Annotated in this window: 48 protein-coding genes and 2 pseudogenes (1 of these 50 running past the window's edge); 24 read left to right on the top strand and 26 right to left on the bottom strand. The window is 57.9% G+C overall.

The genetic code is table 11. The features are described 5' to 3' along the window. The 8 genes and pseudogenes from NCT03_RS31240 to NCT03_RS31275 all read left to right on the top strand — a co-directional run. Positions 1 to 240, top strand: a pseudogene (locus tag NCT03_RS31240) (hypothetical protein); the annotation flags it as partial. 177 nt (positions 241 to 417) lie between these two features. Further along, a complete protein-coding gene (locus tag NCT03_RS31245; RefSeq protein ID WP_250495265.1) occupies positions 418 to 1,041 on the top strand; it encodes a LysE family translocator in 624 nt (207 codons plus the stop codon). 187 nt (positions 1,042 to 1,228) lie between these two features. Beyond that, positions 1,229 to 1,630, top strand: coding sequence for a thioesterase family protein (locus NCT03_RS31250; protein ID WP_244831373.1), 402 nt, complete (start codon positions 1,229 to 1,231; stop codon positions 1,628 to 1,630). Between the two features lie 55 nt (positions 1,631 to 1,685). Then, positions 1,686 to 3,035: a phenylacetate--CoA ligase family protein gene (locus NCT03_RS31255; protein WP_250495266.1), complete on the top strand. Its 1,350-nt coding sequence runs from the start codon at positions 1,686 to 1,688 to the stop codon at positions 3,033 to 3,035. Continuing rightward, entirely contained in the window at positions 3,032 to 3,799 is a 768-nt protein-coding gene (locus NCT03_RS31260) for an enoyl-CoA hydratase/isomerase family protein (RefSeq protein WP_250495267.1), read from the top strand. Before NCT03_RS31255 ends, NCT03_RS31260 begins: the two co-directional genes overlap by 4 nt. Continuing rightward, positions 3,796 to 4,515, top strand: coding sequence for an HAD family hydrolase (locus NCT03_RS31265; RefSeq protein WP_250495268.1), 720 nt, complete (start codon positions 3,796 to 3,798; stop codon positions 4,513 to 4,515). The genes NCT03_RS31260 and NCT03_RS31265 overlap by 4 nt, the downstream gene beginning before the upstream one ends. Then, a complete protein-coding gene (locus NCT03_RS31270; RefSeq protein ID WP_244831377.1) occupies positions 4,512 to 5,654 on the top strand; it encodes a branched-chain amino acid ABC transporter substrate-binding protein in 1,143 nt (380 codons plus the stop codon). The genes NCT03_RS31265 and NCT03_RS31270 overlap by 4 nt, the downstream gene beginning before the upstream one ends. A gap of 86 nt (positions 5,655 to 5,740) precedes the next feature. Then, entirely contained in the window at positions 5,741 to 7,567 is a 1,827-nt protein-coding gene (locus tag NCT03_RS31275) for a sigma-54 interaction domain-containing protein (protein ID WP_250495309.1), read from the top strand. Here the strand turns inward: NCT03_RS31275 and NCT03_RS31280 are convergent. Then, the gene (locus tag NCT03_RS31280; RefSeq protein WP_250495269.1) at positions 7,564 to 8,577 is read right to left on the bottom strand and encodes an FUSC family protein; all 1,014 of its coding nucleotides are present in this window, start codon (positions 8,575 to 8,577) and stop codon (positions 7,564 to 7,566) included. The genes NCT03_RS31275 and NCT03_RS31280 overlap by 4 nt on opposite strands. A gap of 813 nt (positions 8,578 to 9,390) precedes the next feature. Between NCT03_RS31280 and NCT03_RS31285 the strand changes: the two genes are divergently transcribed. Beyond that, complete coding sequence (locus NCT03_RS31285; RefSeq protein WP_250495270.1) at positions 9,391 to 10,719, top strand: hypothetical protein; 1,329 nt, start codon at positions 9,391 to 9,393, stop codon at positions 10,717 to 10,719. A 37-nt stretch (positions 10,720 to 10,756) separates the two neighbouring features. Here NCT03_RS31285 and NCT03_RS31290 read toward each other — a convergent pair whose 3' ends face one another. From NCT03_RS31290 to NCT03_RS31305, 4 genes are all read right to left on the bottom strand, one after another. Continuing rightward, positions 10,757 to 12,025 carry an O-antigen ligase family protein gene (locus NCT03_RS31290; protein ID WP_244831380.1) on the bottom strand — a complete coding sequence of 423 codons (1,269 nt, stop codon included), beginning with the start codon at positions 12,023 to 12,025 and terminating at the stop codon, positions 10,757 to 10,759. Positions 12,026 to 12,054: 29 nt separating this feature from the next. Next, positions 12,055 to 13,500 carry a hypothetical protein gene (locus NCT03_RS31295; protein ID WP_250495271.1) on the bottom strand — a complete coding sequence of 482 codons (1,446 nt, stop codon included), beginning with the start codon at positions 13,498 to 13,500 and terminating at the stop codon, positions 12,055 to 12,057. A gap of 116 nt (positions 13,501 to 13,616) precedes the next feature. Beyond that, positions 13,617 to 15,902 carry a polysaccharide biosynthesis tyrosine autokinase gene (locus NCT03_RS31300; protein ID WP_284503547.1) on the bottom strand — a complete coding sequence of 762 codons (2,286 nt, stop codon included), beginning with the start codon at positions 15,900 to 15,902 and terminating at the stop codon, positions 13,617 to 13,619. A gap of 501 nt (positions 15,903 to 16,403) precedes the next feature. Continuing rightward, positions 16,404 to 17,903, bottom strand: coding sequence for a tyrosinase family protein (locus NCT03_RS31305; RefSeq protein ID WP_250495272.1), 1,500 nt, complete (start codon positions 17,901 to 17,903; stop codon positions 16,404 to 16,406). 522 nt (positions 17,904 to 18,425) lie between these two features. Here NCT03_RS31305 and NCT03_RS31310 point away from each other — a divergent pair. Further along, positions 18,426 to 19,685 carry an oligosaccharide flippase family protein gene (locus NCT03_RS31310; RefSeq protein ID WP_250468026.1) on the top strand — a complete coding sequence of 420 codons (1,260 nt, stop codon included), beginning with the start codon at positions 18,426 to 18,428 and terminating at the stop codon, positions 19,683 to 19,685. A gap of 47 nt (positions 19,686 to 19,732) precedes the next feature. Here the strand turns inward: NCT03_RS31310 and NCT03_RS31315 are convergent, their stop codons facing one another. The 3 genes from NCT03_RS31315 to NCT03_RS31325 form a co-directional block, all read right to left on the bottom strand. Further along, on the bottom strand, positions 19,733 to 20,950 hold the full coding sequence (locus NCT03_RS31315) for a glycosyltransferase family 4 protein (RefSeq protein WP_250495273.1): 1,218 nt from the start codon (positions 20,948 to 20,950) through the stop codon (positions 19,733 to 19,735). A 75-nt stretch (positions 20,951 to 21,025) separates the two neighbouring features. Then, positions 21,026 to 22,141, bottom strand: coding sequence for a glycosyltransferase family 4 protein (locus tag NCT03_RS31320; protein ID WP_250495274.1), 1,116 nt, complete (start codon positions 22,139 to 22,141; stop codon positions 21,026 to 21,028). Positions 22,142 to 22,203: 62 nt separating this feature from the next. Beyond that, positions 22,204 to 22,386 (bottom strand): hypothetical protein, encoded by a 183-nt coding sequence (locus tag NCT03_RS31325; protein ID WP_250495275.1) that lies wholly within the window; start codon positions 22,384 to 22,386, stop codon positions 22,204 to 22,206. A gap of 1,282 nt (positions 22,387 to 23,668) precedes the next feature. On the opposite strand from NCT03_RS31325, the gene NCT03_RS31330 reads away from it, so the two are divergent. The 3 genes from NCT03_RS31330 (at position 23,669) to NCT03_RS31340 (ending at position 26,239) form a co-directional block, all read left to right on the top strand. After that, positions 23,669 to 24,394 carry a Crp/Fnr family transcriptional regulator gene (locus NCT03_RS31330; protein WP_244831387.1) on the top strand — a complete coding sequence of 242 codons (726 nt, stop codon included), beginning with the start codon at positions 23,669 to 23,671 and terminating at the stop codon, positions 24,392 to 24,394. A 73-nt stretch (positions 24,395 to 24,467) separates the two neighbouring features. After that, entirely contained in the window at positions 24,468 to 24,800 is a 333-nt protein-coding gene (locus NCT03_RS31335) for a hypothetical protein (RefSeq protein ID WP_250468029.1), read from the top strand. Between the two features lie 65 nt (positions 24,801 to 24,865). After that, positions 24,866 to 26,239, top strand: coding sequence for a UDP-glucose dehydrogenase family protein (locus tag NCT03_RS31340; protein WP_250495276.1), 1,374 nt, complete (start codon positions 24,866 to 24,868; stop codon positions 26,237 to 26,239). A gap of 68 nt (positions 26,240 to 26,307) precedes the next feature. Here the strand turns inward: NCT03_RS31340 and NCT03_RS31345 are convergent, their stop codons facing one another. Further along, a complete protein-coding gene (locus NCT03_RS31345; RefSeq protein ID WP_250468031.1) occupies positions 26,308 to 27,486 on the bottom strand; it encodes a glycosyltransferase family 4 protein in 1,179 nt (392 codons plus the stop codon). Positions 27,487 to 27,975: 489 nt separating this feature from the next. On the opposite strand from NCT03_RS31345, the gene NCT03_RS31350 reads away from it, so the two are divergent. The 3 genes and pseudogenes from NCT03_RS31350 (at position 27,976) to NCT03_RS31360 (ending at position 29,841) form a co-directional block, all read left to right on the top strand. Next, complete coding sequence (locus tag NCT03_RS31350; protein ID WP_502800448.1) at positions 27,976 to 28,794, top strand: ATP-grasp fold amidoligase family protein; 819 nt, start codon at positions 27,976 to 27,978, stop codon at positions 28,792 to 28,794. A 69-nt stretch (positions 28,795 to 28,863) separates the two neighbouring features. Continuing rightward, positions 28,864 to 28,982, top strand: a pseudogene (locus NCT03_RS31355) (IS3 family transposase); the annotation flags it as partial. Between the two features lie 472 nt (positions 28,983 to 29,454). Next, a complete protein-coding gene (locus NCT03_RS31360) occupies positions 29,455 to 29,841 on the top strand; it encodes a hypothetical protein (protein WP_250495277.1) in 387 nt (128 codons plus the stop codon). A 55-nt stretch (positions 29,842 to 29,896) separates the two neighbouring features. Here NCT03_RS31360 and NCT03_RS31365 read toward each other — a convergent pair whose 3' ends face one another. The 11 genes from NCT03_RS31365 to NCT03_RS31415 form a co-directional block, all read right to left on the bottom strand. Next, positions 29,897 to 30,712 (bottom strand): IclR family transcriptional regulator, encoded by an 816-nt coding sequence (locus NCT03_RS31365; RefSeq protein ID WP_250495278.1) that lies wholly within the window; start codon positions 30,710 to 30,712, stop codon positions 29,897 to 29,899. Positions 30,713 to 30,769: 57 nt separating this feature from the next. Then, positions 30,770 to 31,576 (bottom strand): shikimate dehydrogenase family protein, encoded by an 807-nt coding sequence (locus NCT03_RS31370; protein ID WP_250495279.1) that lies wholly within the window; start codon positions 31,574 to 31,576, stop codon positions 30,770 to 30,772. Positions 31,577 to 31,578: 2 nt separating this feature from the next. Next, positions 31,579 to 33,192, bottom strand: coding sequence for an acyl CoA:acetate/3-ketoacid CoA transferase (locus NCT03_RS31375; protein WP_250495280.1), 1,614 nt, complete (start codon positions 33,190 to 33,192; stop codon positions 31,579 to 31,581). Positions 33,193 to 33,252: 60 nt separating this feature from the next. Beyond that, complete coding sequence (locus NCT03_RS31380) at positions 33,253 to 34,104, bottom strand: fumarylacetoacetate hydrolase family protein (protein ID WP_250495281.1); 852 nt, start codon at positions 34,102 to 34,104, stop codon at positions 33,253 to 33,255. Between the two features lie 22 nt (positions 34,105 to 34,126). Next, entirely contained in the window at positions 34,127 to 34,888 is a 762-nt protein-coding gene (locus tag NCT03_RS31385; protein ID WP_250495282.1) for a hypothetical protein, read from the bottom strand. Beyond that, a complete protein-coding gene (locus NCT03_RS31390; RefSeq protein ID WP_250495283.1) occupies positions 34,885 to 35,697 on the bottom strand; it encodes an enoyl-CoA hydratase/isomerase family protein in 813 nt (270 codons plus the stop codon). Before NCT03_RS31390 ends, NCT03_RS31385 begins: the two co-directional genes overlap by 4 nt. 17 nt (positions 35,698 to 35,714) lie before the next feature. Beyond that, positions 35,715 to 36,557 (bottom strand): ABC transporter ATP-binding protein, encoded by an 843-nt coding sequence (locus NCT03_RS31395; protein ID WP_250469898.1) that lies wholly within the window; start codon positions 36,555 to 36,557, stop codon positions 35,715 to 35,717. A gap of 21 nt (positions 36,558 to 36,578) precedes the next feature. Beyond that, on the bottom strand, positions 36,579 to 37,052 hold the full coding sequence (locus NCT03_RS31400) for a MaoC/PaaZ C-terminal domain-containing protein (RefSeq protein ID WP_250495284.1): 474 nt from the start codon (positions 37,050 to 37,052) through the stop codon (positions 36,579 to 36,581). A gap of 62 nt (positions 37,053 to 37,114) precedes the next feature. Then, a complete protein-coding gene (locus tag NCT03_RS31405) occupies positions 37,115 to 38,119 on the bottom strand; it encodes an ABC transporter substrate-binding protein (RefSeq protein WP_244831402.1) in 1,005 nt (334 codons plus the stop codon). A gap of 82 nt (positions 38,120 to 38,201) precedes the next feature. Continuing rightward, positions 38,202 to 39,020 (bottom strand): ABC transporter permease, encoded by an 819-nt coding sequence (locus NCT03_RS31410; protein WP_244831403.1) that lies wholly within the window; start codon positions 39,018 to 39,020, stop codon positions 38,202 to 38,204. A gap of 402 nt (positions 39,021 to 39,422) precedes the next feature. After that, positions 39,423 to 40,313, bottom strand: a complete 891-nt coding sequence (locus NCT03_RS31415) for a DMT family transporter (protein WP_250495285.1) — start codon at positions 40,311 to 40,313, stop codon at positions 39,423 to 39,425. 1,346 nt (positions 40,314 to 41,659) lie between these two features. Between NCT03_RS31415 and NCT03_RS31420 the strand changes: the two genes are divergently transcribed. Then, positions 41,660 to 42,577 (top strand): LysR family transcriptional regulator, encoded by a 918-nt coding sequence (locus NCT03_RS31420; RefSeq protein WP_250469903.1) that lies wholly within the window; start codon positions 41,660 to 41,662, stop codon positions 42,575 to 42,577. Between the two features lie 156 nt (positions 42,578 to 42,733). Here the strand turns inward: NCT03_RS31420 and NCT03_RS31425 are convergent, their stop codons facing one another. The 3 genes from NCT03_RS31425 to NCT03_RS31435 form a co-directional block, all read right to left on the bottom strand. Beyond that, positions 42,734 to 43,888, bottom strand: a complete 1,155-nt coding sequence (locus tag NCT03_RS31425) for a fatty acid desaturase (RefSeq protein ID WP_250495286.1) — start codon at positions 43,886 to 43,888, stop codon at positions 42,734 to 42,736. Further along, positions 43,872 to 44,753, bottom strand: coding sequence for an aspartyl/asparaginyl beta-hydroxylase domain-containing protein (locus NCT03_RS31430; protein WP_250495287.1), 882 nt, complete (start codon positions 44,751 to 44,753; stop codon positions 43,872 to 43,874). Before NCT03_RS31430 ends, NCT03_RS31425 begins: the two co-directional genes overlap by 17 nt. Positions 44,754 to 44,904: 151 nt before the next feature. Beyond that, entirely contained in the window at positions 44,905 to 45,690 is a 786-nt protein-coding gene (locus NCT03_RS31435) for an iron-containing redox enzyme family protein (RefSeq protein ID WP_244831408.1), read from the bottom strand. A 362-nt stretch (positions 45,691 to 46,052) separates the two neighbouring features. Here NCT03_RS31435 and NCT03_RS31440 point away from each other — a divergent pair, with 362 nt between their 5' ends. Continuing rightward, on the top strand, positions 46,053 to 47,336 hold the full coding sequence (locus NCT03_RS31440) for a cystathionine gamma-synthase family protein (protein WP_250495288.1): 1,284 nt from the start codon (positions 46,053 to 46,055) through the stop codon (positions 47,334 to 47,336). 506 nt (positions 47,337 to 47,842) lie between these two features. Then, positions 47,843 to 48,484, top strand: a complete 642-nt coding sequence (locus NCT03_RS31445) for a 4'-phosphopantetheinyl transferase family protein (protein ID WP_250495289.1) — start codon at positions 47,843 to 47,845, stop codon at positions 48,482 to 48,484. A 201-nt stretch (positions 48,485 to 48,685) separates the two neighbouring features. Here the strand turns inward: NCT03_RS31445 and NCT03_RS31450 are convergent, their stop codons facing one another. Beyond that, the gene (locus NCT03_RS31450) at positions 48,686 to 48,982 is read right to left on the bottom strand and encodes a hypothetical protein (RefSeq protein ID WP_250495290.1); all 297 of its coding nucleotides are present in this window, start codon (positions 48,980 to 48,982) and stop codon (positions 48,686 to 48,688) included. Positions 48,983 to 49,312: 330 nt separating this feature from the next. Here NCT03_RS31450 and NCT03_RS31455 point away from each other — a divergent pair, with 330 nt between their 5' ends. From NCT03_RS31455 to NCT03_RS31465, 3 genes are all read left to right on the top strand, one after another. Further along, positions 49,313 to 49,957, top strand: a complete 645-nt coding sequence (locus tag NCT03_RS31455; RefSeq protein WP_250495291.1) for a hypothetical protein — start codon at positions 49,313 to 49,315, stop codon at positions 49,955 to 49,957. Positions 49,958 to 49,983: 26 nt separating this feature from the next. Next, positions 49,984 to 51,366, top strand: a complete 1,383-nt coding sequence (locus tag NCT03_RS31460) for a DUF1254 domain-containing protein (RefSeq protein WP_250495292.1) — start codon at positions 49,984 to 49,986, stop codon at positions 51,364 to 51,366. 290 nt (positions 51,367 to 51,656) lie between these two features. Continuing rightward, positions 51,657 to 53,177: a DUF1254 domain-containing protein gene (locus NCT03_RS31465; RefSeq protein WP_250495293.1), complete on the top strand. Its 1,521-nt coding sequence runs from the start codon at positions 51,657 to 51,659 to the stop codon at positions 53,175 to 53,177. Between the two features lie 433 nt (positions 53,178 to 53,610). Here NCT03_RS31465 and hutG read toward each other — a convergent pair whose 3' ends face one another. Both hutG and NCT03_RS31475 read right to left on the bottom strand, forming a co-directional pair. Beyond that, on the bottom strand, positions 53,611 to 54,423 hold the full coding sequence (gene hutG, locus NCT03_RS31470) for an N-formylglutamate deformylase (RefSeq protein ID WP_250495294.1): 813 nt from the start codon (positions 54,421 to 54,423) through the stop codon (positions 53,611 to 53,613). A gap of 42 nt (positions 54,424 to 54,465) precedes the next feature. After that, positions 54,466 to 55,434 carry a LysR family transcriptional regulator gene (locus NCT03_RS31475; protein ID WP_250495295.1) on the bottom strand — a complete coding sequence of 323 codons (969 nt, stop codon included), beginning with the start codon at positions 55,432 to 55,434 and terminating at the stop codon, positions 54,466 to 54,468. A 312-nt stretch (positions 55,435 to 55,746) separates the two neighbouring features. On the opposite strand from NCT03_RS31475, the gene NCT03_RS31480 reads away from it, so the two are divergent. Further along, positions 55,747 to 56,457, top strand: a complete 711-nt coding sequence (locus NCT03_RS31480) for an ABC transporter permease (protein WP_284503550.1) — start codon at positions 55,747 to 55,749, stop codon at positions 56,455 to 56,457. Further along, positions 56,454 to 57,671 carry the 5' portion of an ABC transporter ATP-binding protein gene (locus NCT03_RS31485; protein ID WP_250495297.1) on the top strand. Its footprint extends 12 nt past the window's final position, so only the first 1,218 of its 1,230 coding nucleotides appear in the window; it begins with the start codon at positions 56,454 to 56,456; its stop codon lies beyond the right edge, outside the window. Before NCT03_RS31480 ends, NCT03_RS31485 begins: the two co-directional genes overlap by 4 nt.

Here is a 57,671-nt window from a genome sequence, read left to right on the forward strand (position 1 = left end):
CGGTGTCTTGGGTTTGCGTGGCATAACGGCTCCATTTCCATAATGGTAGCCTCACACACAAAATTGCTGACAGTCCCTGCCGGCGTGCTCCAAGGCAAACTGGCCGCGCTGGAAACGGCGCATGCGTCGTTGAAAGACGAGCTCAAGTCGATGCGTGATATCGATAAGACGACGCCCAAGCGTGCGACGCGTAAGCCCGCGGTTAAAAAGACCGTCGCGGCACGCAAGAAAGGCGGCTAAAGCCTTCAGTGCGCGTCGTGAGTCAGCTCCCGCCAATCCGATGCCAACGCAAGGAGGGTGTCTGCGCGCATCCGCATGAACAACAATGGCTTCCATCGCAAACGTTTCGGGAGCCAGCATGTCAGCACGCATTCAAGCCTCTTCCGTCGACGCATACGCCACGCGTGGGAGCTAGCCGTGACTACCGCCACCTGGCTTGCCTTCTCCATTGCAACGCTCGCCGCCACGGGCTCCCCGGGCCCCAATGCCATGCTCGTCGTGCGCAATACCGTGCGTTACGGACTGTATGCCGCGCTCTTCACGGTCTCGGGTAACCTGTGTTCGCGCTTCGTCATGGCAAGCGGCGTCATGCTCGGCTTGAGCGCCTTGCTCAACGCATCGCCGTGGCTTGTCATCGGTCTGCGGCTAGCGGGCGCGCTATATCTGATCTGGCTCGGCATACGCGCGATGCGTGGACAGGGCCCACAAGCCGCGGTCACGCATGTGACGCCGCACGTCAGGCAGCCTTGTCTGCGCATCTTTCTTGAGGCCGCTACGGTATCGCTCGTCAATCCGAACACGCTCGGCTTCTTCGCGGCCGCCGTGCCACAGCTAGTCGATCTGCATACGCCGATACTGCCGCAACTCGCCACGCTCATCGCGATCGATACAACCGTGGTGCTCACTGTGATGTCGACTTACGCGTTCGTCACGCATGCCGTGCATCGGCGTATCACGAGCCACAGTCGTCTCATGATGATTCGACGCGGCGGCGGTGCTGCGTTGGTTATCGTCGGACTCACGATGCTGCCGCTTCGTTGATACGCACAATCTCGCATCGAAACCCGTTAAGCAAAGCCGACGACCGTTTCGATTCGCAACGTTAAGAATCTTTACGGTCAGCCCTCTCGATCATTCAGCGATTTGCGGTGAGTCCCGCCAGCCGGGGCTTTCGCATGATTGGCCCAGCCCTTGCATTGATAGCTCCGATAACAAACCGGAGCCGTCCATGATCGAAGCAGGCCGAACCGCCACGCTCACGCATACCGTCTCATCCGCCGATCTCGCCTCTGCTCACGCGCATGAAGCGGATGAGCGCTATCCCGACGTGCTATCCACGCCCGCATTGTTGTCCCTTATCGAGCGCGCCTGCGCGGAACTCATGCGCGACTCCCTGCGCGACGGGCAGCTCTCCGTGGGCGTCACCACGCATCTCAATCATCTCGCACCGACACCACATGGCGCCGATGTCTCCGCCACCGCGACGTTTCGTGCAATCGAAGGCGCGCTGTACTGGTTCGACGTTGTCGCAGCCGATAACGGCGGCCCCGTCGGCAGCGCGAGCCATGCACGGGCCATCGTCGAGAGAAGCGTCATCGAGGCGCGCGCCGCGAAGCGCCGTTCGTCATGAGCGTGCCCGCCATAACGAAGAATTCGCGGCAAAGGCCGCTCAACCGAGGAAAGACATGGACGTGGCTGTGACTGCCCCAACGCATGGCGTGTACTTCGACGAAGCCTTCGAAACGCTGCCGTCAGCCGGCGTGCGTCGTCATCAGGACGCGCTCTGGTCGACGCAATGGACGTATCTGCGTGCGATGTCGGCGTTCTATCGTTCGAAGCTCGCACGCTGGATCGAACGCGACGACATCACGCTCGATTCGCTGCAGGACCTGCCCTTCACGGAGAAGGACGAGTTGCGCGTGAGTCAGGAGGGTGCGTCGCCATTCGGCGATTACGTGGCCTGCGCGGAAAGCGCCATTGCGCGCTTGCATCGCACGTCGGGCACGACCGGGCGCCCTTTGATTCTCGCGAACAGCACACGCGATGCATTGGACATTGCCCGCGTCGGCGCACGCTCGATGTGGGCGGCGGGTCTGCGCCCCGATGATCGCGTGATCCACTGTCTCAACTATTGCATGTGGACCGGCGGCTTCACCGATCACACCATTCTCGAAGCCACTGGCGCGACGGTGGCGCCGTTCGGCGTCGGCAACACGCGGATGTTGATCGACTCCATTCTGAGTCTCGGCATCAACGCGATTTCTTGTACGCCTTCGTATCCGGCGCTTATCGAGCAAGTGTTGCGCGAAACAGGCGGACCTACACCGCGCGAACTCGGCCTGAAGCTCGGACTGTTCGGTGGCGAAGCAGGTCTCGACAACCCCGAGTTACGCGCGACGATGGAAGACAAGTGGGGCTTCAAGGTGCGCAATGCGAACTTCGGCTTATCGGAAGTTCTGAGCATTCTTGGCGGACAGACGGACTGGACCAACGACCTCTTGTTTCATGCGGCGGATGTCGTGTTCGCGGAGATCATCGATCCGGAGACACTCGCGCGTTTGTCCATGGAAGAGGGCGTCACGGGCGAGCTCGTGTGCACGCATTTGCGCAAGCAATGTCAGCCACTCGTGCGTTATCGCACCCGCGACGTGGTGACGGTGACTGCCGTCGATGCCGGCGAGGATGGACGCACGGCATGGCGTTTTCGCGTGACGGGTCGCACCGACGACATGTTCAACGTGCGCGGCATCAACGTCTTTCCGGGTGCCGTCCGGCTCGCTGTGGAAGCGCTGCCGCAATGGGCCTCGGGACAGTTTCGCATCGTGCTCAAGGGCGATGGCCCTTACGACCGCATTGCGATGACTGTGGAAGCGGCGAGCGGTCTCGATATCGCCCGCTGGGGCGATGCCGCGCATCACATCGAGGCGGCCGTACGAAATCGTATAGGCGCGAGCGCAACGGTCACGATGGTGCCATTCGAACATTTTCCGCGTACCGAAGGCAAGACGCGCTGGATCGACAAGGAGCTCGCATGAGCGACGTAACGCTACACATGGAAGGACCGGTTGCCATCGTCACGTTGAATCGACCAGAGCGCATGAACGCAATCGGCGGTGCGTTGCTCGACGATCTACACGACGCGCTGCAAGGCGCGCTCGGCGATGCATCATGCCGCGTCATCGTGCTCACCGGTGCGGGACGCGCGTTTTGCGCGGGCGACGACCTCAAGGAGTTCGACGCCCAAAGCGAAAGCGATGAAAGTATCCGCAGTCATATCGGGCGCATTCAGCGCATCACACGCGATCTGATGTTCGGTGCCAAGCCCGTGGTCGGCGCGGTGCATGGTTATGCCGTCGGCGGCGGCTTCGAGTGGATGCTCAATTGCGACATCGTGGTCGCATCGGACGATCTCGTGTGCTTCTTTCCCGAGATGGAGTGGGGACAATTCGTGACGGGCGGCGTCACGCATCTGCTGCCTCAGGCGATAGGGCATCAACGCGCGATGGAGCTTTGGTTGCTCGGCGAAAGGCAGAGCGCGCAGACGCTGCTATCGATGGGTTTGGTCAATCGCGTGGTTCCGCGCGATGCCGTACTGGAAACCGCGCTCGAACTTGCAGCACGTATCGCACAACGCTCATCGACGTCCGTATCGAAGCTAAAGAAACTGGTGACGAGCGACCTGTCGGGCTTGCTGGCTCGCAGTCTCGAACTCGAGAGTGCCGTCACCATCGAGGCATTCGCGCTGCCGGATGCCGCCGAGCGCGTGAAGGCCTTCGCGAACAGGAAGACGTCGCAATGAGTCCCAAAGCCCTTACGTTCGATTACTTCGGCACGCTCGTCGATGTGGATCAAGGCGGCACGCTCGGCATGGCGGAAGTCCTGCGGCGCATCTCGGTCGAGGCAGACGAACCTGTCTCCCAGATCTATCTCGATTGGGACATCCGCAACGTGCGTCTTTATCGAGGCCAGGCCTACGCGCGCTATCGCGATGTTGCGCAACAAGCACTCGCCGATTGCCTCGATACGCACTGGCCCGGCGCGCGTAAAGGCCATGCGATGGAAACGCTGAACGACGTGTTCCTCTCGCATCTGGTCGAAGCATCGCCGGCACACGCCGATGCTGAGCCGTTCCTCGATTGGGCTGCGGCGCGCTATCCGCTCATGCCGATCACCAACATGGACAGCGATCTATGGCGGCGCACGCGGCTCACACGCTATTTCGAGCATGTGACGACAGCGGAGATGGCGCAGGCCTACAAGCCATCGCAGGCGATCTTTGCGCTCGCGCTCGACCGCCTGGCGGTAAACGCGCACGACGTGCTGCATTGTTCGCTCGCGAGCTGGGCCGATATCGACGGAGCAAAGCCTCTTGGTATGGCGGTGGCCTGGATCAATCGCACGCGAGAGACGCTCGGAACGTGGCAGCCACGTCCCGATTTCGAATTCGACACGCTGTCGCCGGTACGGGACGTTCTTGAAGGTCTGTCATTGACTGCGACTGGAGAAACGATATGAAACGATTCAACTTGGCGATGGCGTTCATGGCATGCGCATTGACAACGGTTGGCGCAACGCGCGCGGCATACGCGCAGGAAGTGATAAAGATCGGTGTGGCAGGGCCGCTCACCGGCAGCGCGGCGCAAAGCGGCAAGGACGATGAGCGCGGTGTACGGCTTGCCATCGACGAACTCAATGCGAAGGCTTTCACAATTGCGGGCAAGCCCGTGCGCTTCGAACTGATCTCGATGGACGACCAGGGCGATCCGAAAGTAGGCGTGAGCGTAGCGCAAAAGCTTGTGGACGATGGCGTATCCGCCGTCATTGGCCATTACAACTCGGGCGTGAGCATTCCCGCCGCGCGCATCTACAACGATGCGCACGTGGTGATGATGACCGGCGCGTCATCGAACCCGCAACTCACGCACCTCGGCTATCCCTATGTCTTCCGGCTCGCGACCAACGACAACGTCATGGGTGGCCGCATGGCGCTTTATTCGGCGAAAGTGTTGAATGCACAACGCGCCGCGGTAATCGATGACCGCACCGCTTATGGCGTTGGCGTCGCCGATGTATTCGTCGACAGCGCAAAGAAGGCGGGCTTGCAGGTCGTCGCGCGTGAATACAGCACGGACAAGGCAACCGACTTCAAGGCCATTCTCACGCAGATCAAGTCGCGTAATCCGCAGGTCGTGTTTTATGGCGGCTACTACGCACAGGCCGCGACGCTTGCGCGGCAAATGGGCGAACTCGGCATCAACGCAACGCTCGTAGGCGGCGACGGTATTTGCTCGCCTGAATTCGACAAGCTATCGGCCGGAGCCGCCGACAAGCGCATGTTCTGCGCGCAAGGCGGCGCGCCGCTCGACTCGTTACCGGACGGCAAGACCTTTCGCACGAAATTCAAGAGTGCGTTCAGCGCCGATGTCGATACCTATGCGCCCGCGTTCTATGCCGCAACGCTCGTCGTCGCGGACGCGATGCAGAAAACGGGATCGTCGAAGCCCGAGGTATACGTCAAAGCGCTGCGCGAGCAGGCGTTCACGAGCATTCTCGGCCCCGTGCGCTTCGATGCAAACGGCGATTGGGTCGATGCGCCGGTCACGGTGTATCAGTTGAACAGCGGCGCGCTCACTGCGATTGCGCAGAAGGATTGACGCGTCCGCTCTGAAAAATCGCAGTGCGGCGGCGGGATTTTGAACTGCTATATTCGATGACGTTGCCCGACCGCTTGCAGGAAGACATGGCCACCGTCGCGCTCGATCCCGATACCGTCACGCTCGAAGGGGCACTCGCCAGCACGAGATGGAAGAGCGCGCGCGTGCTTGCCGCAAACGAAGCACGGGTATGCCTGTTCACGCTGGATCGCGCGGGGCACGTGCTGGAAAGCATCGACGAATTCACGAAAGCGGACGCGGCGACACGCGATACGTTCTTTGCGCATTGTCCGTCCGCGCAGCTTGCCGCGTTGGCGGAAGCGGCCACGTCGATGTCGGATGGACGCTGCGTGATGCTGACGCTCGCGGGACGCGCCGCATCGTTTGCGCAGGCGTTCGCGCTGCGAGTCGAGACGCATGGGCGACGTGTTTTCCTCGTTGCATTGCGTGTGCTTGACGCAAGCGGCAACGGCAAGGGCTCGCCTGCAAGCTTCATCACGCTGCTGGGTGCAACGCTCGACGTGCTTCTCCAAAGCGCCTTCGATCTCGCCGTGTACGACACGCTCGTCGAAGAGCAACGCGCGATCATCGACCATATCGGCGATGGCTTGATGGTGATCGGGCAGCGCCATGTGCTACGCCACGTCAACTCGGTGGCGGGCCGTATTCTTGGCATCGATCCGAAAGCGAGTATCGGCAAGACGCTCAACGAGGTGATCGACTTCGAGCCGATCATTGGCCCGATCTTTCGCACCGGCGTGGGCTATGTGGATCGCGAGTTGATCATCGACTCTCCAGCGCGCCATCTTCATCTACTGGATACGGCTATTCCCATCAAGAACCGCTGCGGGGAAGTGGTGTCTGTCGTCAACACGTTCCGTGAGATGCGTCGTGTGCGGAAGATGGCGGGACGCTATGCGGGCAACCATGCGCGCTTTACCTTCGACAGCGTGATCGGTTCGAGTGCCGCTTTGAAGCGCGCGCTCGATGCGGCGAAGAAGGCGGCGCGCGGCGCGTCCAACGTCCTACTCTCGGGCGAAAGCGGTGTCGGCAAGGAGGTTTTCGCGCAGGCCATTCACAATGCGAGTGTGCGCAGCACGCTGCCGTTCATCGCAATCAATTGCGCGGCGCTTCCTCATGCGCTCATCGAGAGCGAACTCTTCGGACATGCGCCTGGCAGCTTCACGGGCGCGGCGCGAGATGGTCGTCCAGGCAAGTTCGAATCCGCCGATGGCGGCACGGTATTCCTCGACGAGATTTCGGAGTTGCCTATCGACGTGCAGGCGAAACTGCTTCGCGTGTTGCAGGAACGCGAGGTCACGCGTATTGGCGATACACGCGGCATTCCGGTGGACGTTCGCATCGTCTGCGCGAGCAACCGTGATCTTGCGGCCATGGTGCGGGAAAAAACCTTCCGCGAAGACCTGTTTTATCGATGCAACGTAATCGAGATCACGATTGCGCCGTTGCGCGAGCGGCGCGAAGACATCGCGGCAATGACGGCATTCTTCCTCGAACGATACTGCACGCGGATGCACAAGCCGACGCCATCGCTCTCGAAGCATGCGCTGCAACAGCTCGAAGTTCACGCTTGGCCCGGTAACGTGCGCGAGCTGGAAAATCTCGTCGAGAAGATGGTGAATTTGAACGAAGGCGATTGCATTGCGGATGTATCGCCGTTTTTGCGCAGTACGACGAGCGCGCAGCCAGGCAGCGATACGCGCAACGCTTCACGTCAAGAGCCAGTGTCGCTTCAGGAGGCCGAGCGTATTGCGATCGAGAATGCGCTCGAAGCATGTCGCTTCAATGTTACGACCTGCGCGAAGTTGCTGCGCGTATCGAAGCCCGCGCTCTACGCGAAGATGAAGCGGCACGGCATTCGTATCGAGCGGTCGCTTCGACAGCCGTTCTAGAATCTCGTTTCCAAGAGCCACCCTATGTTCCTGAGGTTCGCCTCGATTTGCTCGAGAGCGAATAACAGCGTAGCCAGCGCCTGCAGTTGTTGCGACGACTCATTACGACGTTCGGCGGCCTCTACGAAGCGCGCTTTGACGGATGCGGATGCATCGCCGAGCGGCTTTAGAAAATGCTCGCTGGGTGGAAGCGCGGCGCCGTCGCGCAGGTACGCGGCGAGTTGTTCCAAGTAGCCGCTCGCGCATTCGCCTACTGCGTTGACGCTTTCGCGCAGCAGCTTGCGCTCATCTTCGGGAAGCACCCTGCATTGCGATTCCCCGACACGATCGAGCAGTACCAGCCCATGCCACAAGGTTTCGAACGCTGTCAGCGCCGCACTGAGCGTCGGTCCTGCGCGAAAGCGCGCCTTGACGCGAGCATCGCTACTGACCGCGCGAGCGTCCACGAGATGGCGTAAAAAGCGCTCATGCAAGGCGTCGACGGATGCGCGGTTCTCTACGGCGCTCAAGATCGGCAAGGCATGCAGCAATGCGCGGCAATCGTCGATGAGATCCCCCATGATGCCGAACGCACGCGAGCGCGCCAGTTGCGGCCAGACGCTCACCGACACCACGATGCCGATGGCAGATCCCAACACGATGGCCTCCGCACGCGACATGGCGCCCGCGAAGCCTGCCGAAGGCTCGAGCGCGATTGCGGCAGCGACCACGATGCTGTAATTGGTCGTCGGGAAGGTCGACGACATCAGGCATGTTGCGAGCGTGGCGACGCCTAACCGCAGTATCGCGTCGCCGGCATCCGGGAAGACATGCAGGGTCGCCAGGCCGACAACCGTACCGGCCACCGCGCCAATCATCTGACCGATGCCATGTTTGAGACTGCGGTCGAAATTAGCCTGAAGGGTGAAAAGACTAGAGAAGACGGCCCAAGTCAAGCTCGTCGAGCCCATCAGCTTCATGCACGCATAAGCGAGCGCGCTTGCAATCAGAGACTGGAGACAGATGCGCAATGCATCGAACCGATCAATGCGTCGGTAACGATTCGATAGGGCGGTCACTTAGGGGCGTGAGGGCTTCGATTGAACGAAATGCGGGTTTGCCACACGGAGGAGCGCTTTATTTCTCATGCAGCGCTTGAGCTAAGAAAAAAATAGAAGCGGAAAAAACCGCGTTTATGAAGGCAGATTTTGGCGTACGCACGTTCGTATAAACAGTCGAATCTCGGGTAAATTTTTTGACGCGATGATTCCACGATATGAAAGTTCACGCCTGAGGCCACCGTCCGACATGGCCTTACGCCCAATAAATTCACAAAAGGTAAGATCTACTTAGTAACAATGACATCAAAATAAAAAAGGTACAATTTGCCCTTAAGCGGCGATTGACTAGCGTCATTTGTTCCGCTCAGACTAATTCGAACAGCCCTTTTCTTGCTTTTCTTCCAGAAAGTACCGAACGAGGGTTCACGAGGCGTGTCATTTTAGGTAATATCCTCTTATCGTATGACCTCTAAGGCAAGCGTTTGCGTTCCACAAGGTGCGTATCTGCCATGTCTTCTGCAAATCGCGGAACCACTGTGTCTCTCGGAGTCGTCAGAAGTTCCTTAGTTTTTTGATGCAGCAAGGGTTAGTCATCGCGCAACGGCCGTTATTTCCGCATCGCGCATCGGTGATCACCAACCTTAGAGCTTCCAAGGTCGACACGCTGCCAAATAGCGTAAGTACCTTGGTTCATCCGTTAGCAGTCCTCTTTAAAGGGGGCACGAAGACATCCATCTCTAACCTCAGGGAGTTTTCCGCCCGACTTGGCGGAAGTACGAAACGATGATTAATCGACGGAAATTTCTAGCTAGCATGACCGCGCTGCCCGGAACCTATATGCTGTCCGCTTGTGGTGGCGGAGGTGTGGGCGAACTGCCGGAGTCGTCGGCAAAGGCTTCGGATGACTCCGCCTTGCCGGATTCGACTGCCAAGGCAGCAGCGAACGCGTCAGCGGATGGCACGACCATCCCTAACGGAACGTCGATCATCGATAAGACGGGAGCCGTGTGGACGCTCTCAGGCGGTATGGTCTACAAGAACAAGACCTCTGTGTCGATTGCAAACGTAGTCATGCTCCTTTGGTCGGGCGGCAAGATCTACCAGAAAAACAAAAGCAATCAGTTCTATGTTTGGTCGAACAAGTGGCTCGCATGTAACGACCCGCGCGTCGACGTCGCCGCACCGGCAGGCACCTTCTTCGGCATGAATGGTCACTGGGACTACCGCTACACGCCCGCCGAGACCATCTCTATTCTGAAGGCCTTGGGCTGTACCATGTATCGCCTCGGCAGTAACGGCACCACGCAGCAGAACAACGCCGTAGCCAAAATGGCTTCGGCCATGAATGGGACCGGTATCAAAATCCTCGCGCTCGTTCAGCAAGGTTTGACCGACGCTTCGGGCAATCTGTTCGGTAGCGAGGCAGCGGCTTACGCTACGGCCTACAACACCGGCATGACTGTGGCCGCCGCGCTCAAGCCGCACGGTGTGACTATGTACGAGTGTGGCAACGAACTCACCCGTCGCTCGCAGACCGTGCTGCATTCGAACCGTGCGGGTACCGACGTAGTGGATTTCAACAACGCGAACTGGCCCGTCATGCGCGGCGTCATGCGGGGCCTGATGGCTGGTGTGAAGGCCATTCAGCCGGACGCGAAGTGCGGCATCAACTTCTGTGTGGCGGACATCGGTGCATCGGATGCACTTTGGGACGGCATGCAGCCGGACGGAACGAGCGGGCATCCCAAGGTTCGCTGGGACATTACGACATGGCACAACTACGAGGTGTACGGCGACTTGTTTGACATCGGTTCGGACGGCGCGGGACCTCACTTCGATTTGCCGCAGTACTGCAAGGCACGCTACGGTGTTCCTTTCATGATCACCGAGTGGAACGCGAATCCCGAGCAGACCGATGCTTACCGCGCCACGTTTGTCCAATCGCGCCTGCAGTCGTTCTACAACGCACGCAAGACGCACAACATCCAGTCGACCATGTACTACGTGCTCGATAGCGGCGATCACACCTTTGGCATCATGACCAACGGCGTGCCAATCAACCCGGTGTACTCGAGCTACACCAACTTCGCCCGTGCGCGCTCTGGTGCTTGATTGCCCGCGCTAGTGACCGGAAACACAGTGGTCGAGTTCACTGTGGTTCCGGCCGGACGGCGAGCGCGCTTCTGACCGGCGCTCTCGCCGTGCGCGAGCGAAGAAAGCGCATGGAAAGTCCGCGAGACGACACCACGAGAGACAGCACAAGCGCCAGCGGTAACACGTTGGATGGCGACGTCAAGCGGTGTTCCGTGGCCGCCATGACCATCAGGCAGACCGAAGAAAGCTCCACGAAGCGAAGCGCAACGAAGTCGCGCGAGCCTCTCAAGAGCAACGATTCCTGTGCCTTCCGCTGACACCAACCCGTCAGTCTCCAGTAGAACGACAACATCAACACCAGTCCAACGATCCCGAGTTCCGCGAGGAAGTTGAGGTACGAGTTGTGCGCATGCGAGTCGCTATGATGCGTGGTGATCCGCAGCGGTTGGGCGAACAGGTGAAAGTAATTGATGTATGAGGCTATTCGATCATCGAACGATCCAAAGCCCATTCCGACGATAGGACTCTGCTCGAAGTACGCCAGCGCACGAGGCCATAACCATTCATAGCGGATGTTGAGATTCGCCACTTTCTCGTCGGGATCGCTGATCGCGAACGTGTAGCCCATGTAATTGATGTGCGGTAACGTGTGCCACTGCGCCACCGCTAGCGACGCCAGGATCATCCCTGCGATCATGGTCGCCAGCACCCAGCGTTTGCGACCCAGCACAATGTAAGGCACGATCATCACGATGCCGAGCAACGAGCCGCGGCTGTAAGTCGACCAAAGCATCAAGAAGTTCGCGCCCATGAGCGCAAGCATTGGCTTGCTGGGTTTATGCATGTAGTTTGCAATGCCCAGGCAAAGCAGCATGGCAAGGAAGCCGCCCGCCGCATTTCGTGCGATGAACAAGCTCCCGTAGCTATCGCTCGGATGCTTGAGAATCGAGAGCAGTCCGGCGTGTGCCAGATAATAAGCGTAAAGCGGAGCGTTGACGCAGACCGCGAAGATATAGAAGCGGCGTAGAAGCTTGTTCAGATCGAGGTCGTGCGTGTATAAGAAGCCTGCGAGTATCGGCGCGTAAGAGATGTAAAAGTTGCCATCGCGACGATAGAATTCGAAATCGACGAGAGAAGCGGGATCATAAAATATGGTCGATATCGTCGCGAACGCGGCAAAGGCCACGAGCGGCGTGACGAACGAAGGGTAAGAGCGTCCGAAGAAACGCCATCCGTAAAGAAGGATCGGCAGAAATCCTATCGCGCTTAACGGCACGAAGTTCGTCACTGTCAGCAACAACGCAATCAGCGTTATGTAGACCATGCTGAGTCCCCTTGATTTAATGCTTGAGCTCAGGCCTTACGCCGCAGAACAAGATAGCTGAGATGCTTTTTTTCGCCGGTGCCGAGTGCGGCAGGCGTAGAAAAGCTCACGTTGATCTGACTGCCCTGACGCTTTTCGACCCGAGCCGTCGACACGGCGCCGGTAACCGCATCTACCAGCGATGCATCCAATCCGCCGCTTGCAAGCTTGCCACCATCGCTCAACTGTACGGTCGATTGTCCTGGGGAAGAGCTCACCAGGACGATCAGATCGTTGTCCGAGTACAGCGCCTGAGGACTCTTGTCGTCGCTTGCCGTGACTTGGCCTGTATAGGGCGAAAGCGTGCCGCGAAGCGTCGAGCAGAGAACGATCAATGTGCGGCCGGGGACGTTATAGGTACGTGGCGTGCCACGCTTGGTGAGTCGGAATGGATCGTAGCCGTCCCAGTGATAAATCATCGAGACATATTTGTTCGGATCGTCCCATCCGCGCTTCAGCGCCCATACCGCGAAGGAAAAAAAATACTGAGGCAGGTAATGTGGATCGATCATGTAGCGGTCGCCGATCTCCGTCTGCCAGATGCCTCGAACCGTCCCAGGCTGCACGTAACGCGAGTAAAGGCTGTCCAGATCCTTGACGCTCATGTAGTGAGTGTCGAGATAATCGACATTGTCGATCATGCGAGTCTGGTAAGTGCCGCTGCGATATTCGAGCCACTTCACGTACGAATCCACGCCGCCTTGATCGGGCCAGCCGCCATAAACAACATAGCCTTTGTACTTCCTAATGATGGCCGCCGCCGGAAGATGGATCTTGTCTACATAGTCCTGCATGGCGCTGTCATAGCTGGACGAGAGCTTACGGTCCTTGTTATATCCCGATCCGTGCCAGAAAGTCGCCTGCGGCGATCCCCCCGACAAGCGCCCGGCCGCTTCATTCCAGATCTGGAAATACTTCACGTTGTACGGAGGCGCGCTGTACTTGCTAACGGCCGCTTCGACATATTTCTGCCAATAGCTCACGTCCTTAGGCGCGGATTTCGAATCGCCGTCAACGCTCGCGTTCCACTTCGGCGTATAGCCAAGATAGAGCAGCGTATGCACGCCGTTTTGATTGTTCCTTAAAATGCAGCTCGACAAGTCCACGTCGAAACCCGGACTCGTCTTCGAGACGTTCATTGCGTCGCTTGAAGAATTCGGCTGACCAGGTCCCACCGAGTCGCGGCCCCAAGTCAATCCCATTTCGCGCCACATACAGATGTCGGTAGGCGTCTGAGGAAAACCATTCGAGCCGATGAGGTCTGTAATGCGTCGCGGTCCGGTGCTAAGGGCTGGACAATTGCCTTGCGCTTGTGAATTCAACGCGTGAACGCTTAGCGCCGGCGCTGCGCTAAGGCAGGCCAGTCGCAAAAGCGTGCGTCGCTTTTCAAATAGCTTGGAAAATGCGCTTTCTGGGATCGAAGGATCGTTAGTCAAGGTATTCAGGCAAAGAGACTGTAATGCCGCGGGCAAGCCGCGCAAGGCGGCGACGAATACTAGTCGCCAAGGCGGCTAGCATTCGCTGCAAGAAGAAACGCGATGTGCTTCGTTGCTTAGCCCGGTTGTGCCGCCGCTGCGGTGTCCGCCATGATGTAGCTATAGCTCTTGTCGCTACGGCGTATCGGAATAGCGTTGAAGACCGCGCCGAGCACGCGCGCGTCGGATCTCTCAAGCTTCTTGACCGTCTCCGAAATTTCTTTCTCACTCTGCAAGCCCGAACGCAGCACGAGTAAAGTGGCGTCGGCCTTGGTTGCAACGATAGAAGCGTCGCCCACCGCGAGCATCGGCGGCGTGTCGATGACGATCACGTCAAAGAGCGGTCTCAAGTCCCTCAATACATCATCGAACGATGTCTTCATCAAGAGCATGGCCGGATTTGCGCCGCGCGATCCGCATGACATGAATGAAAGGCCATCCACGCCTACAGAACGTACGACCGAGTGTAGATCACGATCGCCGCGCAGTACTTCATGTAGGCCGCCAGCGTTGCCTTGACCGAATAGCGATGCAAGACGTCCACGACGCATGTCGCCATCGATGAGAAGCACGCGATGACCGATCTCCGCAAGCACTGCCGCGAGATTAGCCGCGATAAAGCTCTTGCCAGCGCCTGGTGTCGGTCCGGTCAGACAGATGACTTTGTTTGGGATATGACTGAGGTCATTGAGTAGGGGCGAGCACACCTCTCTGATCGCTTCGACCGCCGGGTCTTGCGGGTATTGCGCGGCAAGCAACGCCAGATGATCGTCACGGAACGGATCAGCGCTTCTACGTTTGGACCGGTAGGGCGCCGCAATGCCAGTTGAACGCTTGCCCGGAATTCTCGATGAGCCGGAAGGCAAGGCGAGCCGTTGGGCAGCGCTCTTCGAATACATCATCTGATGCTGGCTGAAATAGACAGCACCGATGAGCGGTACGCTAAGCTCTTCGATGTATGACGGGTCAGTCACGCCAGTCATGACGTGCTTGCGGATGAAGACCGAGAACACGCCAAAGATGAGCCCGACAAACACACCGCCACCAATCACGAGAAGTCGATTAGGTTTGACCTGATGCAAAGGCGTGATGGCGTAGTCGACAATATGCGCGCCACCTGTCGAGCTCGCACGCCGCACGGAGAGCTGTTCCGACTTCTGCACCATTCCAAGGTAAATCGTTTCGGCAACTTTGGCGTCACGTTCAAGATCGAGGCTCTGGCGCTCGGAGGACGGCATCTCGGAGAAGCGCGTGTCCAGCGTCGACATTGCACGCTTGAGATCGTTGAGTTGATCGTCGATATTCACTATCCAGCGGCTGCTCGGCTGGAAGCGATTCAGAAGCTGAGTCCTCTCCATCTGCAAAGCTGCATATTGCTTTTGCAGTTCGATGCCACCTTGAAGATACGCTTGCGACTCTGCGGTCGGTTGCAATGCCTTGGCTTTGGAACGGTATTCGTTGAGCGCCAGTTCCGAGCGCTTGAGATCCGCCTTCAATCTCGGCAATTCCTGATTGATGAACTCCAACGTGGCGCTGTCCGAGCGTTGCTTCGCGGCTACCGCGGTGGCAATGTACTGATCGACAAGTGAGTTCGTCACTTGAGCCGCTTTCCAAGGATTGCTGTCGAGGAATGTAAATTCGATGACGCCCGTGTCTTTCGCCATGTCCTGCACTTGCAGCAGGTCGGTGAAACGCGCTACGGCATCGCGCGAGTTATAGCGGATCAAAGTGAAGTCGGTACCCGGGCGAGCGACGATCTTCTTGATATCGAGCGATACACCGTTGGCGCTGGCCGGCTTGCCAGCGACGCCCGCAATGAGCAATTCGCCGGAGGGACCCGAAAGCTGATAATGCCCATCAGCACCTGCCGTCAAAGTGAATTTCTCTTCTTCCAGTTCATGCGGCACGTCGAACGAAGCGACCTGCAGTTGCTCGCCACCCCACGCGAATGAGCTGAGCCCAAGCCAAGGAGACGCGGGCCTTCCCGGCGTAGCCAATTTATTTGCGAGCGACCCGATAATAGGGATCTGCTTCGGAATCACGGCGACATCAAATCGATATTTTTCGATGACCGGCTGAAGCACGGATCGGCTCGTCATAACCGCCATTTCGGCGCCAGGAGACGGGTTCATCAATACTTGCGCATCCTGATTCTGCAGGGCGATGCCAAGCGCATTGGGCTCCGTTGGATCGACTCTGACCACCGCATCGCCCTGATATTGAGGCGTGGCGAGAAATGCATACGCGACCGCGATCAATGTGACGCCAAGCGCCACCAGGAGAATTTCCTTGTAATGATCTCTCATGAGAGCCAACATGGCGCGCACAGATAACTGGCCGCGCTCGTGGCTAAAATCAGGCATATGTGTGGCGACGGAGTCTTTCACGTGTATTTCCCGGAGCGTGGAACAGGATAGAAAGCTTACGAATGCCCGGTTAAAACCGGGCCGCACTATCACAAACGCGCTACGCGTGAGCGGCGATCAATCGCAAGACGAGGCTAAGCACGGTGGAACCGCGCAAACGAAGACACGTTTGACCTTGGTTGGTCGCCGCGTCTTAGACGATCTTTCTTTCAAATTAGTGACCTTCGAAATAAAGAACTCTAAATGTCACATCAGAGTCAGGCTTTAACGCCTATCGTGCCTTTGAAGAGGCTGAACCCAATTTACCTTGGGAGAGTTTTTTGGAAATGTGGTCCTCCTCACACACGTACGGAAGCGCGCTTCGTGCAAGTTGCATTGACAAAATTTGCGCGCATACGGCAAACGCATGCCAGGCGGTTCTGAACCGGCCCAAAAAGGGATAAGTGAGGCGTCTTCATCTAAAAAAATAGAATGATAAACACGACGCCTCATAAGCATTTAATATGCATCGCCCGGTTTGCGCGAGACTGCGGGCTGAACGATAAACGGCGCGTCGTTGGTTAATTCGACGCGAACTTCGCCTACTGTCATGACCTCGCCTTTTGCCGTCTCGGACCCGTTCACGCGCACCAAGGAAACGACATACTCTCGGGTCGCGCCAGCGCCCATCTTGGCAAGCGCCTCGGTTGCGGGAAATTCAAGCTCGACGTCGCCGTGATGCGCAGCCCCGGCTATCTCGAATGGACCGAGCGTGCCAATAAAATAGGTGGATTTGGCGGTTTCGGCGTCGACCTTATCTGGCAAGTTGAGATAGACGTTATAGAAGTATCCGCCAGCAGCGCCTGCGCGCGTCAAGGCGAGTCCGTCGAAGACAATCTTGACCGACCGATAACGATTTGCAGGGACGGCTAGCGCCTGCGTTGCCGATGAGCTTTTAGCGTCCGTGGACGAGGCAATCGACGTTGCGGATAGTAAATCCTGAAGGTCTTGCGTCGAACTCGCTTCCGTCGTTACGCGAACGCTGACCGATGCTTCTCGTAGTGCCAAGCCTTTCACGCCGCCTATCGCGCGTCGTCCGGTGGCAAGCGTGCGTGCGGGTGTGGCGGCAAGGCTCACGAGTGCCGGGCGCGAGCGAAGCGGTGTGATTTGCGCCTGGACGCGAATAATGTGCGCTGCATTTGCTTGCGGCGGAAGCGCGGTAGGGCGATTGGTGTTGGCGTAATCGTAGCCAAGCGTGCGACGGTTCGAATAACAGTCGGACTTTTTGATGGTTAATCCCGTTGCATAGGTGAACGTGCCTGCCCAGTAAGCTGCAGTCGGAACAGGCATGGTTCTGCCATCAGGCAAAGCCCATGCATGCCAGAGGCGATCCACGTTTGCATGATGCAGGTAAAAGATAGGATCGCGCGGCGATTGCATTGTTGCCATGACGTTGCCAATCAGGTTGTGCACCGGATTGTGCGGCGCGGTTTCGAATTTTTCCTCGAAGGAGTTAGCAGTTCCGCGCTGAAAATTCACGGTCGTAGCGGCGAATGGCGACAGGTCCAGCGACGAGTACACATTGTTGTTTAGCCGCGGGCAGAAAAGCGGGTTGCCGCTAGCTGAATCGGTGAATTCTGGTGGGATGCTTGGTGTGTGAAACCAATCCCAGTACGGCAGCGTCAGAGCGTTGTCACCGGACACGATCCGCAACTGCTTCTCCAGGTAATAAAGATATCCGCGATGCCAAGCCAAAAAATATGGCATCTTATGCGGACAGTAATTAGCATGCACGTTCGCCCAGTACAGCCAGGAATTGGGACTGCTGGCCGTCTTGTTTGCCATCATTGTCTGCAGAGCGTTGATGAACGATCCATATTGTGGCGTCAGCTTGAATTGCTCCCATTCGAGGCGTACGTATGTCGTGGTAGCCAGCGCGTTTTGTGGAAAGGGAGCCACTAGTAGTGCGGACGCAGAGGCGCCCAGGAAAGTGCGACGATCAAGTTTAAGATACGACATCAGCGCTCCATAACGTAGTTTGCCTAAGTAATGCGGGTCCGTCGAAGCGCGATCTTGGTGCGCTTTTTCGTGTCGGAAGAGATTCAGGCAAGGGCGGGTCGGACGAGCCAAGGGCTCGATCAGCCTGCTTCGGGCGGGTGGCGACTTCGAACGTTCGCGTAGCCGAGGAATTGACGTGTTGATATGAAGTTCTACTGCATTCGATGCCGTTCTGATCGTACGGTCTCGCACACGACAAAGTCTTTTCACCGAGCTTTCGACACGAACGAATTTATACCGCTGCAGCCCCGCCCGTAAGCCCGCTTAGTAGGGCTTGAATTTTTCGAACTTGTGTTCTTAACCGGCTAAGCGCACCTTTGCAAATGACGCAGTGCGATAGTTTGAAGGACTTAATGGTCTTTCATGCGATCTTTCGAGCGCTGCTTAGCGCGGCTGTGTCTGTCGCTGTTTGCCGCACTCATCGCGTGTGCTCGCCCGTGACTGGAATGCGACACGTAAAACCCTTCACGCTCGAGTACATATATGGCTTCTTCGTTCCGGAAGAATTTTGCGGTTTTGTTGCTTCTTCAGGTATCGACCTACGCGGTTCCACTGCTCACGCTTCCCCTGCTCACCCGCGTGCTTACACCGGAGGGGTACGGGCGCCTCGCGTTTGCGCTGGCCTTCATTAATTATTTTATTGTCTTGACGAACTACGGCTTTGGCTTAACTGCTACACCGCAAATCTCCGTCAACCGCGCCAATCGCGAAGAGCGCTCTCGAGTCTTCTGGTCGACGCTTTGCGCGCAGGGTGTGGTCACGATTGGCGGCTTTACCATCTTGCTGACCCTGTCTTTCGTGTTTGACCGCCTTGCACAAGATCGCGAACTTCTCCTTCTAGGCTTTGGCCTTGCCGTTGGCGCGATGCTCACACCGACGTGGTATTTCCAGGGTATCGAAGACTTGCGCATCACCGGCGCCATTGTCTTTGCGAGTCGCGTGCTGAGCGTTCCCGCGATGTACTTGCTCGTGCACAGTCGAGACGACATCTACTGGGCAATGGGCGTCAATTCGCTCGTACCTTTGATGTCGGGTCTGACCATCATGACGTACCTTTACTTTCGTCGTGAGCTCGACTTTGTTTCCGTATCGCTGGATTCGATTGCAAAGTCCCTCAAGGACGGCTGGAGCGTCTTCCTCGCGACGGCCATCAATGAATACAGCGCGTCGAGCAACACGGTGCTGCTAGCCCTTATCTCCGGGAACGTTGCCGCCGGCTACTTCGCTGCGGGCGATAAGCTGATCCGCGCCGCCATAGGCATCATGAGCCCGCTCAAAACCGCCGCTTATCCGCGCATCAGCTATCTCATGCATCATTCGCGCGATGCGGCTTTTTCCTTCTTGAGAAAAATGCTAGCGTTCCAAGGGACGGTTGTTGCGTTGATCTCTTTGACCATCTTTACAGCCGCGCCGTTGGCGGTGAAATTGCTTTACGGTCCGCACTATCAGCCTACAGTCGACGTATTGCGTCTCATGGCGTTCGTGCCGTTCCTGTCAGGTATCGCAGATGTTTTTGGCGTGCAGACCATGCTGCCCCTTGGAATGAAGTCGCAGTTTGGGCGCGTGCTTTTGGGCGCGGCGGTTCTTAACGTTGCGCTTCTGACCGTTCTATCCACTTTCTTTGCGGAACTAGGCGCCGCAACAGCGCTTCTCACGGTGCAGGCATACGTCGCGATCGCCATGGCGACAACGCTCTATATGCAGCGAGTTCCGTTCTTTTTGAAGCAAGGCGTTCCCGAATGAAGCGGCAGGCGCCGCCTCGGCGAGATAGATTGCGCGATGGGGTTGCTTTAAGCGACGTTCTTGAGAACGGGCTTAGTCAACGCAGTTTGATAGACGTCGATATAGGCATCGACCATCGCGGCAACGCTAAAACCTTCGGCGTATTGGCGCAAGCGGTCGTGCAATGACGTGTCCTGCAAGAGCTTCACGGCATCGCGGAGTTTGTCTATAAGCGTGTGCGGCTGCTCCATATCGAAGAGAAGGTTGGAGCCCGGCTCGATTACTTCCGGAATTCCACCTGTGTTTGCAGCCACGACCGGCACGCCGTGTGAGTAAGCTTCGACCGTCACGCGTCCAAAGGGCTCATTCCATTTCGATGGCACGATGAGAATGTCGATAGCTTCCAGAAATTCGCCAGGCTTCACTTGCCCCAGGAATTCGACGCGCGGGTCGGCATAGTTCTCTTTCAGCTCCCCGAGATATTCCGCATCGCCCTTACCACCGATGGCAAGCGTCCATTCGAGCGAATGATCCGCAAGAAGCTGCTCGAACAAAACCTCAAGTCCTTTTTCCGGCGAAACGCGTCCGAGCACGCCAAGCCGTACAGGGCCGCTTTCGTACTTTGAAGCGCGCTTCATGGGAACAGCATCGTCCAGCGGAACATAACAATTGCTGATGACCTCGGTGCGCATTGCGCTTGGGAAGAAGCCATTATCGACGTGCTTCTGCAAGACAAATCTGCTTACGCCGACAGCCACGTCCACACTCGCGGATGCGGCACGCTTCGGTCCCGCATACAACGAGCACATGCCGCATTGACGCTCACAAGGCTTCGCACCGGAAAACATGGTGGACGTCGGGCACATGAGATAGTAGTCGCGAGCCGTATGCACTATAGGCACGTTGGCATTACGGGCCACGCGCCAGATGTCAATTGAGAGGCAGGAAAGGTTGCTCGTGTTGACTATGTCGGGCTTTTCCCGCGCAATGATATTTTTGAGCTTGCGCGACATGATCACGTTGTGCAGATCGATGGCGTGCCAGATGAGCTTGACGACAGACGAATGCTTCTTCGGTTTGTGTGGCCAATAAACATTGACCGAGCGAAGATGGTAGACCTTTACGCCGTTAAGTCTGCTGATCCGATCCACGCCGGCGCCTGTAGCGCAAACTACGCACACTTCCATTCCGGCCTTGACGAGACCCTCTGCAAGGAGTCGCGTCGATATCTCTGCCCCGCCGACGGAATCCGGATGATACAAAGTGTTCGCGATGAGTATTTTCACGGCATCCGCAGTAGTTGGTGTTATCGCTGATCCAGGAAGCGTTCCGCAAGTCATCTGTAATACTACGGTATTTATTTAATCCTTGGTAGGTTGCGTCTTTAAGTAAAGCGCACTTTCGTGGCGTTCGCCATAGAGAATTTGCGCAAGCGCATACGCAGCGCGGTCCCACCTGAACTGGTTGGCTCGCGCGTATCCGCGTTGACGATGCCACTCGCGGACATCGTGTTGTGTGGTCATCACTTCGATCTTCGCAGCAATATCAGTGGCTGAAAGCGGATCACAGTACATGGCCGCGTCGCCACAGACCTCGGGAAGCGAAGCTTCCGAAGACGTAATGACCGGACACCCGCAGCGCATGGCCTCTAGCGGCGGAAGTCCGTAACCCTCGTACAGAGATGGGAAAACGAGGCAGGCAGCGCTTCCATACAGCGCCTTCAATTCGCCGTCCGATACAAAACCTGCCCAAGTCACCTTATCTGATTGCGCGACGCGCTGCACGTCCTGTGCGGCGAAAACACGCGGATTTGCTCCTCCCGCCACGACGAACTTGATATCGGATTTTTTTTCGAGCAGCTTCGTAGCATCGAGCACGCGCTGCAGATTCTTGCGAGGATCCAGGCTCCCGACTAGAACGCAGAATTTCCCTTTCTCAAGTGATAGACGAGTGAGAATAGCCGGATCAGGCTCTATGCGATCCATGTGATCCGCGCCGGGACGAATGACCTCGACATGCGATTCCGCTAAGCCTAGATGGTGGCAAATGCGCCGTTTCGAGAAGTCCGATACGGTGAGAATCAGTCTGGTCTGCTTAGCGAGAACTGAAAACTTGAATCGGTACCAAAAAGAAAACTTCTTCGAGAATGCTTGAGGGACGTCATAAACCGCCATATCGTGAATCATCACCAGTTGGCGACGTTTGAGCAACGGCCCGGTATTGCACAAGCTGATCAGTGTGTCCTGTGCCGACTCGAGCGGTAAAACGACTTGCTCCCACAGGTTTCCCTTTAGCAGCTGCGGCAAACGCCCCTTGCGGCTGGCTAGTCCAAGGTCTTTAGCGTCGGGTGGCACCACGAGCGGCAGATCGCTCGGAGTCGAAGCCTGCGCCTGCAACGCCCGCGTCAATTCAAATGCAACGCGTTGCACGCCTGTGATGCGTTGAGATGCAAATTTGCCATTAATGGTAAACCCCATGGACCCCCCGTAAATACTGCGAATTATTCCGGTGCGTACCGGCTACGGTGTGGTACGCAGGCTTATCGTTCGGCCACGGGAATTTGTGAACCTGCATTTGTCAGACGTTCCAATTCGGCCGTCTCAGCTACTTCAATTAAAAGCCGTAAGTCCGATACGAGAACGGCGGACGACCGCATGTTCAAGGCATCAGCGGTGTTAATCGACTTCCTAATTCGCTCCAGCGCAAATTGCACTGCTTTCATGGAAAGCTCTCCGAGGAAGATACCCATTGCTCAACGACGAGGAAGGCGAGTCCCGGACAAAATAGTCCGAGATGGAGGAGCCCAGCCCAGCGACACGTGCAGTCGACGTCAGTGGTGCACGCGCATTGGTGTGATGAAGACACACAGGAAGTTTTTCTTGCCGCTATATTTGGCTCTGTGCGGGAAAACACTGACGTACATGCCGTACAAAAAAGCAAGCACTAAGAATCGTTTTGTTTCAAAATTGAAAAACGTTGCCGCTTTTTAGATCGTACGTTCACTCTTTAATGACTCCGCGCTTTACCTTTACGCTTGGCGAAATCCCCTGATAAAATCGGCTTCATCCTTACATGTGCTTGACATCTTAAAATTGGTGGTCCCAACTAACGTTTTCGCGCAAAGGTTTGCGCGTAATTCATCAGATGGAAAGCATGTAGCTCGATCAAGCACGTCGGCCAATTAGTCTGATGAATGCGGCAGAGCGTATTTGTTGTTTTTTGTTGTAAGCAGACTCGATTTCCGCCAGCTAACTGGGCACCTAATACCTGAGTACTTGATCGCATAAAGCACTTTGCAGCTGGCACGCGTTTTATCGTACTCCTCATTGGTTGAACAAGACTTTTTTCGTTTTGATGGAATGTGAGCATTGAAATTTCGAGCGCTTTGGACTTTCGTGCCCTAGACCACATTGAACCTCGTAAGCAATCTACGATAGTTAGTAGGCCTAGGACCTGTTCTCTGGAGGTGCATTCGACTGATACGCAGCATTCGACAACATCTTTAGAGCAAAGTAGGGCGCCGCTCGTCTAAGGACGATCATGCGGAAAGTCAACAGCCCTATTGGACAACGCGTCGGTGCGAACGCTCCACCGTGTGTCCGCCGTCCCGCAAGTACGAGATGCCGACGGTCTCCCTACAGAGGCACGCGGTTGGCCAATCTCGACTTGAAGGGATTTGGACTACGAACCTTCGTTCACGGAGTCGTCTATGTGGATCATCGACCGAGCGCGCGCATTCTTCGCTCTCATCGCTCGTGCGGCTTCAGTTGTCTGGGTGTTGTGCACATTTGTTTTTTTGGTCGTTCTCATGTCGCTTTTCAGCAAGTTGGAGCAGCGATCGGAAAGGTTGTCGAAATTCCGCCAAGACCGGAAGAATCGACATCCGATGGGTGCAAACCCCTCCACCGTGCCCGCTAGCGGAAAGCTACGAGATTCGAACGAATAGCTGATTCACCTTCTAGAGCGCGTGTTGTTACGCGCCCCAAAAAAACGAGAGCGAGTTTATGCTGAATCTTCAATCGGATCTGCACGGAAATCACTTGTTGCGAGCGTTGCCACTGGAAGAATGGCAGGCGCTCGCGCCCGATCTCGAGATCATCGAGTTGCGAGCGGGACAGGTGCTTTGCAATGCACATGACTCGTTTCTTCATGTGTACTTTCCGGCGTCCGCGGTCATCTCTCTGTCACATGCGTTGGACGGCAATTGCTCGGTCGAGATTGCAACGGTAGGGCGTGAAGGCATGGTTGGCGTGCCCGTATTAACGGAAGGCGACACCATGCCCACGATGGTCACAGTGGAATGCAGCGGCACCGCGTACCGCATGGACGCGCATCTGCTGCGCGAACACTTGCAGCGCTCGCGGCTCCTTGATCGTCTTTCCATGCTTTATATCCATGCGTTCTTCACGCAGATCGCGCAGAACGCGGCATGCAATCGGTATCACTCGCTAAGCAGTCAACTCTGTCGATGGCTTCTGGTCGGGCTCGACCGGGCTTCATCGAATCAATTGCGCGTCACGCAGCAGCATATCGCCGACTTGCTGGGGGTGCGTCGCGAAGGCGTCACCGAAGCAGTCGGGAGATTGCACTCGCACGGCGTCGTGTATCAGACGCGCGGCTGCATTCGCGTTCTTGATCGCAAGGCGCTCGAAGCGCGTGCTTGCGAATGCTACGGTCTTATCAAGGCAGAGTTCAATCGCTTGCTACCAGCGACGATCACGACCCCGTAAAGAGAATGAGCTTGTCGCTTGCAAAAGAGCAGGTGCATCAACGAGCTTCAGACACCGAACAGGAGATGCTGCGATGGCCCGTGTGCTCATTCTCAATCTTGCTGCGTCATCGACGGACACCGCCGACAACGATCTAACCATGCCGGTCGAGATACGGAACGAAGCGGGATCGGTAATAAAGCGCGTGATACTCGCGAGGGCGTGGCCAACGAGAGTCGAATTGCCGGACGACTTCGAAACGCGTGGTGTTCCAGCCGATGAGGCAAAGCCGCCTAGCGGCCTGGCCGTAATCATCGTCGCAACAAAAACATACGGCGGTCAAGAAGCACAGCGTCGGCTCATGCTCATTGGTCGCTTTAGCCAGCATACCGTCGATTTCATGCTCGACGTCTCAAGAAGTGGTTAGTAAGGCCTTTTGACCGTCGTGCCGCTTAGACGGTCCCTTTTAACTTTTCTATTGTGAGCGGGCTTATGAAAGTAACCGTCGTTGGTACGGGCTATGTCGGCCTTGTTACAGGCGCATGCCTGGCCGAAGTGGGCAACAGCGTTCTTTGCATGGATGTCGACCAAGAAAAAATTGATTTGCTTAACCGGGGCGGCATTCCCATTCACGAGCCAGGACTCAAGGAGCTGATTCAGGGCAACGTGAAGGCAGGACGAATCAGCTTCACGACGAGCGTCGCCAAGGCGGTAGAGCACGGAGACGTACAGTTCATTTGCGTAGGTACGCCACCTGATGAAGATGGTTCCGCAGACCTTCAATACGTATTAGCGGCTGCCGAGCAGATTGGCAAGTACGCGCAAGGTTTCAAGACGATCGTCGACAAGTCGACTGTTCCGGTCGGCACAGCAGATAGAGTCACCGACACCGTGCGAAAAGCGCTTGATGCCAGGGGCGTAAATCATCAATTCTCGGTCGTGTCTAATCCTGAGTTTCTGAAGGAAGGCGCAGCCGTTGTCGACTTCATGCGCCCGGACCGGATCGTACTTGGCTGCGCGTCCGATACCTCGGGCGAACGCGCGCGCGCCATGCTCACGCGTCTTTATGCGCCATTCAATCGGAACCACGAACGTACGATGTATATGGACGTGCGCTCTGCCGAATTCACGAAGTACGCTGCTAATGCAATGCTTGCGACGCGTATCTCGTTCATGAACGAGTTGGCGAATCTCGCCGACATGGTGGGCGCGGACATCGAGGCAGTGCGGCGTGGCATAGGATCGGACCCGCGCATCGGCTACGATTTTCTTTATGCAGGTTGCGGCTACGGTGGCTCGTGTTTCCCTAAGGATGTGCGTGCATTGATTCAAACAGCGCATGAGTATGGCCGCGATCTGCAGATACTGAACTCGGTGGAGTCGGTGAACCATGCGCAAAAGGACGTGCTTGTCAGCAAGGTCTGCGCGCGGCTTGGTGAGGATCTGACGGGGAAAACACTTGCGGTTTGGGGGCTGGCCTTCAAGCCAAACACCGACGACATGCGCGAAGCACCGAGCCGCAGGTTGATTGCCGAATTGCTCAAGCGAGGCGCGACTGTTCGTGCATACGATCCAGTTTCTTCGGATGAGGCGCAACGGGTGTTCGCGCTCGACTTGGCAGACGACCCTTCGTACGGCGCAAGGCTTAAATTTTGTAGCAACCAGTATGAAGGTGTGAAGGACGCCGACGCGCTTGTAATCGTCACCGAATGGAAAGCGTTCAAGAGCCCCGATATCGCAGCGCTGCATGCTGGTTTGAAGAAGCCGTTAATCTTCGATGGGCGCAACTTGTTCGATCCCGAGAATATGGCGGAGCTGGGCTTTGTCTACGAGGCCATCGGTCGGCCCACGGTTGAGCCAAAGTAATCGCTAAAAGATAAAGGCGTTGCGGGTTGATTACTCGCAACGCCTTTTTTCGCATCCGAGGTGTTCGGTCACACTTGCGACTCGGTCACCGCTACATTGCTTCGACTTGGTACAGGAGCCACTTCTTTTTCGGCACGGAAACGAGCAAGCCTGACTTCGATGAACGCCGAGAACGACGCCTTGAATTTTTCGGTCGAAAATCTTTCGGCATTCTCGCGGCATGCGCGCGGATCGAACAGATGCGCGTTGCGCTCAAAGCGCTCGATGGCATCGATAAGCGACTCACACGTTGGCTCCTTGAAGAAGAGGCCTGTGGGGCGTTCGCGTGGCAGGCCGATCACCGTCTCCAGTGCGCCGCCTTTGCCGAACGTGACGACCGGCGTGCCGCATGCTTGGGCTTCTATGATCGATATGCCGAAGTCCTCCTCGGCCGCATACACGAAAGCGCGCGCGCGCTGCATGTGGTCACGCAAGACTTCGAATGACTGATAGCCGAGGATCTCGACGTTCGGACCTGCGGACGCACGAATCTTATGCATGTCAGGACCGTCCCCGATCACGACAAGACGCCGCTCCGGCGTGCGGGAAAACGCCTTTACGATAAGGTCTATGCGCTTGTACGGTACAAGTCGCGATGCGGTCAAATAGAAGTCGTCTTTCTGTGTTCGCATGGGAAGTGAACGCACATCGACCGGAGGATAAATCACAGTCGAGTCACGTTGGTATGCCTTCCTGATACGGCGCGCGATGAAGTGCGAATTGGCGATCAGATAATCCACGCCGTTGGTCGAGCGTGCGTCCCATACGCGAATATAGTGCAGCAAAAGCCGCGCCATGACCGACTTCAACCCCTTGGTCAGGCCTGCTTCGTTGAGATATTGATGCTGCAGGTCCCAGGCATAGCGAACCGGCGAGTGAACATAGCTGACATGAAGCTGATCCGGCCCGGTAATTACTCCCTTGGCAACCGCGTAAGAGCTGGAAATGATGAGATCGTAGCTTGAAAGATCGAGCTGCTCGATTGCTATAGGCATTAGCGCCAGATAAGACCTGTAGCGCTTTTTTGCAAAGGGCATTTTTTGAATGAAGGACGGGTGTACTTTGCAATCCTTGACGCAGGCGCGGTCTTTAAGAAAGTCAACGATGGTGTAAATCTCGGCACCTGGAAAGCACTCGATAATTTGCTGCAGAACTTTTTCCGCGCCTCCAGACACCACGAGCCAATCATGGACAATCGCAATTTTCACGGTTTTCCCTCGTTTAGAGAAACGAATGAGGAGACTTTCTTAGGCTTAAGGCCTTATGGTCCTAGGTAGAAATCCCAATTTTTGTGGTGTACCTAACACTTCGATGGCCGCCAACGAATTGCAAGGGAATCCTCAAAATAGGTGAAATTGTTTCGGGCGTTTTGCCCTGCCGCGTATATCGTTTCCAGTAAAGAATGACCGGACGTCGTGCTTAAAAACGCAGATCGTACGTCTGTTGGTTAGCGCACAACGTCGAGCATTCGAGCTGTTCATACTGTGGTCAACCAATCGAAAGTTTCGAGAGTTCTTCCTTGCATGATCGTGCATTCACAAGACGAGGTCACCGAGTAAGGTGACGCAGTGACTTGTGGGCTCGAATGGATAAATCACAGCAAGCGCTAAATAGAAATTCTTAAGGAGAGAGGGAACTCGCTTCCGAGGAGACTGTTCAACGGTGCAAAGGGGTGGCTCCCTGATACCGCGTATCTCATGCTCTACCATCGTCACAAGGTGGGACGTTTTCCCAACGTGCGCGCTCCCGAGACGTTCAACGAGAAGATTCTTTACCGGTGTCTTTTTCCGGACCCCCGGTATGCGGACCTTGCGGACAAGCTCAACGTGCGCGACTACGTTCAGCGCAAGGTCGGTGAGCAATACCTGACCGAGATAATCGCCACACCAGAGAGGTTCACCCGCGAGGAGTTCGATTCTCTGCCGATAAGCTTTGTGATGAAGGCGAATCACGGTAGTGGATTCGTCAAGCTCGTTCGCGACAAGGCCGAGACGTCCTTCGAGGAGCTCGACGCGCTTGCGCGCGAATGGCTGATCACCGACTTCTATCGCATAGCGCGGGAGCGTCACTATCGGACCATCAAGCCGCGCATTTTCTTCGAAGAGCTTTTACTCGATTCCAGCGGTGCCGTTCCTGCTGACATCAAGATCCATTGCTTTTTTAACGGAAGAGACAGCCAGCCCACGATTTACATTGCGCTCATTTCGGACCGGTTTGGCGAGCATCCACGTGGCGACATGTATGACGGGAACTGGAACCGGCTCGATATTGCGATCGGCCACTATCCGCGTAGTGAGGTTGCGGCACCGCGACCGCAGTGCTTTGACGAGTTGATCTCGGTCGCCGTTAGCCTTGCGGAAGGCTTCGAATATGTACGCGTAGATCTTTACGCACCGGACGATCGAATCCTCTTCGGCGAGTTGACCTTCACGCCGGGTGCAGGCGTGTTTCCCATGCATCCGGATATAGTCGATTATGAGTGGGGGAGGTTGATGGAGGTTAAGGGGGTGGGTTAGATTGGTCGCTTATGCCTTTGCCCGGGCGTCGGGCGAAGGCTATGCGCCGCCTGCTTGTACCGCAGCACCGGTCAATTCATTGAGGCCGTTGATTTGTACATTCGCTGGTACACGAGAAGCGGATCGAGATCTCGCTTGGCGCACTCACTCCGATTGAATACCGGGCGAGCCTCGGGCTGACGATATGAGGCAGTCCAAGAATTCCTCCGCATCCCCAAACACGACACTCGGATACTGCCGCTACACGCGAAACTGCGCTAATTTACATTATGTCTAATAAGATCAAGCCGACCACAAAACGACGCAACACTTCCAATCCACACTTACTTTCCCTGAACCTACAAAGTTCCCGCACGGCTACGAGTTCGACCAGTCACCAACGCCACCCGCTACAGCGCTCACATCGATCCCAGTCACCATTTGCTAAAGGCCTTCCCGCACCCGACACGAACCGCAAAATCCAAGCCGGACGTCGAAACGAAAATTCCACGAAGCGCTAATCCAGCGCCTTCCTACAAACCCCGCCCAGCGACCCCCATCAGCCGCCACTTAAACTCCTGTAACATAAGATAAACAACTATCGAGACGCCTGGACGCCAGCACGAAGCCATTCGTGCGCTACGCTCGCTGACGAAGCAAAGTGGACCGGGACCCCATGAGATGGCTGCAGGCCTCCGCAAGCAAGAATCTTACGCCCTTATCACCGTGTCTTTAGCATGGTGCGCGTTGGATCAGGCCCATGATGACGATAAACGCAGGCTGGCCGAGCAGGATTTGCGCGCGTCGATAGAAAGACTGGACATGATACAAGAGGCGATTCGCAAAGCCCTGCCATACAAAGGCGGCTTTACCAGGTGCGCCTCGTGCAGAAATATTTTTAGCGACGAAGGAAGCTATCTCGCACATTGGGCTTACATACAAGGTGAAATCACCTGTGTATTTCTCCCGCCCCTTTTGATGGCCTTAGGGTTTATCGTCGAAGAACACAAGATCGGCGAACGTTCATCCCCTGATTACGTTCTCCGCCATCCTTTGTATGTCACATAGCCTGCGTGAAATTCTTCTTCGATGCATCCGATTTCCACAGTCGCCCACGGACCTCTCAAGCCACCATCGTCGTTCGCTCACGTAGCGCGGTCCCGCTTGGTCTCAACGGCCACAGTTCTGCGAGTTCGGACGCCGTGCTCTGCAACTTCGGGGCGATTTCCTCGATCTGCTCGGCCGTCATGCGAACACTTGGACCCGCAACGCTGACCGTGCCGAGCGCGGTTCCAAGACCGTTCACCCTTATCGGCACAGCAACAGCCGAAACACCAGGCTCGGCCTCGCTGACCGCAACCGCATAGCCACGCTTTTCCGTAAGCGCGAGTTCCTTCAAAAGGTCCTCGATAGACCGCACGACATTGGGCCCTTGCCGGTCGGCTTCTCCGAAGCCCATGCTGGCCACGATTTGAATCGCCCGGTCACGAGGCATTGAAGCGAGCCATGCCTTGCCGGTTGCCGTCGAGTAGACCGTGACTCTCCCAGTCGCGGAACTGGGTGGCTGGTAGATGAGACCTGCCGTCGCGCCCTGCGCCTGCGCGAGCCAGACGAGGGTGTCGCCGTCCGCAACGGCTAGACGCACGAACTCTCGCGTCTCGTGCGCAAGCCTGTCGAGTACCGGCTGACAGATGTTCGGAATGCCGGTGGCCGCGTAAAACCGCTGCCCCATCACCGCAAGGCGCATGGTCAGCCGATAGAAGCCGGTGTCGGGCTCCTTGGCAACCCAGCCAAGATCGACGAGCGTCGAAAGCAGCCGGTGTGCCCCGCTCTTCGGCAATGACAGGCGCTCGGCGATTTCCCCGAGGGGCAAGGTGTTCGCGCCCTCGGCAAGGAGCGCGATGATTTCCAGACACCGTTCAGCGGGAACATGCGACATAGCGATCCAGACGTGTTGAGGTTGAAATTTCGCCGCGTGCGCCACTGACGACACATGCTATCTATCGGTCAGAAAAAACGAAGTGATGGATTCGATCTGACCGGTATGCATGTCCTTTCCGTTGACCCATGCACAGCCGAATCGCTGCGCATGGGCGATGAGCGCCGTCGGCTCTTCCGATAAAACTACATCGCCCACGAGCACGTCTTTCTTCAGCGGGCCGAGGTTGCCGGGCAAGCCGTCGCCCGCGGACATGCCAACCGGCGATGCGTTGACGATCAGGTCGAACTCGCCGCGCGCGTCCGATACGCCAGCAGCTCGCGTATGCGGAAACGCTTCGCTCAAGTTTCTTGCCACGATACCCGCGCGCTCGGCATCGATATCCAGAATGGAGATCGAAGCGACGCCGGCTTCGGCAAGCGCTGCGGCAATCGCGCTGCCCGCGCCTCCCGCCCCGAACAACAGTGTGCGCCTGCCGGAGACGCTCAAGCCCCGCGCCTCGACGCCATGCACGAAACCGGCGCCGTCGAACATGTCGCCGGTCCACGAACCGTCGGCCTCGCGCCGCAGCGCATTCACCGCGCCGACTGTCTTCGCGGCTACGCCGAGTTGTCGGGCAAACGCGCAAGCGCGCTTCTTGAACGGTGCGGTGATGAGCAAGCCATCGAGGTTCGCAATCTCCAGCAGCGCGGGGAATGCGTCGTCGAAGCGATCTGCATGGACGTGCAGAGGGACGAGCACGGCATCGATGCCTTCCTGCGCGAAGCGCGCAGTATAGACCGCCGGAGATCGAACCTGCACGACAGGATCGCCTACGATGCCATAGACACGCGTTGCACCTGAGATCTGAATGCTGTCCGCCATGTTCAGCCTCTCCCGCGCGATTCGTACCATTGCGCCACGCGCTGGCTACGGTGGCGACGCGCCTTGGCGCGCACGTCTTGCGCCAGGTTCATTAAGCCCGGTTCGAAGAGTCTGGCATCCATTTCACGCAACTGCGGCGACACCACGGGCCGAAAACCCATGTGGGCGACGACATCGCGTTCGGCATCCAGCCCCGGAGCGATCTCGATCAGCTCGAGCCCTTGCGGCCCGACGCGAAACACGGCCCGTTCGGTGACGAAAAGCGTGAGTTGCTTGCGTTGCTGACCAATCCGGGCGCTATAGCAAACCTGTTCGAGTTTCGGCACGAACTTCATGTGCCGCCCTTCCCTGCGAATGACGGTCTTCCCGTTCTCCCAGCCAATGTCGAGATCGCCCGCCGTGAGCGTTCCACTGAAGATCACGCATTTCGCGTTCTGGCTGATGTTGATGAAGCCGCCAACACCGATGATCTTGTCGCCGAACCGGCTGATGTTCACATTCCCCTGAGCGTCCACTTCGGCAAACGAGAGGAAGGCGAGATCGAGGCCGCCGCCATCGTAGAAGTCGAACTGCGACGGTTGTTCGATCATCGCGGCGAAGTTCTGGGCGCCGCCCGAATCGCGACCAGTAATGGGCGCGCCGCCGATCAGTCCCTGCTCGTTGGTCAGATGCACCGCTTCGAGCAGCCCCTCTTCGGCCGCAACGGTGGATAGCCCCGTAGATACGCCCGCACCCAGGTTGCAAATCGCCTCGGGGAACAATTCCATTGCCGCGCGCCGGACGATGACCTTCCTCGGCCCGAACGGCAGCGGTCTGATCTGGTCGACAGGAACACGCAACTCGCCGGAATAGCTCGGGTCGTAGTCGGTCGCGTAGGTCTGGCGCTGTCCCGGTTCCACCACGACGAAATCGACGAGAATGCCGGGAATCTTGACGTGCTTGGCGGGCAGCGTACCGTTTCGCGCCATGCGCTTCACCTGAACCACGACGATGCCGCCCGCGCGCCGCGTCGCTTGCGCCATTGCCAGCATCTCGCCGAATACGGCTTCCTGCTCCATTGTCACGTTGCCGTCTTCGTCGGACGTCGTGCCCCGCAGGAACGCGACATCGACCGGAATGTGCTTGAAGAACAGCCACTCTTCGCCGGCAATCTCGGTCACTTCGACGAAAGCGGGCGGCGTGCAGGGGCTTTGCCGCGCACCCTGCTGCCTCGGGTCCACGAAGGTGTATAAGCCCGTCTTCGTGAAGAGACCCGGCCGGCCGCCCGCCATCTCGCGCATCAATTGCGACAGCACGCCCTGCGGGAATGTGTAAGCCTCGATCTTGTCTTCCGCCGCGAGTCTTACGAGTCCCGGCGAATCGACGAGCGCGCTTGTAATGGCCCGTCGCAGCAAACCTTCGTGAGCGAGGTGCGATGCGCCCAGTTCACCGCGGTCGCCCACACCCACGATGCTCACCGAGGTCAATCCAAGCGGCTTCCGTTCCGCCAGGAAGCGGCGCTCGACGGCAGCCAGAAGCGCCTCGGGCACGGAATGCCCGCCGCCGGAACCGCTGATCAGGATGGCATCGTTATCGGCGACGAGTTGAGCCGCTTCGTCCGCGGTGATTCGTTCCATGATTCGCTGATCGCTCCGTAATCGGGATGGGAAATCGGTCTCGTCAGGCTGTCGCGCCGGTCATCGGTCGCGCCATTCGACGACCCACTGCGCTTGCACGCCCAGGCCTTCGATACCCAGCCGCATGCGATCGCCTGGCTTCAGGTATTTCGGCGGTTTCATGCCTAGGCCTACGCCGGGCGGCGTGCCTGTCGTCACGATGTCGCCGGGCATGAGACGGACGTATTGGCTCATGTCCGACACGAGTTTCGCGACCGTGAAGATCATGTCGTTCGTATTCGAGTTCTGAATGCGCTCGCCGTTGAGCTCGAGCCACAAGCCGAGGTTCTGCACGTCCTCGATCTCATCGGAGGTAACGAGCCACGGACCGATGGGGCCAAAGGTCGGCGACATTTTCCCCTTCACCCACTGACCGCTGCGTTCGAGTTGAAACTCGCGCTCCGAGACGTCGTTGCAGATGAAGTAACCCGCGATACGGCTCAGCGCTTCGGCTTCACTCACGTAGTACGCTTCCTGGCCGACGACGAACGCCAACTCCACTTCCCAGTCCGACTTGACGGAATTTTTAGGCAGGATGACGTCGTCATCGGGTCCGCAGATGCAGGACGGCGCCTTGTTGAAGAGAATGGGGTCCTTTGGGATATCGGCATGGGTTTCGATTGCGTGCTGAACGTAGTTCAAGCCGACCGCGATGAAATTGCCGGGCTGCGCCACGCAAGGGCCGAGGCGCACGGACGCATCGACGAGGGGCAGCGTGTGCGGATCGATTGCGCGCAAGCGCTCGATGCCGCCGCTTGCAAAGAACGCGGGATTGAAGTCATCGCAATGGCCAGTGAGATCGCGCACGCGACCGTCGCCATCGAGAATGCCGGGTTGTTCCTGGCCGGGCTGGCCGTGTCGGACGAGTTTCATGTTCGGGTTGAGCGGGTTGAGTTCAGGATTGGTGCGAGGAAGCGCCAAGGCGGCAGATTTCAAGTGCATAGACAGCGGCGTCGGGCCTGATGTGCAAGCCTGCATCGCGCAAATGCGAAACGTCGATCAGGGCATGCACCTCGCTTGCGGCCTCTTCCGTCGATGCCTCGACGAGAACGATCCACGCCGGAACATCGAACTCGCGCGTGCGCGCCTCTTCGGTGTCGAAGAAGCTCGCCTGATCCGACGCGAAGAGATGACACGCGAGCACGCCGGTCGCGCGCATCGCCTGTGGAAAAGCCACGTCGCGCAGGTAAGCTTCCGGCGTGTTGTCCGCGGCGCCCGTCCGGTCGATACGAACGGCAAACAAATAGCCGCCGCTGCTCTCGCCGATACTGCAAACGGGCTGACAAACTGCTCGCGAGGTATTGCGAAAGTACGTGAGCGTCTTCGTGGTCGCGGGCGTCGGCGCATTGAGGCGCGCCATGTATGCGGGCGAAACCATGACGTCGAGATCGGCCGCCTCGTACATGGTCAACCACTCGGGCGAATGGCCTGCCCGGCGAAAACGCCTGCCGCGCCTGAAGCCAGGAATGGCGAGCCGCTCGGGAATGTGCTCCTTGTCGTGCCACGCGTAGAACTGCTCGCGTCCTTCGAATTCGATGTCGTTCCACACGAGAACGATGCCATGGCCTAGCAGCGCGGCGCTGGTCGCACCGGGCATGTCGTGCGTGGGCGCGCTGGCAGCAAGGCTATCCGGCGTGGTTTGGCTGTCGGGTTTCATCGTGCGAGGAACTCGGGTTCTCGTTTGGCAAAGAACGCGGCGACGCCTTCGTGAAGGTCGTGGCTGTCGAAGATCCTTTGCTGAACGACGGTTGAAAGCGACAACGCGGCATCGAGCGGCTGATCCTGCGCGGCATCGACGAGTTGCTTGGCCAGGCGGTTCGACAGTGGGCCGCGCGCGCAGATCTCGAGCGCCAGCGCGCGTGCTGTTTCGAGTGCGGCGCCCGTCTCCGCGATACGGTTGACGAGTCCCCAGGCCAGCGCCTGTTGCGCGCTGATCGTGTTTCCGGTGAAGAGCATCTCCTTCGCGCGAGCCGGGCCGATGAGCCGCGTCAGCCGCAGCGAACCATTACCTGCCAGACCGCCGAGACGCGACTCGGTCAGTCCAAGCACCACCTCGGCACGACAAACGCGAAGGTCGCACGCGAGCGCGAGTTCGAGGCCACCGCCGAGCGCGGGGCCGTCCATTGCGGCAATCGTCGGCGCGGGCAGTCGGGCGAGGCGCCGCAGCACCATGTCCTCGAAAAGAATCTTTTTCTCGCTCGCGTCGGCGAAGATTTCCGCGAACTCCTTGATATCGCTGCCGGCGCAAAAGGCCCGCGCCGAGCCGCCGTGCACGATGACGCACCGCAGATCGGCTTGCGCCTCCAGTGCGTCGATCGCCTTGTTGAACGAACGCAGCAGAGCGCGCGTGACGAGATTGAGCGGACCGTTCGAGAGCCCGATCTCCGCGACATGGCCGTTTATCCACAAGGTGACTTCGCTCGCGGCATCAGCGTGTGAGATGGGAGGCGAACCGGATTTGTCCATGAAAAGGTCTCCGTTCTTCACGTCTGCTCGCTGCGGGAACGCGGAACGTCGATACCGCGCAACACGCCCATGCGTGCGAAGTGGCCATAGATGCTGTCGACATAGCGCGCAAACTCCGGAGCGTCGCCGAGCACGATCGGCCGAGGGCGCGGCAGCTCGACGACGATCTCGTCCACCACTTCTCCCGGTGTCGGACTCATGACGAAGATGCGATCGGACAGTCCCACGGCTTCTTCGACGCTATGCGTGATGAACAGCACAGTGGGACGGCGCCGCATCCACAGTGCTTCGAGATCCATGCGAACCTGCAAACGCGTGAGCGCATCGAGCGCGCCGAAAGGCTCGTCCATGAGAATGAGCGAAGGGTCGTGGACCAGCGTTCGAATTAGCGACACGCGCTGGCGCATGCCGCCGGAAAGCTGCCGGGGATACTTGTCGACCGCAGGCTGCAAACGCAACTGGTTGAAGAGCTCACGCGCCCGCGCTTCGATCCTGTCACGGGGCAATCCGCGAATGTCGGCCTGCAGGAGCACGTTTTCCATCGCCGTGCGAAAGTCGAGCAACAGGTGATCCTGAAACGCGATGCCGACATCCGTCACGGGCCGGTCCACAGTCCGGTCGCCCACGACGATCGTCCCGTCGGAGCGCGCAAGCAGACCCGCGACCATGAGCATGAGTGTGCTCTTGCCGCAGCCCGACGGTCCCACGACGGACACGAACTCGCCCGCCTCGATGTTCATGTTGATTGGCTTCAGCGCGCGAAACGGCTTCTCCGTGTCCTCGCCGAAAGTCTTCGAAACGCTCTCGATGCGGATCGGCACACCGGCCGGCGTTATATCGTCGTGTACGGAAGTAGGCATGATCGGCTCGATGTCATTGATTCAGGCGGACTTCTCGACCGCGGCCAGCGGCACCTTGGAGCACAAAAGCGCCTTGGTGCCGTGCTGCACGACTTCGCCGTCCTGATTCACGATCTTCACGTCGAAGAGCGCGATGGCCTGCATGGGCTTCGACTTGCTGTCGCGCAGCTCTTTGATCGCGTAGTCGACAAACATCGTGTCGCCAATGAACAGCGGCGCGACGAACTTCCAGTCATTGATGCCGAGAAAGGCAATCGCGGTCTCGCGTAACTCACCGGTGCGCGCCCACATCAAGCCGTGCGCGTACGCGAGTCCAAGCATGCCGTGCGCGACGCGCCGCCCGAACTGGCTGGCTCTGGCGTACACATCACTCGTATGCAACTCCGAAAAGTCGCCCGTCAGTCCCGCGAACCCGACGAGGTCCGCGTCCGTGATCGTTCGTCCGGGACTGCGAAATTGCATGCCTACGTGAAGATCCGAGTAGCGGTATCCCATGTGTTTCTCGTTAGTCGTGATTCGATATCCGTCGTGCGAAAAAGTCTGTCCGAACGGACGGCTCATTTGCACGCGCGCAACTGGTTCGCCGGCGGCAAGAAGTCGTCCGTGTAGTACGTTTTCGGATTCTGTCCGGCGGGAAGCAATTTGACCTGTGCGAGCAGATCTTGCGTCCTGGTCCATGACGCATCCTCGGCCTTGCCTACGCTTTTGGCGCCGCCGCTGCAGAACAACGGCGTGATGGCGGCCAACTCGGCGGTAGCGAGCTTCTCGTTGACGTTGGGGAACACCGTCTTGAGATCCTTTACCGCCTTCGCCGGGTTATCCATGGCGAAGCTCCATCCTTTCAGGCTCGCGGCAACGAACTTCTTCACGAGATCCGGATTGGCCTTTAGATATTCGTTGGATGCGAAAATCGACGTGCTCACCGTCGGAACGCCATAATCCGCAAACCGGAAATTCACGAGTTCGGCGCCCTGGGCTTCGAGTTGCAACTGGTAGGAATCCATGGAACCTAGGATCGCATCGACCTGGCCTTGCAGCAGCGCGGGCACCATGCTTGCCACGGGCATGCTGATGAGCGTCACGTCCGACTCCTTGAGGCCATTTGCCTGCAGGAAAAGCGGAAGCATGGTCGTTTGCGAGGAGCCGGAAGGAACGCCCACTTTGTGCCCGGCGAGATCCTTGATCGATTTGATGCCCGACTTCTTCAATGCCGACACTTCGTTCGGGTTCGATTGATAGATCGTGGCGATGACTCGCATCGGCGCGCCCTTGGCAATCAGCTGGCTCACGGCAACAGCGTCGGCATAGGCAAGTTGAGCGCGCCCGTTTGCGACGAGTTGCGCCGTATTGCCGGAGCCGTTGCCTTCGGTCACTTTCACGTCGAGCCCGACCTGCTTATAGAACCCTTCCGCCACCGCTGCCGCAAAACCGGCGTTCGCGCCGCCTGCGGTCCAGTTCAGCTGGAAAGGAACCTCGGTGTCGGCGACGGCCGTCCCGCATAGACCCGTCGCGAGCGCGCAAGTCAAGATTGCCGAAGACAGTTTGCCGATGGTGCTGCGCATAGTCGCGCTCCCTGTGTAGTTGGACCCGCTCGGTCCGTTTGTTGTAGGCGACTGGCCTCAGGCCAATGCGCGAGCGTTGACCTCAGTTGAACTTCGCACGTTGCCACGGCGTCATGGCCCATTCGGCGAATTCGACGACATAGTTGATCGCAATGCCGATCAGCGTGAGGACGGCAAGGACGGCGAAGGTCAGTTCGACATCCATCGTGCTGGTCCCGCGCAGGAGCACGTAGCCCAGACCTTTGTTCGAGCCGACGAACTCGGCGACGATTGCCGCGGTGGACGCGATCGTGGCGGAAGTCTTGATACCCGAGAAAATCACGGGCAGCGCCGCGGGAAGGCGAAGGAAGCGGAAGGTCTGCCAGGACGATGCGCCCATCGACTTCGTCAGATACAGCAAGCGAGTGTCGAGAATCTGGAATCCGCTGATGCTCGCGAGCAAGAGCGGGAAAAAGGTCATCAACACGGTCAAGAGCACCTTGGACTCCATGCCGAATCCAAGCCACACGAGAAAGAGCGGCGCGACCGCGATCTTCGGCACCAGCTGCATAAACATGAGCGGCGGATACACGATCTGCCGCGCAACCCGCGAAAGCGCGATTGCAAGACCAAGCGGGATGGCGGTCACCACCGTTACGCCGAAGCCCAGCAAAATCTCCGCGATGGTGATGAGCGAGTTCGACCAGATATCCCGCCAGTCGGTGACGATGCGCGCGAACACCCCCGCCGGGCTAGGCACCAGATAAGGCGGGATCTTGAATACAGGTATGGCAACCGCCCACAGCACGATGAGCGCAATGAACGTCGACGGTGGCAGGCATAGCCAGCCGATCCGCTTCGCGCGCCTTAGCGCCGCCGAAGGTGGATGGGTCGCCGGTGCTCGCGCCGATGCTTGATTCATGAAGAACGCTCCCGAAGCAGAACTTTTTCGATGCCTTGATAAACGGCAACCGCATGAAGATTCAGCGCCGTTCTTAGATTGAATGTCGTTCAATCTTGGTTGGTTGAACATTGGGGCAAACCCAAAGAACTGTAAGTTTGGGAAGGAACTTCGGTCGCTTGCGGATAAAGGTGGCCGGTGAGCCTTACGCTGATTTCTCAGTCGACGGCTTCATCGCTGGCGGGACGGATTTCGATGATCAACGCTGTCGCTGCGGGCTGATGTACGTGAACATCGATGTGGGATTTGAAGCAGATGGGTCGATGAATCTCGTTGTCGACGTTATTCCGCGCGGATGCGTTTCATCGTTCTATCGTCGCGGGAAGGAGTGCGCTGCATTGGAAAACGCGATGGGCAACCAACTTACTGGGCTATCGCGCGCCGCAGTTTGATCGGCGCCCATCCCGTTTTGACGCCGAGAATACCCAGCAGCACCAGTCCCGCGCCGAGCCATTGACCCATGCTGAATTTGTGGCCGTAGACGAGGTAGTCGAATGCAGCGGCGGACAGCGGGTAGATGAACGAAAGTATTGCGATCGCCTTGACGCTGAGTTTCTGATACGCGGAGAACACCAGGCAGTAAAGAAAAAACGTGTGAACGACGCCGAGGGTCGCGAGGCAAGCCCATTCGCTTGTGCTCGTCGGCAAAACCGAGAAATCGGCGAGCGGAGCGAGTAACAGCGAGCCCACCGCTGTCTGCACCAGGACGACGACAGCGGGAGGAACGCCCGCGGAAGCCTTAGACAACAACACTGTGCCGGCGTACAGCGCGGAGGCTGAGAGCGTCAGAACGACGCCGGCAAACACGTTCGAGCCCAGCATTAGAGCGCCATTGGCGGCCCCGACCAGGCAGACCAAACCGGCGAACGCCACGGCCGACCATAAGATGTCGTTCCGGCTTACCGCTTGCCGGAGGACCACGGCGCCGCCCAAAATCACCAGGAACGGGTTGACGTGGTAAATGACCGTAGCCAGCCCGATGTCGATAAGCGGATACGCTTTGAACAGCAGCAACCAATTTAGAACGAGAAAGATCCCCGAGACGATGATGGGCAAAAGCAGCCGGACTTGAAAATACTCTCGGCGGATAAGGCCACGGGCAGCGCAATACGGAATCAGGCAAATGAAGGCGATAATACATCTGAAGAAAACGACGTTCGCGGGTGGCTGATTCGAGGAAACGACGAAAATGCCGATGCTTCCCGAAAGAAGCATGGCAAAGACAAGTTCCAAGATTCCGCGACGCTCTTTCATTGCCCTTCCCTGCTAAATTACCTGAAATCTACAGACTTCTTTTAATACCGCCCAACGAATTATCCTGATGGCGGCCATTCACCATAGAGATGAGTTCGGCCGGAAGTAAAGGCACCTCGGACGGCCTACGTGAACGGTCTCCGATGACTCATTCGCGTCGCTGATATGCCTAATGAAGTTTATGAATTGGCCGTTAGAAAGCACGCATACGAAAATTTGTCACAAGACGTTTCGCCTTTTGCGCGGGCGTATGTTGTGACGCGTAGCGTTCGCCTTGCGTGAGCGTTCCCAGATTCGTTGAAGTCGGAGGGAGCGACTGGAGCGACAGCGTATCGCTTATCTCGTTTGCGCGTGAGGGACCTGAGAGAGCAGTCGATAAGCAAGCAGAGCCTTGTCTGCCCTGCGCCCCGGTCGGTCGCCAAGCCGGCCGGGGCGCAGGAATCAATCTTAGCTTCCCTTCTTCGTTTATCGTGACTCGCGCATTTCGGCGTCCGTGAACAACCTTCTGTTCCTCTCTTTTCCGCACTTGCAGGCTTCGTCGGCGCGCGGTGCTAGTGTGTTTTCTCGATGCTGCTGAATTCGTCGATTTGCCCGCTTCGATTATTCATATGAACTCGTCGCTTTTAACCGCGATTGGACGGCTCATACGCATTTAAGCTATAGATTGACGCTCGACTTGTTACCGATTTGGATCTGCGGCGCCCTCAAATAAAGCTATTGGCCAATCTTCCTTCTTTTTAAGTCGATGCAAGGATCAATAGCAGCTCTTAAATAAGCTTCGAGCCTTTACTTTACAAAGATCGATGCTGCCATACTACGCCCTTTACAGATGGCCATCGCTGGATCGCTCCCGTTCATCAACACTGAGCAACCGCTCATCAAGAAGCTTTGCCTTATTCAAAGGCCAAAATTGCTGAATATAACCTTGACGACGCCCCACCATTTTTGGCGTTGATAATATGATGGAGCTAACCTTTGAGGATGCCTCGATTTTCGCGGTTTTCGTTTAGGCGCCACCGTGCGATCTACGGCGATAGAAGCGCCTGACGGGTTGCATCAGGTGAAGGTCCGTATCAAGCAGGTAAGAACTAAATTATTAATCATACTAAAACTAGGCGGCGGTGAATTTTATAACTGACTGGGCGGTTTTACGAGGTAAAATACCTGAATCCACTGAGTATAACTTTCGTTATTTTGCGTTTACAAGGTCGAACGGAGCAGACTCAACTACTGCGGCCGTGCAGATTCGAACTTGGTTAAGCACGTAGGCGCACTGGATGTTTGATCGACATGAGAGAAATCGCCGTAGCCGACTTGGCGCACGCGTTGTTTAGGGAGAAGGCCAGGTGAGGCCACAAGACTTTGATTTAGATCTTGTCCGAGCGTTCGTTGCGGTCGCGGACACGCGCAACTTCACGCAGGCGGCCGCGCGTCTTCATCGTACTCAGTCGGCTGTGAGTATGAAGATCAAGCGTCTCGAAGAATCGATAGGCGAGCGCCTGTTCGAAAGAGACACCGTCGCCGTAACGCTAACCTCGATTGGCGAGCGGTTCGTCGGAATCGCCCAACGGCTGATCGAAGCGCATGAAGACGCGTTTCTCTCGCTCAAGCATAGCCTTGCGGCCGGCAAACTCACGCTCGCGACTTCAGAAACATTCGCGTCGTGCTTGTTGCCGCCCATTCTCGGCGCGATTGGGACGACGTTTCCCAACATCGAAATGGAAATCCGCTGCGGCCATAGCTGGAAGATGCTTGAGTCCATGGAGACTGAAAACATCGACCTGGTTATCGCGACGAAATATCCCTCTCGCCCCGACGGCGTGCCCTTGGGACATGAGCGTTTGATGTGGGTCTGCAAACAGGGTAGCGACGTCTATCAGCAAAAGCCTGTGCCGCTGGCGGTGTTTCCAGACGGATGCCTTTATCGGCGCGCGGGAATCGCAGCGCTCGACGCGAAAAAGAAAGATTGGCGCATTGCCTACACGAGTTTGAATCACGAGGGACTTCTCGCTGCCGTGGAAGCCGGCAGTGCCGTGTCGATCATGATCGAGAGCGCCGTGACCGAGCATCACCGGGTTTTGGAACCTTCGGACGGTTTTCCAACGTTGGAGCCGACCGCGATTGAATTGTATTCACGCCGATCCGATGTATCACCGGTCGTTCGCAACGTCTCCGAAATCATCCGCAAGCATTTTGCGGCACGTCTGTGCGAGCGCAAAGTCAGCACGATACAGTCTTTAACTGCTCCGGCGATTATCGACTGACGAGCCGAGATAAGCCATCTTCGGATGTCCGGGCTGACGGCTTCATCGCGCCTACTCGCCTACGCGCGGTGACAAAAAATGCGTCTTTGTCTCGATGCCAGTACGGTGAGCCTTTAGGCGCGACACGCTTTTCGGCGGTCTCGTCTTGATACGGCTTCAGATTTCCGCTTCGCTCGCCGCGTCTGAAGTACCGGCATCGACATGCGAAGCTGTCTTAGCCATTCCATTGAAGACATGCGCGATCGCATTGTGAAGACCCCAGAACTCCTGGTAAGGAGGCCAACGTGAGTCACCCGATCTCAGGTCTTCTTCTCGTGCGTACGTTGCGGTAGTCCAGCGCAAGGTAGATGGCATTCGATGATGAAAATCGTGTTGCGATAGATCGCCGGGAATGACAAACAAACGGACTGGCAAATGGTAAATCGCGTGTTCGACGGTCCATGCAATCCAGGACAAAACGTAAAGCGCGACATGCCTTTCGTCCCGCTCAGGAGTTCTTCGTCCGCAAAAACGCCCCCACGAATGCGTCGCATGAATGTACTTAGGCTGATCCCACCTTTGCGCCGGCACAAACCACGCGTGCTCGCTGATAAACTCAAGCAGCACGCTTATTTGGTAAAGAACAACGATTGGAAACAGCAGGCCGAAAACCAGCGTTGTTACGGGGCAGAGTTCAATTGCGCCCCAACACGCTAGTGCACCGCCAGCCACAGCGATTGGCTTGAATTTCGGTGGCAGATTTCGAACCAGGCTCATGAGCCTATGCATGAAGAACGAGGCGTGGAATCGCGGCGACAGCAGAGTGACGAAGAGCTTAAGCCAGAGTGCCCTGACCGACATTCCAGACTTAAAGCCAGCGCGCCATAAAAAGGCGCCAGCCGGATCACTGATCGTGGTGAATACAGCAGGCCGATGATGCTGGTTGAAGTGCTCTTCACGATAGTCACTCGCGGTCTGCGTCAGCGTCATTACTGCGAGAAGATCGGCGATGAAAAGATCACGAGAAGCTACCCCTGTAAAGCGACCGTGAATGCACTGGTGCGCGACCGTGCTGATCATGCGACGCGCTCCATTCACCGCCATGATCCAGCCGCACAATAGCGCGAGAATGAAGCACGGACCTCCGGTCCTGAAGGCAATGACGGCAAGCAAGAGACCCGTCACATAAGTCGCCACCGCACTCAAGGCGTAAAGCGTCGGCGTCGGTTCGAACAGAGGTGTTTGTCCGGGCGCCGGCTTTCCTGTCAACCAGGTCCAGAACCTGGCTGTCCACCACGGAAATACCTGATAACTTTCACGCGTCGAGGCCAATTCGCACCTCGTCTTGCAGCGTGAAGCGCTCGCCAACGCTGCGTTTGTCGCGGAGGAAACGAACATAGCGATCTGCCTTCGATCGCAACGAGGCGTCGCGCGAATGTTCCGCTACGTAAGGCAGCCACTCGAAGAACTCGGCGATATGCGCTTGCCGAAAGAAATGGACTTTCGATAAAAGCCCAACCGCCTGATGAAAGTTTGCAAGAGTGAGCGTGGCGGCGAGTGAACGAAGCTCTTCCTGGAATGAATCACCCAGAGGCATTCGCTGCACGACTTCGGGCCGATTCGCGACGCGCCCGGTTGAACCCGCACGGGCTTTGAAGACGCTCTCGATGGGCAGCTTACCCAAATCAAAGTCGAGACAAAGATTCAAGCGGCGCCCAGCCGAGTAATTGATGGCCGAATGCAGATTCGATGCATCGAGAAACCAGATCTCGTCTGGACGCATGCGAAAGACCGTGTCGCCATCGGAATGCAGACAGATACGATTCGTCAGTAACGGTACATGCACACGAGTCCATGGCGCAGCCGCGAATTCCACAAAATCTCTGTGGGGAACCAACACGCCGTCGCCAAGCGAATGAATTCGAGCAAGTCGAAGCAACGACGTGTCGAACGTCGCGCTTATCCAATCGTTGAGCGCAGGGAGAAGATTCCCGCGTGATGTCGGCCTGACCGATGACCCGCGTTCTAGCACGACGCCATCGTCGTCGCTTCCTGTTTGATTCCAAATGACGAAGCTCTTCCAGTCTCCGAAGTGAAACTCGCTGTAGTGCTTGTTGTCATCGGTAAAGGCAAGAACTGCGTTGAGTTCGCACGGAGCCATAATAAAGTGCGACTTACCAATTATTCGCGAATTCATCGATTGTTTAGGCCGAGTTGAGCCAGCAGTCGAGCATGAAAACTCGACCGCAACGAGCGTTTGAATGGAGCTGCGCGAGCGCCCTTGTCGCAAGAATCTTTGCTGCGATAAGCGCGCGAGCGTGGGCGGGACTTTTTGAAGAACTGCCGGGTCAGTGGCTTTTAACGGACATCATCTCGCGGGCGACCGCATTCCAAAAGCGCTCGAAAAGTTGCAGGTGCGTGTTGAAGCCTGCGGTTAATCTCGTGAGCGCGTCTGTGTCCGACACGAATTGCTTCGCCGCGCTGAGGGACTCGACTTTGTGTTCTTTCTCTGTAGCGCCGATGTGTGCGTAAAAGTACTCGCAGGACTCGTGAAACTCGTCCTCTTCTTCCCATAAATCCTTGTAGACCAAAGCTCCATCATAGAGTTTTCGGAGCATCGTGTACGCCTGCCATTCGAGCGCCAGTTGTGCTCCAGCGGCAGTTGCATTGTCATCGCCATAAAGACGCTTTTCTCCTTCGATGAGCGCCTGCGTTTCCGGCAGAACCTTCAAGTCATGTTGAACCGAAGCCCAATCGAGACGAGAACCTTCTCCAATCTTGCGACCGAGATCGCTCAACCAAGCGTCGAAGAGAATCGAGTGGACCTTCTCCGGATTGCCGTATCCCATCTCCGAATACAACGTCTTCGCGTATTCCGCTTGCGCGACCACGTTGCGCGTGCTGCTTATCATCACCGCCAAGACTTCTGGGAACGCGCGATTGAATTCGCCGTAGTTTCTCGCAAAGATTGCGATCTGCCGTGCGTTCAAGCGCTCACGGGTCCATAGAGAGTAGAAGTCGTTATCGAGCGCTCCACTCGACATGGCGGATCGGGCTAATGCTTCTAGTTCGTCGGAGAAGTTCTTTGTCGACAGACGTGCCGACCCGTCCCGAACGCTCGTGCGATCAAGCATCTCAGTTTCCTTTTAAATCAAATAAATTCGTTTACTTTCAATGACTTAGACAACACGCGCAGTTTCCACCGCCAACCTGTCATAGCGCCAACAAAAGTTATTGATAAGGTTGATGACGGTTTCTGATGACCGTGAAGACGCCTTGATGATGGGAGTGCTCGAACGTTGCTGCGTGACTCGGATTCACGGCGCGCGAAACCCGGCGCATTCGAATGGCAATGGAGACCTGCGAGCTTAAACACGATCCAGACGGGAGTAGCATGGCCGAGCATCGACGCGCCGAGAGCGGAGCACTGTGCATGCGACCCTGCGCGATCGATGTGAGCCGGAACCGATTCTTCCTGACCTGCATGGAGTGACGAATGGCCTATCACAACTATCACAAGCGCAAGATCGCCAATCAGGATCTGCATCCCGAAACGCAAATGATGTCGTATGGTTACGACCCGTTTCTTTCGGAGGGTTCAGTCAAGCCACCCGTGTTTCTCACATCGACTTTCGCGTTCCGCACGGCCGAAGACGGTGCGGCGTTTTTCGATATGGTCGCCGGGCGCAAGCCTTCGCCCGATGGAGAGAGCGCCGGTCTCGTCTACAGTCGTTTCAATCACCCCAATCTCGAGATTGTCGAGGATCGTCTCGCGCTGCTGGACGGCTCAGAAGCCGCCGCCGTCACGTCTAGCGGCATGGCGGCGATTGCCGCGATCCTGTTCGCGTTCCTCCGACCCGGCGATTGCGTCGTGCAGTCCGCGCCGCTCTATGGCGGCACCGAAACTTTGATCTCTAAATTCCTTCCTGACTGGGGTATTCGTTCGCACGTGATTGCCGATGGCCTTTCCCGTGAAGCGATTTCCACCGCACTGGAAGCGGCAGCGAAGAAAGGCCGTGTCGGCATGTGTTACGTCGAAACGCCGGCCAATCCGACCAACGCGTTGTTCGATCTCGACGGTCTGCGTCAGGAAATCGATGCGTTTGAATCGCGGCATGGCTATCGCCCTCTTTCCGTATGCGACAACACTTTGCTCGGGCCGTTGTTTCAGCAACCGGTAAATCAAGGCATCGACCTGAGCGTGTATTCGCTGACCAAGTACATCGGGGGGCATAGCGATCTCGTTGCGGGAGGCGTCACCGGCAGCAAACCTCTGATCACGCGAGTTCGCGCGATTCGCGGCACGCTAGGATCACAACTCGACCCGCACTCCTGCTGGATGATCACGCGTTCGATGGAGACCCTCGTTTTGCGGATGGAGCGCGCAGCGCAGAGCGGCACGGCCGTCGCGCGATGGCTCGCAAACAACCCTTTCACACCGATCGAGGTGCTGCATTCCGAACTCATCGACGAGCCGGTTTATCAGACGGTGTATCGACGTCAATGCAGCGGGCCGGGATCGACATTCGCATTCGTTCTCGACGGCGGGCGCGAACAAGCATTCAAGCTCATCAACGGACTCGGCTTGTTTAAATCGGCCGTGAGTCTCGGTGGCACGGAGTCGCTTATTTGTCACCCGGCATCGACGACACACTCTGGTGTTCCCGTTGAAGTACGCGCCGCCGCGGGCGTGTCAGAAGGACTCATTCGTGTGTCGGTGGGGCTGGAGCATCCTGACGATTTGATCGCCGATCTGTCGAATGCTTTAGGGCAATGCTGAGGGCTCGTTGTTCTTCATGATCCATTTGAACTTGGGCGCCTCGATCCAATTTGTGCCGGAGAAGATGTAGGCGGACAATGCCAGGCTCACTGGCTCACGAAATACGACGTAATTCACGAGAAACTTGTCTTCTAAGTCTAGTCGATTGGACATTATTTTTATAATGTCGCTTAGGGTGGGGGCAACCGTCATTAGGAGCATTGCTTCTTTCTGTCGCCAGCTATGAAAGCTGGCGATAGTCAACGCGCCCTCCCATGCGCAGCTGCAAACATTCAAGCAAAATGCGACGGCACATCCCCGATGCTGCGGATCTGCCGCGTCTGCTTCGGTCGTCGACTCTTTGAAGCGTTGCGCAATACCGTTTGTTGGAAGCGACGTGACGCAGAAAGAGCGACCTTTTGTGGATCGTCAACATCAGAATCGCAACACGCATCGAACTATCGTCCATGCAGAAACCATGCTTATCGAAGCTTCCGCTCCATCGCGATGTCCCTGACGACGTCTACATGTGGCTAGTTGAAATCGACGTAACCGCGTCGCTGATGGAAGCGGCCGCCGGCGTCTTGAACGCCCAAGAACTCGCACGCGCGAGTCGCTATCGGCATCAGGCCGATGCCGCGCGCTTCGCCACCGTACGCGCCGCCTTGCGACACGTGTTGTCTCTCACGCTGAATGCCGATCCCGCAGGCCTCGTCCTCGAAACCGACGCGAATGGCCGCCCCTTTCTCGCAATGCCTCACGCGCCGGATTTCAATGTCTCGCATTCGGGTGCTTATGGGATGATCGCCTTATCGGCATCGCGGCGTGTGGGCGTGGATATCGAAGAGATGCGGTCTTCGCTCGGCTGGCTCGAACTGCAGTCCGCCGTTTTTGCCGATGCCGACCGGCGCGCTCTCGATGCACTGCCCGAACTTGCTCGCAGCGCAAGCTTCTTCGCTTGCTGGAGCGGCAAGGAAGCGGTGTTGAAGGCACGCGGCGAAGGCCTGGTTAGCGTACAGGTCGGTCTCACCAGCTTTTCGGTGCTGCCTTGTCTGGAGGGCCGCTTCGCCGTATCGAGCGCGGCGGGCGATATTCGCGCCGCGGCGCTCGATGCGCCGGCAGGCTACGTCGCCGCCGTCGCGTGGTCTTCAGCATCGATCGTGTCATAGCACAATCTCAAAAGCGCCCGCTTCGACGCCCTTCCAAAACCGTCTCGACCACCCCGGGCGACTTATCGATATCCTGTTCCGTGAATGCAAAACGCGTCCGCTCCTTGCGCGCGTAACGCTTCGTGCCATCGCGATAACGCGGAGGTGCCGGATCGTCCGATTCGATTGCCCTGTGCATCGCGATCGAGCAGCAGGCCGTGCTTATCGAGGTCGTGCGACGGACACGCCACCATGGAAATAAACTTTGGAATCGCAACCGCCGTAGTGCAGGATTTTCGTGTTGTCATCGAGCGCATGAAGCATTTCGCCGCGCGTCGAATCGAACGCGAAACCATTCGTCCTCAGCGCCACTGCGGCCGCCGCGAGCGCCACCGCGATCGCCGGGTTATCCGTTCTGAAGCCAGCAGGCGTCGCGAGCGGACGCGCAGGATCGAATGCTTCGGCATAAAGCCGCGCGTCCGGAATATCGCTTGCACGACGTTTGTCGTAGGGTGGCAATCATCTTGACGTTGCCCTTCCAACAATGTTATCTATCATTTGTAGGGCCACCAAAACCGGTCGCGGCGCTGGTCGTTTCCCAGTGCCGGGGAACGCTTCCAGCGTGTGCGCACGACCCTGATACGTGTCTGCTGTTTGTGAGGACGGCTGATGTGTGAGCGATATACGAGATCGTTGCTGGCCGGATGTCGATCCACAATCAGCACGATTGTCGCGGCCTCGCTTCTGCTTTTCGGTAACGCGTCGCGCGCCCAAAGTTCCGCGGATGACGCAAACAAGAGTAACAACCCGCTCAATCTCGCGGCGTCGTTCAACATTCAAGACTATTACGTGCCGAGCGTACATGGCGCGCACGCACATACCAACGACTTCCTGCTGAGACCAACCGTTCCCGTCGGTCCCAACAGCATCGTGCCGGTGCCTGAAATTTTTCGATTGACGGCACCGCTCAGCACGAGGCCAGATCCAACCGGCGGCTACAACACCGGACTAGGCGACATCAATCTCTTCGACATTTTTCTGCTCAGTCAGGGACAGACGCAGATCGGCATTGGCCCGCTCATCACTATGCCGACAGCGACCGACCCGAGCCTCGGAAGCGGCAAGTGGCAGGCCGGGCTCGCGGCGGTCGTGGTGAACGCGAATAAAGCCCGGCTCATCGGTGCGTTGGTTCAGTGGCAGCATTCATTCGCCGGACAGAGCAGCCGGCCGACGGTTCAGTCGTTGACGGCGGAGCCGTTCGGCATTTTCAATCTTCCCGATGGTTGGTATATCCGGTCGACGGGAATCTGGACCTTCGATCTTCAGCACGGCAGCTACTACATCCTTGTTGGCCTGGGTGCCGGAAAGGCGTGGAAAGGCGGATCGACTATCTACAACGCGTTCGTCGAACCTCAATATTCCGTTGCTCACTCGGGCGCAGGTGTTCCGCGCTGGCAAATTTTCGCGGGACTCAATATGACTTTCGGAAGATAGACGGCAACGTCAAAGGACGAGACGCCATGCATCGAGTCATCACTCGTTTCGGGACGATTGCGCTGAGCCTGTCGTTTCTCGCGCCCGGCGCTTACTCGCAAGATACGGTTAGTCCGACGGAGGCGCGCGGCATCGCCAAGGATGCGTTCATCTACGCCTACCCGATGCTGTTCAATTACAAAACAATGTATGAGCAAGCGGTCGACCCCAAGTCGAAGAGCTATGTAGGCGGCTTCGGCAAATTTCGCAATTACTCGCAGCCCTATAGTCCCGAGAACAAGGACATTGTCACGCCCAACAACGACACGCCTTATTCCTGGGCGTGGCTCGATTTGCGACGGGAACCTTGGGTGCTGACCGTGCCGCGTGTCCCTGACGAGCGCTACTACGTGTTCCAGTGGATCGACCTTTTCACGTACAACTTTGCATATGTCGGCTCGCGAACCACGGGCAATGGCGCGGGTCATTATCTTTTTGCAGGGCCGAACTGGCATGGCGAAACGCCAAAGGGTGTTGACAAGGTGTTTCGTTCGGAGACGAACTTTATCTTAACGCTCGGCCGTACCGCCCTGAACGGTCCTGAGGACGTTAAGAGCATGCAGGCCGTGCAGAAAGGATACCGGGTCACGCCGCTCTCTGCCTTTGAACACGATCATGCTCCCGCTGCAGCGCCTAAGCTCAACTTTCCGGTATGGAACGAGGCGAAGGCAACGTCTATCGACTTCATCGCCTATCTGAATTTCTTGCTGCAGTTCACGCAACCGCCCGCACCGTCCGAAGCGGAACTCATGCGGCGCTTCGCCAAGATTGGCATTGCGCCGGGCCGGCGTTTCGACGCATCTGCCTTGTCGCCGGACATGAAGCAGAGCATCGTGGCGGGCGTCGCGGATGGAAAAGCCTCGCTCGACGATGCCATGAAGCACACGACCAGTTCCTATGATCTCTTCGGCACGCGGGACGACCTTAAGGGAAACTATCTGACGCGCGCCGTGGCTGCCGCGATGGGGATTTACGGCAACACCAAGGAAGAGGCGGTGTATGTCGGCACTCGACTGGGTGCCGATCACCAACAATTGATGGGCTCGCAACCTTACGTCGTTCATTTCGACAAGAAAGATCTGCCGCCTGCACGCTTCTTCTGGTCAATGACAATGTACGACTTGCCAGGCCGGCACCTCGTCGCGAATCCCATCAAGCGATACTCGATCGGCGACCGCACCAAAGGCATCAAATACGGTGCCGATGGCTCGCTCGATATCTATCTACAGCACGCTTCGCCTGGAGCAGACAAGGAATCGAACTGGCTGCCAGCCCCAAACGGCCCCTATGATGTCATCGCGCGAATCTACGGACCAGACCCGTCGGTCTTTGATGGAACGTGGAAATTTCCGGTTCCGCAGAAGCGTTGAATTCGACTGATTGAACGGTTGATCAACGCTATGGGAGCGTGCTGTGAAGAAGCCCACTGCGGTGCGAGTGACACGCTCTCGGCATTGGCCCGATGGTCACACGATCGGGCACAGTAAGTCACGCCAGTGTCAGCGTCGCTTCGGCGGGTCGACGAATTTCAAGTAAGCCGTCTTCCGAAGCGAATCTCGTACAACTCTCGGTGAGCGCGACATTTCAGTAGGACATTCAGGTAAGCGACGTTGCCGTCTGCTGTGAATTGAACCGTACTTCAAAGAAAAAGGGCTTCGCGATGAAAAGAGCACGTAAGCTCGTCTCCCTTGTGACTGCCGTGACCAGTTTGCCGATGGAGTCGTGCTGCGCGCTGCAACGGCGCAGCGCGACTGCAAACAACAAACGAGCCATCGCGGCCGCACTGATTGCAGTGACACTAACCGCCTGCGACACGACTCACTCGATCAATTCGTCCCAGCCGCCAACGAAGCTTGCGATTACTGCCAGTACGAATGAAATTCGAGCCGTCGCCAAGGAAGCGTATATCTATGGAACACCCATGGTCGCGACCTACACGACGATGTACGCGTTCTCGATCGATTCAAGCAACCCGCAGTACAAAGGTCCTTTCAACACCATCCTGAATATCTCTCGGGTTTTCACGCCGGACGACACTGCCTTCGTCACACCGAACTCGGACACACCTTACTCGTTCGCCGGCCTCGACCTTCGCGCCGAGCCGGTTGTCATCACGATCCCGCCAATGGAGCCGAAACGCTATTTCGTGTTCCAACTGATGGACCTTTATACCTTCAACTTTGCCTATGTCGGCACTCGCACCACTGGTAATGGTGGGGGCAATTTCTTGATTGCCGGACCCAACTGGAAGGAAGCGCCGCCGCCCGGTATCACGCAGGTTATCCGCTCAGAAACCGAGCTCGTTAATGTCGTTGGCCGCACCCAGCTCTTCAACCCAGGCGATCTCGATAACGTCAAGACAATCCAGGAAGGCTATCGGGTGCAAACTCTTTCTTCGTTTGCTGGTAGCGCGGCCCCGCCCTCGGCACCCTCGATTCAATGGATCAAGCCATTACGACCTGACATGCAGCACACGTCGCTCGAGTTCTTCAACCAGCTCGCGTTCGCCTTGCAGTTCACGCCAGTCAACCCAACGGAGAGCGACTTGCGAAGCCGGTTCACGACGATTGGAATCGTTCCGGGACGACCGTTCGACGTCGGCGCGCTTTCCGAGGAACAGAAAGCGGCGTTGCTCTCCGGAATGGAAGACGGTCAGAAAGAGATCGACTTAAAGCGCGCGTCCCTTGGTGGGAAGACTGACACGTTATTCGGAACACGCGCGTACCTGAAGAACGACTATGTTGCACGGGCTACAGGTACGCAGGTTGGGATCGGCGCGAACTCGCGGGAAGAGGCGCTCTATCCGATCCTCGAAAAGGATTCGAGCGGCCAGCCACTTGACGGCAGCAAGCATCGGTACACGTTGCACTTCGAGAAAGGCCAACTGCCACCCGTCAATGCGTTCTGGTCGATGACCATGTATGCCTTGCCAAGCCAGTTGCTGGTGAAGAACTCCATCAATCGCTACTTGATCAATTCTCCGATGCTGCCTTCGTTGAAAACCGATCGCGATGGTGGTACGACGATCTACGTCCAAAGCACATCACCCGGCAAGGCCAAGGAGGCAAATTGGCTACCCTCGCCGGCCGGCCCTTTCATGGTGACAATGCGGTATTACTGGCCCAAGCCTGAGCTTCTAAATGATCAGTGGCACACACCAGAACTTCGGCAAGCACCCTAGAAAAAAAGAATCTCATTTGCTTCGCCGTGACGCGCGACGGCGAAGCCGGTCTGAATCGTCCATGCGATGGGTAGTACAGGTTCTTTTCGCACGTCGCGCCTTATCTGCGCGTGCCGTCGGACCTGATTCGCGCCGGACGACCCCGCGAGCGACATAGTGAAGGCGACGCGGCTGGAGGTGCGAAACGCTGACGCTCAACCCCGAAGCCGCGCGTGACTATTTGCAGCACGCGTAGCGATGTCAGTGTTTCAACTCGACCACGTAAGGCTCGACATCGCACCGCAAGCGCTCAACCCCGAAGCCACGGCGAAAACCGAACAATCTGTAAAGGCGACCGCAATGGCAATCCAATGACTGGAAATAAGCCCGGCGGCCTTGAAGGCTGCTGGGCTCTTGTGTTCACGCATGCCCGCTCGATGCTCCAACGAGTTCGTCATCCACCAGTCGTTGACGACATCCCAGCCACCGCTTTCACGGCCCCCCGAACCATCCGCTCGACCACGGCCTGTACGGCATCGGCACGCCCTGGCGCATAGTCGAACGGAGGCGTCTCGTCCATATACGTGCTCTGACACATCTCCAGCTGCACGGCATGAACGCCCTTCTCCGGCGCGCCGAAGTGCCGCGTGATGAAACCGCCCTTGAAGCGGCCATTGGCAATCCACGTATAGCCGCTCTCCGCAGCCCCGTCGGCGACCGCCTGCAACACCGGCGGCGCTGCCGTCCGCCCGTCCTGCGTACCGATGTTTAGATCCGGCAGCTTGCCCTCGAACAGACGCGGCAATACGCTTGCGATCGAATGCGCTTCCCACAACAGCACGTTTGCATGCTTCTCGCGCAGGCGCGCGAGTTCGCCGGCGATGGTGTCGTGATACGGCTTCCAGTAAGCCGCGACGCGGCGCTGCCTTTCGGCGGCGTCGGGCACGCAGCCTTCGCGATAAACCGGCTCGCCGCGAAACGTCAGGTCCGGGCACAAGCCCGTCGTGGTCTGCCCCGGATAGAGGCTTTCGTCCGAAGACGGCCGGTTCAGGTCGATCACATAACGCGACAGGCGCGCGCCGAGCACGGTCGCGCCGAGTTCACGCGCGAACGCGTAGAGGCGGTCGAGATGCCAGTCGGTATCGGCGACCGTCAGCGCAATGTCCGTGTATTGGCCGCGCAGGTCGTCGGGGATGATCGTGCCGAGGTGCGGAATCGACAGAAGGAGCGGCGCATCGCCGCGAGTCAGGGTGAAGATTTCGTTCATGGCGTGAGTAGCGAAGGGTAATCGAGGTTGAGAGCAGTACATTCAAAGCAACGCGTCGTCCCGCAATGTCGGCAAGGCACGCTTGAGCGCGGGACGAATCAGATGGTCGAGCACGCGGCGTGTGAGCACGGCGATCTCATCGACGAAATCGCTCCATTCGCCTTGTCGATGCAGCAGAAAGAACTCGCGTCGCCCAAGCCGGCTCGCGGGAAGAGACAGCACCGCGATTTCATCCAGATAATGCCGCGCTTGCCAGAGACACAGCGGTGTCGAGATGGCGAAGCCGAGTTTCGCGGCGACGAGGCTCAGGAGCGGATCGGTCGCATCGAACTCGTAGCGGCGCGGACTTTCGATACCCAGATGCCGCGCGAAGCGCTCCACCTGCTGGCCGATCACCGAGCGCGCCGTATAACGGATCAACGGCAGTTCCGTTGCAAGCTGCCGCCATGACGACGCTCCTTGGCGCTCATCGAGCCAGCGTCGCGACACGACGGCCACGAACGCTTCCGAAAACAACGGCATTTCGACGATACGGCTGTCGTTTAGCACCGTCTGCGTACAGACCGCGATATCGACCTCGCGCGCGTGCATCTGGTCGGACAGGCCCGGCGTGAGTCCCGACCACAAGGCAATCTGCCGCGCGGAACCGGACATCGCGCGAATGAGTTCGGGGCCGACCGTCGCCGCGAAGGAATCGACGCAGCCGAGCCGCAGAGGCAGCGCTCCCGCCAGCGACGCATCGCCGATGCGCGTGCTTACCATTTGCGCATGGTCGAGCAGCGGCCCGGCAAGTTCGAGCAGCGCGCGTCCCGCCAGATTCGGACGCGGCGGGCGGCTGTCGCGATCGAACAAGCCAGCGCCCTGCTCGCGCTCGAGCGACGCAATCGACTGGCTCACCGCGCTCTGGCTCACGCCCAGATGTTTCGCGGCTGCCGTCATCGAACCGGTCTCGCAAACGGCGACGAAGGCCTGCAATGCGCGTAGATCGATAGGTGGTGGGGTGCGTTTCATCGCGTTTCCGTGGTTTGCAGGCACGCGCCCGGCCAAGTCCCGCCGTGCGGCGCTCATGTTGCACGCACTGGGCTGGAAGCCGCGCGTCTCGCGCAAACGCCCGCATGGGCCATAAGTTTGCCTTATGCAAAAAGATCGTGCGTCGTTTGTCGAGATCGGGGCCCGTGTCGCATTGATGACAGTAGACGTCGAGTTTGTGCCGGTTCCGGCGATTTTGGACCGGTACATTCATTCGTCACGGGCATCGAGGCGCGGGAGGCTGCAGTGCAGACACTGGTTTTTATCTGGAGCAACGCGGCGTCGATCGCTTCCATGCTGGTCGATCACGTGTTGCTGGTGCTTGCCGGCGTCGGCTGCGCCATCGTGACGGGCGTCGCGCTCGGCATCGTCATCACGCTCAACGAGCGGCTCGCGCGCGTGGTGTTGTACGCCGCCGCGATGCTCATGACGATCCCATCCATCGCGCTCTTCGGCTTGCTGATTCCGGTGCTCTCGCTGATCGGACAGGGCATCGGCTTTCTGCCTGCCGCCATCGCACTCTTTCTGTATGCGCAATTGCCGATCGTGCGCAACACCTACGCCGCGATCCGCAACCTCGATCCCGCGCTGCGCGAAGCCGCCAACGGCATGGGGATGACCGCGTGGCAGCGGCTCTACCGCGTGGAGATGCCGATTGCCGTGCCGATCATCATGGCGGGCGTACGCATGGCGGTGGTCATGAATATAGGCATTGCGGCGATTGCCACGTATATCGGCGCGGGCGGGCTCGGGCGGCTGATCAGCCGGGGCATTTCGCAATCCGATCCGCGCCAGTTGATCGCGGGCGCGGTGATCGTCGCGCTGCTCGCGATCCTCGCCGACCTCGGCCTGGGCGCGCTGCAATGGCGCCTGACGCCGGAAGGCATGCGGCCGCGCCAGGCGCGCTTCTTCTGGCGCCGCAACGCGACGCGCGGGCCGCTGGTGACGGCCGCGACGGCCGCGACGGCCGCGACGCCGATTTCATCCACAGCGGAGGACCGATGATCGATCTTCGACACCTGACGAAGCGATTCGAAAAGCGCGGCGAAAAGCCGGTCGTCGACGACGTGTCGATGACGATCGGCGAAGGCGAACTCTGCGTGCTGCTCGGGCCGTCCGGTTGCGGCAAGACGACGACGCTCAAGATGATCAACCGGCTCGTGCAGCCCACGTCAGGGCAGATTCTGATCGGCGGCGCGGATACGGCGGGCTTCGATATTGTCGAGTTGCGGCGGCGCATCGGCTATGCGATTCAGCAAGTCGGCCTGTTCCCGAACATGACGGTCGCCGAGAACATCGGCATCGTGCCGAAGATGCTCGGCTGGGACAAAACGCGCATCCGCGAGCGCACCGAAAAGCTGTTGGAGATGGTCACGCTCGATCCGGCCGTCTACATGCGATGTTATCCGCGCGACCTGTCGGGCGGGCAACAGCAGCGCGTGGGCGTGGCGCGCGCGCTCGCCGCCGATCCGCCGGTGATGCTGATGGACGAACCGTTCGGCGCCATCGATCCGATCAATCGCGCGTCGATTCAGGACGAATTCCGCCATATTCAGACGACCCTGAAGAAGACCGTGATGTTCGTCAGCCACGACATCGACGAAGCCATGAAAATGGGCGACAAGGTCGCGATCTTCCGCAACGGCAAGCTCGAACAACTGGCGAGCCCGGATGAACTGCTGGCGCGTCCCGCGAGCGCGTTCATCGCCGATTTCGTGGGCACTGACCGGGCGCTCAAGCGTCTGCGCCTGATGCGCGCCGTCGATGCGGCGCTGGAACCGGCGCGCGTCGCGCGGCTCGGCTACCCGAGCGCCGATGCCCGCGCGCTCTTGCGCGATCACGTGGCCGACGCACTGGTCGTGCTCGACGCCCACGGCAGACCGGCCGGCCACGTCGGCGCGGCCGAACTCGACGCCAGCGGCGCCACGCTCGAAGCGCCGAGTCTGCGCGCGTTGCCGGGCGTGGTGCGCGCGGGCGACGACCTGCGCGCGGTCATGTCGATGCTGCTCGCGCACGGCGCGTCGTGGCTGCCGGGCGTCGACGCGGACGGACGCTTCATCGGCTACGTGACGTATGAACGCATCGCGCTGATGGCGCGCGCGGCGTGCGTGTCCGGCGCGGCATTGCCCGAAGGCGGCCTGGCCTCGTCCGCTGGCGACGCGGCGAAAGCGGGCGATGCATCGCGCGATGACGGGGCGCATCCCGAACTCGCTTTCGGA

The organism is Caballeronia sp. GAWG1-1 (assembly GCF_023631465.1).
GTDB lineage: Bacteria > Pseudomonadota > Gammaproteobacteria > Burkholderiales > Burkholderiaceae > Caballeronia.

What these genes read in the sequence shown, in the direction of transcription:
- NCT03_RS31250 (WP_244831373.1), top strand. Translation starts at nt 1,229, where the DNA reads ATGATCGAAGCAGGCCGAACCGCCACGCTCACGCATACCGTCTCATCC.
- NCT03_RS31255 (WP_250495266.1), top strand. Translation starts at nt 1,686, where the DNA reads ATGGACGTGGCTGTGACTGCCCCAACGCATGGCGTGTACTTCGACGAA.
- NCT03_RS31260 (WP_250495267.1), top strand. Translation starts at nt 3,032, where the DNA reads ATGAGCGACGTAACGCTACACATGGAAGGACCGGTTGCCATCGTCACG.
- NCT03_RS31265 (WP_250495268.1), top strand. Translation starts at nt 3,796, where the DNA reads ATGAGTCCCAAAGCCCTTACGTTCGATTACTTCGGCACGCTCGTCGAT.
- NCT03_RS31270 (WP_244831377.1), top strand. Translation starts at nt 4,512, where the DNA reads ATGAAACGATTCAACTTGGCGATGGCGTTCATGGCATGCGCATTGACA.
- NCT03_RS31275 (WP_250495309.1), top strand. Translation starts at nt 5,741, where the DNA reads ATGGCCACCGTCGCGCTCGATCCCGATACCGTCACGCTCGAAGGGGCA.
- NCT03_RS31285 (WP_250495270.1), top strand. Translation starts at nt 9,391, where the DNA reads ATGATTAATCGACGGAAATTTCTAGCTAGCATGACCGCGCTGCCCGGA.
- NCT03_RS31290 (WP_244831380.1), bottom strand. Translation starts at nt 12,025, where the DNA reads ATGGTCTACATAACGCTGATTGCGTTGTTGCTGACAGTGACGAACTTC.
- NCT03_RS31300 (WP_284503547.1), bottom strand. Translation starts at nt 15,902, where the DNA reads ATGCCTGATTTTAGCCACGAGCGCGGCCAGTTATCTGTGCGCGCCATG.
- NCT03_RS31305 (WP_250495272.1), bottom strand. Translation starts at nt 17,903, where the DNA reads ATGTCGTATCTTAAACTTGATCGTCGCACTTTCCTGGGCGCCTCTGCG.
- NCT03_RS31310 (WP_250468026.1), top strand. Translation starts at nt 18,426, where the DNA reads ATGGCTTCTTCGTTCCGGAAGAATTTTGCGGTTTTGTTGCTTCTTCAG.
- NCT03_RS31320 (WP_250495274.1), bottom strand. Translation starts at nt 22,141, where the DNA reads ATGGGGTTTACCATTAATGGCAAATTTGCATCTCAACGCATCACAGGC.
- NCT03_RS31325 (WP_250495275.1), bottom strand. Translation starts at nt 22,386, where the DNA reads ATGAAAGCAGTGCAATTTGCGCTGGAGCGAATTAGGAAGTCGATTAAC.
- NCT03_RS31330 (WP_244831387.1), top strand. Translation starts at nt 23,669, where the DNA reads ATGCTGAATCTTCAATCGGATCTGCACGGAAATCACTTGTTGCGAGCG.
- NCT03_RS31335 (WP_250468029.1), top strand. Translation starts at nt 24,468, where the DNA reads ATGGCCCGTGTGCTCATTCTCAATCTTGCTGCGTCATCGACGGACACC.
- NCT03_RS31340 (WP_250495276.1), top strand. Translation starts at nt 24,866, where the DNA reads ATGAAAGTAACCGTCGTTGGTACGGGCTATGTCGGCCTTGTTACAGGC.
- NCT03_RS31350 (WP_502800448.1), top strand. Translation starts at nt 27,976, where the DNA reads ATGCTCTACCATCGTCACAAGGTGGGACGTTTTCCCAACGTGCGCGCT.
- NCT03_RS31360 (WP_250495277.1), top strand. Translation starts at nt 29,455, where the DNA reads ATGGCTGCAGGCCTCCGCAAGCAAGAATCTTACGCCCTTATCACCGTG.
- NCT03_RS31365 (WP_250495278.1), bottom strand. Translation starts at nt 30,712, where the DNA reads ATGTCGCATGTTCCCGCTGAACGGTGTCTGGAAATCATCGCGCTCCTT.
- NCT03_RS31370 (WP_250495279.1), bottom strand. Translation starts at nt 31,576, where the DNA reads ATGGCGGACAGCATTCAGATCTCAGGTGCAACGCGTGTCTATGGCATC.
- NCT03_RS31375 (WP_250495280.1), bottom strand. Translation starts at nt 33,192, where the DNA reads ATGGAACGAATCACCGCGGACGAAGCGGCTCAACTCGTCGCCGATAAC.
- NCT03_RS31380 (WP_250495281.1), bottom strand. Translation starts at nt 34,104, where the DNA reads ATGAAACTCGTCCGACACGGCCAGCCCGGCCAGGAACAACCCGGCATT.
- NCT03_RS31385 (WP_250495282.1), bottom strand. Translation starts at nt 34,888, where the DNA reads ATGAAACCCGACAGCCAAACCACGCCGGATAGCCTTGCTGCCAGCGCG.
- NCT03_RS31390 (WP_250495283.1), bottom strand. Translation starts at nt 35,697, where the DNA reads ATGGACAAATCCGGTTCGCCTCCCATCTCACACGCTGATGCCGCGAGC.
- NCT03_RS31395 (WP_250469898.1), bottom strand. Translation starts at nt 36,557, where the DNA reads ATGCCTACTTCCGTACACGACGATATAACGCCGGCCGGTGTGCCGATC.
- NCT03_RS31400 (WP_250495284.1), bottom strand. Translation starts at nt 37,052, where the DNA reads ATGGGATACCGCTACTCGGATCTTCACGTAGGCATGCAATTTCGCAGT.
- NCT03_RS31405 (WP_244831402.1), bottom strand. Translation starts at nt 38,119, where the DNA reads ATGCGCAGCACCATCGGCAAACTGTCTTCGGCAATCTTGACTTGCGCG.
- NCT03_RS31410 (WP_244831403.1), bottom strand. Translation starts at nt 39,020, where the DNA reads ATGAATCAAGCATCGGCGCGAGCACCGGCGACCCATCCACCTTCGGCG.
- NCT03_RS31415 (WP_250495285.1), bottom strand. Translation starts at nt 40,313, where the DNA reads ATGAAAGAGCGTCGCGGAATCTTGGAACTTGTCTTTGCCATGCTTCTT.
- NCT03_RS31430 (WP_250495287.1), bottom strand. Translation starts at nt 44,753, where the DNA reads ATGAATTCGCGAATAATTGGTAAGTCGCACTTTATTATGGCTCCGTGC.
- NCT03_RS31435 (WP_244831408.1), bottom strand. Translation starts at nt 45,690, where the DNA reads ATGCTTGATCGCACGAGCGTTCGGGACGGGTCGGCACGTCTGTCGACA.
- NCT03_RS31440 (WP_250495288.1), top strand. Translation starts at nt 46,053, where the DNA reads ATGGCCTATCACAACTATCACAAGCGCAAGATCGCCAATCAGGATCTG.
- NCT03_RS31445 (WP_250495289.1), top strand. Translation starts at nt 47,843, where the DNA reads ATGTGGCTAGTTGAAATCGACGTAACCGCGTCGCTGATGGAAGCGGCC.
- NCT03_RS31460 (WP_250495292.1), top strand. Translation starts at nt 49,984, where the DNA reads ATGCATCGAGTCATCACTCGTTTCGGGACGATTGCGCTGAGCCTGTCG.
- NCT03_RS31465 (WP_250495293.1), top strand. Translation starts at nt 51,657, where the DNA reads ATGAAAAGAGCACGTAAGCTCGTCTCCCTTGTGACTGCCGTGACCAGT.
- hutG (WP_250495294.1), bottom strand. Translation starts at nt 54,423, where the DNA reads ATGAACGAAATCTTCACCCTGACTCGCGGCGATGCGCCGCTCCTTCTG.
- NCT03_RS31475 (WP_250495295.1), bottom strand. Translation starts at nt 55,434, where the DNA reads ATGAAACGCACCCCACCACCTATCGATCTACGCGCATTGCAGGCCTTC.
- NCT03_RS31480 (WP_284503550.1), top strand. Translation starts at nt 55,747, where the DNA reads ATGCTGGTCGATCACGTGTTGCTGGTGCTTGCCGGCGTCGGCTGCGCC.